52 protein-coding genes and 1 tRNA gene (2 of these 53 running past the window's edge) are annotated in these 56,043 nt (G+C 64.8%); 24 read left to right on the forward strand and 29 right to left on the reverse strand.

The features are described 5' to 3' along the window. From rnc to EJV47_RS08560, 3 genes are all read right to left on the reverse strand, one after another. A protein-coding gene (gene rnc, locus EJV47_RS08550; protein ID WP_126692740.1) for a ribonuclease III crosses the window boundary here: on the reverse strand, positions 1–258 show its beginning. Its footprint begins 489 nt before the window's first position; only the first 258 of its 747 coding nucleotides appear in the window; its start codon is at positions 256–258; its stop codon lies off the left edge, out of view. A gap of 165 nt (positions 259–423) precedes the next feature. Beyond that, on the reverse strand, positions 424–1,674 hold the full coding sequence (gene fabF / locus EJV47_RS08555; RefSeq protein WP_126692741.1) for a beta-ketoacyl-ACP synthase II: 1,251 nt from the start codon (positions 1,672–1,674) through the stop codon (positions 424–426). A 93-nt stretch (positions 1,675–1,767) separates the two neighbouring features. Beyond that, positions 1,768–2,004 (reverse strand): acyl carrier protein, encoded by a 237-nt coding sequence (locus tag EJV47_RS08560; RefSeq protein ID WP_059067513.1) that lies wholly within the window; start codon positions 2,002–2,004, stop codon positions 1,768–1,770. Positions 2,005–2,157: 153 nt separating this feature from the next. Here EJV47_RS08560 and EJV47_RS08565 point away from each other — a divergent pair, with 153 nt between their 5' ends. Further along, complete coding sequence (locus EJV47_RS08565; RefSeq protein WP_126692742.1) at positions 2,158–2,586, forward strand: IPExxxVDY family protein; 429 nt, start codon at positions 2,158–2,160, stop codon at positions 2,584–2,586. Between the two features lie 317 nt (positions 2,587–2,903). Then, entirely contained in the window at positions 2,904–4,343 is a 1,440-nt protein-coding gene (gene pyk / locus EJV47_RS08570; RefSeq protein ID WP_126692743.1) for a pyruvate kinase, read from the forward strand. A gap of 73 nt (positions 4,344–4,416) precedes the next feature. On the opposite strand, the gene EJV47_RS08575 is transcribed toward pyk, so the two are convergent. The 4 genes from EJV47_RS08575 to EJV47_RS08590 all read right to left on the reverse strand — a co-directional run bounded on the left by EJV47_RS08575 (position 4,417) and on the right by EJV47_RS08590 (position 7,914). Further along, positions 4,417–5,901 (reverse strand): T9SS type A sorting domain-containing protein, encoded by a 1,485-nt coding sequence (locus tag EJV47_RS08575; protein ID WP_126692744.1) that lies wholly within the window; start codon positions 5,899–5,901, stop codon positions 4,417–4,419. Between the two features lie 131 nt (positions 5,902–6,032). Beyond that, the gene (rpsT, locus tag EJV47_RS08580; RefSeq protein WP_126692745.1) at positions 6,033–6,290 is read right to left on the reverse strand and encodes a 30S ribosomal protein S20; all 258 of its coding nucleotides are present in this window, start codon (positions 6,288–6,290) and stop codon (positions 6,033–6,035) included. 135 nt (positions 6,291–6,425) lie between these two features. Then, positions 6,426–7,055: a DUF4142 domain-containing protein gene (locus EJV47_RS08585; protein ID WP_126692746.1), complete on the reverse strand. Its 630-nt coding sequence runs from the start codon at positions 7,053–7,055 to the stop codon at positions 6,426–6,428. 106 nt (positions 7,056–7,161) lie between these two features. Then, a complete protein-coding gene (locus tag EJV47_RS08590; RefSeq protein ID WP_126692747.1) occupies positions 7,162–7,914 on the reverse strand; it encodes a DUF4142 domain-containing protein in 753 nt (250 codons plus the stop codon). Positions 7,915–8,186: 272 nt separating this feature from the next. On the opposite strand from EJV47_RS08590, the gene EJV47_RS08595 reads away from it, so the two are divergent. Beyond that, entirely contained in the window at positions 8,187–9,170 is a 984-nt protein-coding gene (locus EJV47_RS08595; protein WP_126692748.1) for a YheT family hydrolase, read from the forward strand. 132 nt (positions 9,171–9,302) lie between these two features. On the opposite strand, the gene rsmG is transcribed toward EJV47_RS08595, so the two are convergent. From rsmG to EJV47_RS08610, 3 genes are all read right to left on the reverse strand, one after another. Further along, the gene (gene rsmG, locus EJV47_RS08600; RefSeq protein WP_126692749.1) at positions 9,303–9,965 is read right to left on the reverse strand and encodes a 16S rRNA (guanine(527)-N(7))-methyltransferase RsmG; all 663 of its coding nucleotides are present in this window, start codon (positions 9,963–9,965) and stop codon (positions 9,303–9,305) included. A 328-nt stretch (positions 9,966–10,293) separates the two neighbouring features. Continuing rightward, on the reverse strand, positions 10,294–10,917 hold the full coding sequence (locus EJV47_RS08605) for an RNA polymerase sigma factor (protein ID WP_126692750.1): 624 nt from the start codon (positions 10,915–10,917) through the stop codon (positions 10,294–10,296). Continuing rightward, positions 10,908–12,047: a glycosyltransferase gene (locus EJV47_RS08610; RefSeq protein WP_165903670.1), complete on the reverse strand. Its 1,140-nt coding sequence runs from the start codon at positions 12,045–12,047 to the stop codon at positions 10,908–10,910. Before EJV47_RS08610 ends, EJV47_RS08605 begins: the two co-directional genes overlap by 10 nt. A 190-nt stretch (positions 12,048–12,237) precedes the next feature. On the opposite strand from EJV47_RS08610, the gene tgt reads away from it, so the two are divergent. The 4 genes from tgt (at position 12,238) to EJV47_RS08630 (ending at position 15,908) form a co-directional block, all read left to right on the forward strand. Beyond that, complete coding sequence (gene tgt, locus EJV47_RS08615) at positions 12,238–13,368, forward strand: tRNA guanosine(34) transglycosylase Tgt (protein ID WP_126692752.1); 1,131 nt, start codon at positions 12,238–12,240, stop codon at positions 13,366–13,368. Between the two features lie 83 nt (positions 13,369–13,451). Then, a complete protein-coding gene (locus tag EJV47_RS08620) occupies positions 13,452–13,799 on the forward strand; it encodes a hypothetical protein (protein ID WP_126692753.1) in 348 nt (115 codons plus the stop codon). Beyond that, entirely contained in the window at positions 13,799–14,878 is a 1,080-nt protein-coding gene (locus tag EJV47_RS08625; protein ID WP_126692754.1) for an LptF/LptG family permease, read from the forward strand. The genes EJV47_RS08620 and EJV47_RS08625 overlap by 1 nt, the downstream gene beginning before the upstream one ends. 94 nt (positions 14,879–14,972) lie before the next feature. Further along, a complete protein-coding gene (locus tag EJV47_RS08630) occupies positions 14,973–15,908 on the forward strand; it encodes a DMT family transporter (protein ID WP_126692755.1) in 936 nt (311 codons plus the stop codon). Positions 15,909–16,152: 244 nt separating this feature from the next. On the opposite strand, the gene pulA is transcribed toward EJV47_RS08630, so the two are convergent. From pulA to ispE, 3 genes are all read right to left on the reverse strand, one after another. Beyond that, complete coding sequence (pulA, locus tag EJV47_RS08635) at positions 16,153–18,141, reverse strand: type I pullulanase (protein ID WP_126692756.1); 1,989 nt, start codon at positions 18,139–18,141, stop codon at positions 16,153–16,155. A gap of 23 nt (positions 18,142–18,164) precedes the next feature. Next, positions 18,165–18,605: a hypothetical protein gene (locus tag EJV47_RS08640; RefSeq protein ID WP_126692757.1), complete on the reverse strand. Its 441-nt coding sequence runs from the start codon at positions 18,603–18,605 to the stop codon at positions 18,165–18,167. A 62-nt stretch (positions 18,606–18,667) separates the two neighbouring features. Beyond that, on the reverse strand, positions 18,668–19,486 hold the full coding sequence (gene ispE, locus EJV47_RS08645; protein ID WP_126692758.1) for a 4-(cytidine 5'-diphospho)-2-C-methyl-D-erythritol kinase: 819 nt from the start codon (positions 19,484–19,486) through the stop codon (positions 18,668–18,670). 526 nt (positions 19,487–20,012) lie between these two features. Between ispE and EJV47_RS08650 the strand changes: the two genes are divergently transcribed. From EJV47_RS08650 to EJV47_RS08665, 4 genes are all read left to right on the forward strand, one after another. Continuing rightward, a complete protein-coding gene (locus tag EJV47_RS08650) occupies positions 20,013–20,666 on the forward strand; it encodes a sugar transferase (RefSeq protein ID WP_126692759.1) in 654 nt (217 codons plus the stop codon). A 6-nt stretch (positions 20,667–20,672) separates the two neighbouring features. Beyond that, positions 20,673–21,368, forward strand: coding sequence for an acetyltransferase (locus tag EJV47_RS08655; protein WP_126692760.1), 696 nt, complete (start codon positions 20,673–20,675; stop codon positions 21,366–21,368). Between the two features lie 13 nt (positions 21,369–21,381). Next, positions 21,382–21,927 (forward strand): hypothetical protein, encoded by a 546-nt coding sequence (locus tag EJV47_RS08660; RefSeq protein WP_126692761.1) that lies wholly within the window; start codon positions 21,382–21,384, stop codon positions 21,925–21,927. 63 nt (positions 21,928–21,990) lie between these two features. Continuing rightward, a complete protein-coding gene (locus EJV47_RS08665; RefSeq protein ID WP_126692762.1) occupies positions 21,991–23,130 on the forward strand; it encodes a DegT/DnrJ/EryC1/StrS family aminotransferase in 1,140 nt (379 codons plus the stop codon). A gap of 11 nt (positions 23,131–23,141) precedes the next feature. Here the strand turns inward: EJV47_RS08665 and EJV47_RS08670 are convergent, their stop codons facing one another. The 7 genes from EJV47_RS08670 to atpD all read right to left on the reverse strand — a co-directional run bounded on the left by EJV47_RS08670 (position 23,142) and on the right by atpD (position 30,419). Beyond that, positions 23,142–24,194 carry a Riean_0653 family protein gene (locus EJV47_RS08670; protein WP_126692763.1) on the reverse strand — a complete coding sequence of 351 codons (1,053 nt, stop codon included), beginning with the start codon at positions 24,192–24,194 and terminating at the stop codon, positions 23,142–23,144. A 487-nt stretch (positions 24,195–24,681) separates the two neighbouring features. After that, positions 24,682–25,041 (reverse strand): SdpI family protein, encoded by a 360-nt coding sequence (locus EJV47_RS08675; protein WP_126692764.1) that lies wholly within the window; start codon positions 25,039–25,041, stop codon positions 24,682–24,684. A 34-nt stretch (positions 25,042–25,075) separates the two neighbouring features. Beyond that, on the reverse strand, positions 25,076–26,203 hold the full coding sequence (locus tag EJV47_RS08680) for a trans-sulfuration enzyme family protein (protein ID WP_126692765.1): 1,128 nt from the start codon (positions 26,201–26,203) through the stop codon (positions 25,076–25,078). 149 nt (positions 26,204–26,352) lie between these two features. Then, the gene (locus tag EJV47_RS08685; protein ID WP_243651070.1) at positions 26,353–27,453 is read right to left on the reverse strand and encodes an AI-2E family transporter; all 1,101 of its coding nucleotides are present in this window, start codon (positions 27,451–27,453) and stop codon (positions 26,353–26,355) included. An 81-nt stretch (positions 27,454–27,534) separates the two neighbouring features. Beyond that, entirely contained in the window at positions 27,535–28,422 is an 888-nt protein-coding gene (locus tag EJV47_RS08690) for a tetratricopeptide repeat protein (protein ID WP_126692766.1), read from the reverse strand. A gap of 137 nt (positions 28,423–28,559) precedes the next feature. Continuing rightward, entirely contained in the window at positions 28,560–28,805 is a 246-nt protein-coding gene (gene atpC / locus EJV47_RS08695; protein ID WP_126692767.1) for an ATP synthase F1 subunit epsilon, read from the reverse strand. A gap of 108 nt (positions 28,806–28,913) precedes the next feature. Further along, on the reverse strand, positions 28,914–30,419 hold the full coding sequence (gene atpD, locus EJV47_RS08700; protein ID WP_126692768.1) for a F0F1 ATP synthase subunit beta: 1,506 nt from the start codon (positions 30,417–30,419) through the stop codon (positions 28,914–28,916). A gap of 255 nt (positions 30,420–30,674) precedes the next feature. Here atpD and EJV47_RS08705 point away from each other — a divergent pair. From EJV47_RS08705 to pth, 4 genes are all read left to right on the forward strand, one after another. Continuing rightward, positions 30,675–30,750 (forward strand) — tRNA-Gln (locus EJV47_RS08705). Between the two features lie 189 nt (positions 30,751–30,939). Next, positions 30,940–31,869, forward strand: a complete 930-nt coding sequence (locus EJV47_RS08710; RefSeq protein WP_126692769.1) for a ribose-phosphate pyrophosphokinase — start codon at positions 30,940–30,942, stop codon at positions 31,867–31,869. 409 nt (positions 31,870–32,278) lie between these two features. Then, positions 32,279–32,851 (forward strand): 50S ribosomal protein L25/general stress protein Ctc, encoded by a 573-nt coding sequence (locus tag EJV47_RS08715; RefSeq protein ID WP_126692770.1) that lies wholly within the window; start codon positions 32,279–32,281, stop codon positions 32,849–32,851. Positions 32,852–33,066: 215 nt separating this feature from the next. Beyond that, on the forward strand, positions 33,067–33,633 hold the full coding sequence (gene pth, locus EJV47_RS08720; protein ID WP_126692771.1) for an aminoacyl-tRNA hydrolase: 567 nt from the start codon (positions 33,067–33,069) through the stop codon (positions 33,631–33,633). A 233-nt stretch (positions 33,634–33,866) separates the two neighbouring features. On the opposite strand, the gene metG is transcribed toward pth, so the two are convergent. Beyond that, entirely contained in the window at positions 33,867–35,912 is a 2,046-nt protein-coding gene (gene metG, locus EJV47_RS08725; RefSeq protein WP_126692772.1) for a methionine--tRNA ligase, read from the reverse strand. A gap of 213 nt (positions 35,913–36,125) precedes the next feature. On the opposite strand from metG, the gene EJV47_RS08730 reads away from it, so the two are divergent. Then, positions 36,126–36,818: a hypothetical protein gene (locus EJV47_RS08730; RefSeq protein WP_126692773.1), complete on the forward strand. Its 693-nt coding sequence runs from the start codon at positions 36,126–36,128 to the stop codon at positions 36,816–36,818. A gap of 81 nt (positions 36,819–36,899) precedes the next feature. On the opposite strand, the gene EJV47_RS08735 is transcribed toward EJV47_RS08730, so the two are convergent. From EJV47_RS08735 to msrB, 3 genes are all read right to left on the reverse strand, one after another. Then, positions 36,900–37,271 (reverse strand): hypothetical protein, encoded by a 372-nt coding sequence (locus tag EJV47_RS08735; RefSeq protein WP_126692774.1) that lies wholly within the window; start codon positions 37,269–37,271, stop codon positions 36,900–36,902. Between the two features lie 177 nt (positions 37,272–37,448). Continuing rightward, the gene (locus EJV47_RS08740) at positions 37,449–38,219 is read right to left on the reverse strand and encodes a DUF3050 domain-containing protein (protein ID WP_126692775.1); all 771 of its coding nucleotides are present in this window, start codon (positions 38,217–38,219) and stop codon (positions 37,449–37,451) included. Positions 38,220–38,587: 368 nt separating this feature from the next. Continuing rightward, positions 38,588–39,160: a peptide-methionine (R)-S-oxide reductase MsrB gene (gene msrB / locus EJV47_RS08745; protein WP_126692776.1), complete on the reverse strand. Its 573-nt coding sequence runs from the start codon at positions 39,158–39,160 to the stop codon at positions 38,588–38,590. Between the two features lie 184 nt (positions 39,161–39,344). Between msrB and typA the strand changes: the two genes are divergently transcribed. After that, positions 39,345–41,153: a translational GTPase TypA gene (typA, locus tag EJV47_RS08750; protein WP_126692777.1), complete on the forward strand. Its 1,809-nt coding sequence runs from the start codon at positions 39,345–39,347 to the stop codon at positions 41,151–41,153. 781 nt (positions 41,154–41,934) lie between these two features. After that, positions 41,935–42,258 (forward strand): T9SS type A sorting domain-containing protein, encoded by a 324-nt coding sequence (locus EJV47_RS27970; protein WP_165903671.1) that lies wholly within the window; start codon positions 41,935–41,937, stop codon positions 42,256–42,258. A 45-nt stretch (positions 42,259–42,303) separates the two neighbouring features. Here the strand turns inward: EJV47_RS27970 and EJV47_RS08760 are convergent, their stop codons facing one another. From EJV47_RS08760 to EJV47_RS08770, 3 genes are read right to left on the reverse strand one after another with little or no spacing between them, the layout of a single operon-like run. After that, positions 42,304–43,269: a hypothetical protein gene (locus EJV47_RS08760; RefSeq protein WP_126692779.1), complete on the reverse strand. Its 966-nt coding sequence runs from the start codon at positions 43,267–43,269 to the stop codon at positions 42,304–42,306. A gap of 31 nt (positions 43,270–43,300) precedes the next feature. Beyond that, positions 43,301–43,573, reverse strand: coding sequence for an acylphosphatase (locus EJV47_RS08765; protein WP_126692780.1), 273 nt, complete (start codon positions 43,571–43,573; stop codon positions 43,301–43,303). Positions 43,574–43,589: 16 nt separating this feature from the next. Beyond that, complete coding sequence (locus tag EJV47_RS08770) at positions 43,590–44,432, reverse strand: hypothetical protein (RefSeq protein ID WP_126692781.1); 843 nt, start codon at positions 44,430–44,432, stop codon at positions 43,590–43,592. 188 nt (positions 44,433–44,620) lie between these two features. On the opposite strand from EJV47_RS08770, the gene EJV47_RS08775 reads away from it, so the two are divergent. From EJV47_RS08775 to EJV47_RS08785, 3 genes are all read left to right on the forward strand, one after another. Beyond that, positions 44,621–45,280, forward strand: a complete 660-nt coding sequence (locus tag EJV47_RS08775) for a YceI family protein (protein ID WP_126692782.1) — start codon at positions 44,621–44,623, stop codon at positions 45,278–45,280. A gap of 144 nt (positions 45,281–45,424) precedes the next feature. Continuing rightward, the gene (locus EJV47_RS08780) at positions 45,425–46,363 is read left to right on the forward strand and encodes a ring-cleaving dioxygenase (RefSeq protein ID WP_126692783.1); all 939 of its coding nucleotides are present in this window, start codon (positions 45,425–45,427) and stop codon (positions 46,361–46,363) included. A 64-nt stretch (positions 46,364–46,427) separates the two neighbouring features. Continuing rightward, positions 46,428–47,072, forward strand: coding sequence for an alpha/beta hydrolase (locus tag EJV47_RS08785; RefSeq protein WP_126692784.1), 645 nt, complete (start codon positions 46,428–46,430; stop codon positions 47,070–47,072). 79 nt (positions 47,073–47,151) lie between these two features. Here the strand turns inward: EJV47_RS08785 and EJV47_RS08790 are convergent, their stop codons facing one another. Together EJV47_RS08790 and EJV47_RS08795 are read right to left on the reverse strand one after the other, a co-directional pair. Then, positions 47,152–47,955 (reverse strand): TrmH family RNA methyltransferase, encoded by an 804-nt coding sequence (locus tag EJV47_RS08790; RefSeq protein WP_126692785.1) that lies wholly within the window; start codon positions 47,953–47,955, stop codon positions 47,152–47,154. Positions 47,956–48,120: 165 nt separating this feature from the next. Further along, a complete protein-coding gene (locus EJV47_RS08795) occupies positions 48,121–48,396 on the reverse strand; it encodes a GIY-YIG nuclease family protein (RefSeq protein WP_126692786.1) in 276 nt (91 codons plus the stop codon). Positions 48,397–48,588: 192 nt separating this feature from the next. On the opposite strand from EJV47_RS08795, the gene EJV47_RS08800 reads away from it, so the two are divergent. The 3 genes from EJV47_RS08800 to EJV47_RS08810 form a co-directional block, all read left to right on the forward strand. Continuing rightward, positions 48,589–50,100 (forward strand): sensor histidine kinase, encoded by a 1,512-nt coding sequence (locus tag EJV47_RS08800; RefSeq protein ID WP_126692787.1) that lies wholly within the window; start codon positions 48,589–48,591, stop codon positions 50,098–50,100. A gap of 139 nt (positions 50,101–50,239) precedes the next feature. Next, entirely contained in the window at positions 50,240–50,656 is a 417-nt protein-coding gene (locus tag EJV47_RS08805) for a response regulator (protein WP_126692788.1), read from the forward strand. A 77-nt stretch (positions 50,657–50,733) separates the two neighbouring features. Beyond that, positions 50,734–56,043 carry the 5' portion of a hypothetical protein gene (locus tag EJV47_RS08810; protein WP_126692789.1) on the forward strand. It continues 1,131 nt past the right edge of the window, so the window shows 5,310 of its 6,441 coding nt (coding positions 1–5,310); the start codon lies at positions 50,734–50,736; its stop codon lies beyond the right edge, outside the window.

The raw sequence follows: 56,043 nt of genomic DNA on the forward strand, positions 1-56,043 counted from the left end.
GTACTTCAAGAACAGGTACTCGGCCACCACCGCGCCCAGCACGGCGTCGCCCAGGAACTCCAGTCGCTCGTTCGAGAGGTGCCGCGTCTGGCCCTGCTGCCGCACCAGCGAGGCGTGCGTAAAGGCCAGCCGGTACAGGCGCACGTTGCCGGGCGTGCGGCCCGTAATGGCGGCAATGGCCTGCCGAAACTGCCGGTCGCGCCCAATCAGGCGACGAAAGAATCCGAACACCGGCAAACGACCACTGCGGTAAGGCATAAGAGGATGATTAGGGCAAGCAAAACAGAACGTCATGCCGGGCGCAGCCGAGGCATCTCACGGGCTGATGTCTGATAGAATATTCTATCTGACGAAGCGCTAGAGATGCTTCGCGGGGCTCAGCATGACGTCCTGATGGTAGCAACGGGCCGGCGGCCCGCGTGGTTAGTCGCGCACTTTGCCGAACACCACCGAAGTGTTGTGTCCGCCGAAGCCGAAGGTGTTGCTGATGGCAATGTTCACCTCGCGCTCCTGGGCCTGGTTGAACGTGAAGTTCAGCCGCGAGTCCAGCTCCGGGTCGTCGGTGAAGTGGTTGATGGTCGGCGGCACCAGGTTGTGCTGAATGGCCAGGATGCTGGCCAGGGCCTCAATGGCACCGGCACCGCCCAGCAGGTGGCCGGTCATCGACTTGGTGGAGCTGATGTTGAGCTTGTAGGCGTCCTCGCCGAACACCTTCTGAATGGCCTTCACCTCGGCCCCGTCGCCCAGCGGGGTGCTGGTGCCGTGGGTGTTGATGTAGTCCACGTCCGAGGGCTTGATGCCCGCGTCGCGCAGCGCGTTCTGCATCACCAGCACTACGCCGTTGCCGTCGGGGTCCGGGGCGGTGATGTGGTAGGCGTCCGACGACAGACCGCCGCCGAGCAGCTCGGCGTAAATCTTGGCGCCGCGGGCCTTGGCGTGCTCGTACTCTTCCAGGATCAGCGCACCGGCGCCCTCACCCAGCACGAACCCGTCGCGCTCCTTGTCGTAGGGGCGCGAGGCCAGCTCGGGCGCATCGTTCCGCTCGCTCATGGCCTTGATGGCGTTGAAGCCGCCCACACCCGCTTCGGTAATAGCCGCCTCCGAGCCGCCCGTCACCACCACGTCGGCCATGTTCAGGCGGATGTAGTTGAAGGCGGCAATAATGGAGTCCGACGACGAAGCGCAGGCCGAGGTCGTGACGAAGTTCGGGCCGCGGAAGCCGTGCTTGATGCTGATGTTGCCCGACGAGGAGTCGGCAATCATCTTCGGAATGAAGAAGGGGTTGAAGCGCGGGGTACCGTCGCCCCGGCCGAAGGCAATGCACTCCTCCTGGAAGGTGCGCAGCCCGCCGATGCCCGAGCCCCAGATAACGCCCACGCGGTCCTTATCCACGCCCTCCGCAAGGCCGGCGTCGGCAATGGCCTGGTCGCTGGCAATGATGGCGAACTGGGTGAACAGGTCCATCTTGCGGCCTTCCTTGCGTTCGAAGTAGTCGTCGGGATTGTAGCCCTTCACTTCGCAGGCAAAGCGGGTTTTGAATTTGCTGGCGTCGAACCGCGTGATGGGGGCGGCCCCACTCACGCCGCGCGACAAACCGTCCCAATATTCGGCAACCGTCTTGCCGAGCGGGGTAATGGCTCCGAGACCAGTAACAACAACTCTCCGTAGCGCCATAAAAGAGGAGCGAAGGGGGAAAAAACGGGGAAAAGAAAACGGCCGGCACGAGCCGGCCGGCAAAGCGGTGCTGCTTTAGCTAGTAAAGGTGCCTTATTTGGCGTGCTCTTCGAGGTAAGCAATAGCCTGGCCCACGGTGCCGATGTTCTCAGCCTGGTCGTCGGGGATGCTCACGTTGAACTCCTTTTCGAACTCCATGATGAGCTCTACCGTGTCCAGCGAGTCAGCGCCGAGGTCGTTGGTGAAGCTGGCCTCCGGGGTAACTTCCGACGGCTCTACGCCCAGCTTGTCAACGATGATGCTTTTTACTTTTTCTGCGATTTCAGACATTTCCGTGGGGTTTAAAGAAAACTCGGGCACAAATAACACCATCTTCCTCAACATTATCAAACCGGGCCGTAGCAATTGCCCCCAGCTGGGCGCTGGTTTCGCCCCCGCAAGTGCGTAGTTTTACGCCCGTTGGACCTGATTCCGTGCTGCGCTATGAAAACCCTGACCCTCGACTGCGACTACGATTGTGACTTCGACCTGTTCGGCGTGGTGTCGTCGAGCCGGGACCATAAGCTGGCCTGGACGCTGAACCGGGCGCTGCGCCTGCGCCTGGTGAAGCAGCAGGACCTCATTTACGATTTGCTCACCCGCGGCCGGCTGGTTATCAGCAACTACCTGCACGCCACCGAAACGGCCACGCTGCGCCTGCTGCGCAACCGCTCGGTGGACCCTTCGGTGCTCAAAAAACCGTTTCTGGCCCCCGATATCAAGGAGTACGACTACCTGATTCAGGTGCAGAACGGCACCGGCCCGCTGGATGCCGACGAGCTACTCACCCAGCTGTCGGCCCTGCCGGAGGTGCAGTACGCCTGCCGCTTCGACCCCAATACGCTTAAGTTCAAAGAAAACTTGCTCTTTTAGGGCCGCAAACCCGCCGTGCTCCCCCACGGCGGGCCTCGCCGAAGGACCTTAGTACGCCCGAACGACGCTCCCACCGTCATTCCGAGTGCTGCCGGGGCCTCCCCTCCTGCCATTACTTCCCGGCCCCGTCCGCTACCCGCGCGGATTTTGGGGCCAGGCAAGCAGCGGCGTGCGGGAAGCCCGGCCGTGCTCCGCATGATGGCTGACCAGCGCCGTTCCAGCGTAGTAAGGTCCTTCGGCTGCGCCTCGGCTTTTGCCATAAAAAAACTCCGCAACTAATTTCGTTGCCCTGCTCCGCTGAACAACCCCATCAATACATGGAAAATCGACCCACTTTCAACAAAACCAAGATTGTCGCCACCGTCGGGCCGGCTTCCAACACCTACGACAAGCTGGGCATGCTCATCCGCGAAGGCGTGGACGTGTTTCGCCTGAATTTCTCCCACGGCTCCCACGAAGACCACCTGTCGGTGATTAACCTGGTGCGCCGCCTCAACAAGGACCTGCGCACCCACGTGGGCCTCTTGCAGGATTTGCAGGGCCCCAAAATCCGCCTCGGCGAAGTGGAGGGCGGCTCGTTTGAAATCAAAGCCGGCGAGCAGCTGCTGCTGGTGTGCGGCGAGAAGGAAGTGAGCGTGCCCGGCCGCCTGAGCACCATCTACCTGGGCCTGGCCCGCGACGTGAAGCCCGGCGACATGATTCTCATCGACGACGGCAAAATCGAGCTGCGCGTGCTCAGCACCGACCGCGAAAAGGAAGTGCAGTGCGAAGTCATCTACGGCGGGCTGGTAAAGCCGCGCAAGGGCATCAACCTCCCCGACTCGGACGTGTCGGCCCCGTCGATGACCGAAAAGGACATTGAGGACCTGAAGTTCGGCCTGGAAAACGACGTGGACTGGATTGCCCTCTCGTTTGCCCGCCGCGGCGAGGACATCCGCTTTATCAAGCAGATCATCGCCGAAAGCGGCAAGCAGGCCAAGGTGGTGGCCAAGATTGAGACGCCGGAAGGTCTCAAGAACCTCGACGAAATTATTGCCCTCACGGACGCCGTGATGGTGGCCCGCGGCGACCTGGGCGTGGAGGTGAAGATGGAAGAGGTGCCGATGGCCCAGAAGATGATCATCGAGAAGTGCAACAAGGTCGGCAAGCCGGTGATTGTGGCCACGCAGATGATGGAAAGCATGATTACGGCCCCGCGCCCGACGCGCGCTGAAACCTCGGACGTGGCCAACGCCGTGCTCGACGGCGCCGACGCGGTGATGCTGTCGGCCGAAACCGCCGTGGGCGCCTACCCCGCCGAGGTTATCCGCTCCATGGTGGGCACCATCCTGAGCGTGGAGACGCGCCGCGACTCGCTGTACTACCGCTGGTCGCCCATCACGCCGGAGTCGCCCACGTTTATGGTCGACAGCGTGCTGTCGGCGGCCTGCCACATGGCCAAGAACACGGCAGCCAAGGCCATTACCGGCATGACGCACCGCGGCTACACGGCTTTCCAGATTGCCAAGTACCGCCCCAAGGCCAGCATCTTCATCTTCACCGACAACCGCAACTTGCTCACGACGCTGAGCCTTATCTGGGGCGTGCGCGGCTTCTACTACGACCGGATGGTAAGCACCGACGGCACGGTGGCTGATATCAAGTACATTCTAACGACCACCGGCCACCTCGACAAAGGCGACATTTTCATTAACACGGCCTCCATGCCCATCGGCGAGAAGGGCAAGACCAACATGATCAAGGTGAGCGTGGCGTAATACGGCCTCGTTGCTCTGAAAGCAAAAAGCCCGCTCTGCTTCGGCAGGGCGGGCTTTTGTGTAGGAGTCGTAGTTATTCTACGTGCTGCAGGCGCAGGACCAGCGGGCGGCTGCCGGGCTGGTGCACCTGCACCACGTACAGACCCGCCGGTAGTTGCGCCAGTGGCAAGGTAGCCGTGGTCTGGCCGCGGTCTAGGGCTTGCCGGCCGACCACGCGGCCGGTCGCGTCGAGCAGGGTAAGCTGCGTGCCGGCCGGCGCAGGCACCAGCAGCCGCAACGTCGCTTCGTCGGTGGCTGGGTTGGGGAATAGCTGGAAACGGGCGGCAGCCTGGACGGCGCGGGTGGGCAGCAGCGTGCTGAAGGGCGTGCGCGTGCCGCAGGTCTGGTAAGTGCCGTTGGGCTGCACTTTGCGGAAATAAATCAGATGGAAGAAGTCAAATATATCCTCGCCTATTCCCGGTGCGTAAGCTTGCGTCTGATAGCCATAATCCACGCCTGGGGTATAGACTCTTCCCCGGCCAGCAACCATCAGGTAACGCATCTGCCGGCCTTGGGCGCAGGGCAAAGCGCTGGTCGTCAGGGGCAGCGCCACCAGGGGCTCTCCCGGAAAGCCAGCGGGCCTGGCAACCAGCGCATATTCCAACGTGAGCAGGCGTAGCTTGCTGTGCTGCTGCTGCCAGGAGCGACTTGGCTGCCATTGCCCGCCGTTCAGGGCCACGGCAATGCGCCCGACTGGGTAGTTAGAATACGCGTCGCCGGCGGGCCCGCAGCCAGGCGCCCCGCTGCGGTGCGTTACCGACTGCTGCATGTAGGTGTAAATCAGGCTGTCGGCCGTTTGCTGGCGACTGATGATGCGCCGGAGCAAATGAGTGCTGGGGCACCCAAAGGAGCTCATAAAGTTTTCGTAGTAGTAGCCAAACTCATCGCCCACCTGGAAGTCGAATACCCGGGTCGGGGCGTACATCGATTGCTCGAAAGCAACGGGGGCCTGCTCAATGCGCAGGGTCTGACTACCCGAACCGCCCTGTAGCCACTTGGGCGCCTGAATCAGGCCGTTACGGCGGCTGAGCTGCAGGCTGCGCCCGTCGCTGATGGTAAAGAGGGCCACCGAATCGGGCTGGCCGGCAATGGTTTGCACGGTTTTGCTGCTCAGCGTCACGGTGACGGCGGAACCTGCTGCGGCCGGCCACGAACTACCGGGCGGGGCGTAGGGCTTGAGCAGCAGCGCGCCGCCCGGCTGGCTTCCCTCGGCTTCAGTCACCAGCTCGTACTCGCGGCGGGTTGGGCGCACCAGCAGGCGGGCCCCGAAGAAGCTGTTGGCGGTGCGGGTGTATTGTTCGTAGGGGTGCTGGCGCAGAATACGGTTAAACGTGTACACCGAGTCGTTGGCCGGCGTGACGTAGGCCGAATCGAGCCGCAGGGTAAAGACGGTGTCGCCGACGCTGGTGCGGAAGCTGTGGATGGTGCCCGGGCGGAAAAGCGCCCAGTGCTGCGCCTGGGCAGCCGAAAAACTCATCAGGGCGCCGCCAAGGGCCAGGATACGGTACAGTTGTTTCATTGCAGTAGAACAAATAGATGCGGCTAAATATAGACGGTTTGCTGGTTCGGAGCCGTGGCGCAAAAGCACAAAAGCCCCGCGCTGGGTAGCGCGGGGCCTTGGTCAAGAACTCGACGGAAACAACCAGCTGCTTAGGCAGCCAGCGTGTTTACGTATTTGGCCAGGCTGGACTTGTTGTTGGCAGCCTTGTTCTTGTGGATGATGTTCTTTTTGGCGAGGCGGTCCAGCATCGACGATACTTTCTTCAGCAGCTCTTGAGCCTCCGAAGCGTCGGTGGTAGCGCGCAGCTTCTTAACGGCCGTGCGGGTCGATTTGTGCTGGTAACGGTTCAACACGCGCTTGGCTTCGTTCGAGCGGATGCGCTTCAGAGCCGACTTATGATTTGCCATGTGAAAAGCGGAAAAACAGAGGTTCTGTCGAGGTTCTAGTCAATTGGGTTGGCAAAGGTAGAAATCCGCGCCGACAATAGCAAACCGGCTGACGAATAATTGCCTGCTGCCCCAATGACCATTCCCCAACCAGAGCTAGTCAACCTGCTTTTCCAGGGTGTTGGCCTGCTCCAGGTGGCCGCGCAGCGTGGGCAGGGTGCGAGTGGCAAAATCCTGCACGGTGGGCGTTTCCGCCTTCTTGCTCTTGGCCTCGAACATGACGATGTCCAGCTTGTGGGCCGTTTCCATCACGTCCATGTACCGCTCGTCGAAGGCTCGGCCGGTTTTGTTTTTGAGCCGGTCAATCAGCTCCTGGTGCATGGGCATAATGGCCACGGAGGGCCGCACGTCGAGCTGGGCGGCGAGGCTGCTCAGCTCCTGCCCGGCCTGGGTGTGGTGGTCGGCCATCATCTGCCCGTACTGGCGCACGGCATCGGTGCTGGCCTGCTGGGCGGCCAGCTGGCCCAGCTGCACTTCGAGCTGGTTGCTGCTGGCGGCCGTCAGCAGAAACTCCGCGTCGGAGAACTGCTGCAGGGCCTCGGCCGTGGTGGGCGGCATGGCGGCCGGCGTACCGGGGTCGTAAGCACCAAGTACCTCCGAGCTGCCCGGCGGCCGGTTCTGCGCGGCTTCGGCGCGGGCGGCGGAGGCTTGTTCGGTTTCGGGGTTGGTGCTGGTGCAGGCCCCCAGCAGCGCGGCGGCCAGGAACAAGAGCGGGACTCGTCTCATGGTGTTGGTGGTTGTGGTAAGCGGAGTAAGTGCATACGCCGTTTCAACGGCCCTAGTTGACGAGCTTCCGCCTCATTCCAACCACCTTGCCCGCTCGTCGGAGAGCTTAGTCGACCTTTTTCTCCAGCTCGTCGGCCATCTTGCCGTGCGAGCGGAGCATGGGCAGGCTCTTGGTGGCAAAGGACTGCACGGCCGGCGTCTGCGCGCCGCGGCTCTTGACCTCGAACATGGCTACGTCCAGCTTGTGCGCGGTTTCCATGGCGTCCATGTAGGCCTCGTCGAAATCCTTGCCCGATTTGTTCATCACCTTGTCCATCATGGCCTGATGCACGGGCATCAGGGTGGTGGGCATGCTGATGCTCAAGGGCGTGGCCACGGCTTGCCAGTCCTGCGAGGCCCGCCCGTGGTGCTGCACCATCATCTGCCCGAAGCTTTTCACGTCGGCGTTGGTTGATTTCTGCGCGGCCAGCTGGCCCATCTGAATTTCCAGCATGTTGCTGCTGGCGGCCGTCAGCATAAAGGTCGGGTCGTCCATGGTGGCGAAGGTGCCCGCAAACGCGTTGATGTCGCTGGCGGCGGCCAAGCTGCTGCCGCTCATCGAGCCGCTGCCGCCCGCGCTGCCCGTATTCACGTCGGTGCCGGTGTTGGTGCCGCTGCCGACGATGCTGCCCCCGGAGCCGCCGCTGATGGTGGGGCTGCTGGCATTGGTGCCCGAGCTGGCGGCGTTGGAAGGCGAAGCATCGGTGATGGTGCTGCCCGAGGTGCTGGCACCGGTGGTGCCGGCGGGAGTGGATGAGCTGCTGCAGGCGCCCAGCAGCGCGCAGCCCGCTACGAACAGATAGAGGGAAGTAGCTTTCATGGTGTCCGGTGCGTTAGGTTGAACAACAGCTACTGAATACGACAAAACCCCGCCCTGTGTTGGATAAATACAACTCGACAGTATTATTTTAATATCATTATAATCTCCTTCCGGCTCCGGTACAAACGCAGCTAGCTGGCAACTTTGCTGCTTTGCGCGCGGTTTTACCAGCAGAGCTGGCTTAGTTGCCGGCTGGCAGATAGTATGCATGCCGAAAGAATTGCCTATCTTCCAGAAGCATTTACGCCCTTCGCCCCAGCTTACCCGCCGCCATGCCGCTCGTTGCCGACTCCCGCTACCGGCCGCCTTTTTACCTCTTCAACGGCCACCTGCAAACCATTGTGCCCAGCCTGCTGCGCGAAGTACCCGAGGTGCACTACCAGCGCCAGCGCGTGGAAACGCCCGACGGCGACTTTCTGGACCTCGACTGGGCCCGCACCGAGCACGTCACCGATACGCTGGGCATCATCTCGCACGGGCTGGAAGGCGACGCCGGCCGCCCCTACGTGCGTGGTATGGCCCGGGCCCTGAACAAGGCGGGCCTCGACGCGCTGGCCTGGAACTACCGCAGCTGCAGCGGCGAGCCGAACCGCCTGCTGCGCGCCTATCACCTCGGCGACACCGAGGACTTGCACTTCGTGGTGCAGCAGGCTCTGGCCACCGGCCGCTACCGCCGCGTGTTCCTGACGGGCTTCTCGGCCGGGGGCAACATGACGCTCAAGTACCTCGGCGAGGATGCCCAGCGCGTGCCCCGGGAAGTAGAGCGCGCCGCCGTGTTTTCGGTGCCGACGGACCTTAAGGCCGGCTCCGAGCACATTTCGCGACTGGAAAACCGCATTTACCTGAACCGCTTCCTCAAGACGCTGCGCGCCAAAATCCGCCAGAAAGCCGAAATGCTGCCCGGGCAGCTCAGCCTCGACGGGCTGGAGCAGCTCAGCGACTTTCCGCAGTTCGACAACCGCTACACGGCCCCGCTGCATGGCTTTCAGTCGGCCGACGAATACTACGAGCGCAGCTCCTCCGGCCGCTACCTCGACGGCATCCGCATCCCGACGCTGCTGGTCAACGCCCAGAACGACCCGTTTCTGCCGCCGGCCTGCTTTCCGCGGGCCGCGGCCGAGCGCAGCCCCTACGTGTTCCTGGAAACGCCGGAGGAAGGCGGCCACGTGGGCTTCGCCGAGGGTCTGCCCTCCGATGGGCAATACTACTCGGAGCGGCGGGCGGTGGAGTTCCTGACGGCCCCGGTGCCGGCCTGACACCGGACAGGGAACTAATGCCGTCATCCTGAGCAAAGCGAAGGACCTTATCACGTTTGGATACTATCTAACGTAGCAAGGTCCTTCGCTTTGCTCAGGATGACATGTTTTTTGACCGTTGATAAGAGTTTGTTACACGTTATTACTGCGCTTGCCGCGGGCCAGGGCTTTGTTGGCCGGCACGAAGACCACCTTTTTCGTCTCGAAGAATTCCTCGCTGAAAAAGTCGCTGAGGTTCGTCACTTCGGCTATCAGGCCCGATTCCTCAATTTCCTCGGTCAGGTCGCCGCCTTTGAGGTAGTACAGGCCATGGGTTGCGCTGGCGGCGGCGGCGGTGTTGGTGTAGCGCTGGGCAATCCAGGGGTGGAAGTTGGCGAGGCGCGTCACCGCCCGGCTTACCACGAAGTCGAACTTGGAGCGCACCTGCTCGGCCCGGATTTGCTCGGCCGTCACGTTGTGCAGCTTCAGGGCGTGGGCCATGTCCTGTACGGCTTTAATCTTCTTGCCAATGCTGTCGATGAGGTGGAACTGCACTTCCGGGAACAGGATGGCCAGCGGCAGGCCGGGCAAGCCGCCGCCGGTACCCACGTCGAGCACCGAAGAGCCGGCCGGGAACTGCACCACTTTGGCAATGCCGGCTGAGTGCAGGAAGTGGCGCTCGGCCAGGTTGTCGACGTCGGTGCGGGCAATGAGGTTGACGCGCTCGTTCCAGCCGCGGAATTCGTGGTCGAGCTGCTGAAACTGCTCGCGCTGGCGCGGCGTGAGGTCGGGGAAGTAGCGGAAGAGGATTTCCATCGTGCGGGCAAAGATAGACCGGGGATAGGAACGGATGGCGCAACGGATGAAACGGTAGCACCGGAAAACGATGACACCGGCAGTCATTGCGAGGCGTAGCCGCGGCAACCGTTCCGCTAGTAGTAGAAACGCTACAGCTGGCAGACACCGAAGCATGCACCCGCAGTTGCTGGTGGTACCGTTTTCAGTTGGTGCTTCTTGTACCGTTGTGCCGCGAGGGGAAAGATTGCCGCGGCTACGCCTCGCAATGACAGCGGGGTGAACCGCCGCTTACAAACGACGACGCCCCGCCGGGGTCGGCGGGGCGTCGTGCGGGAAGTGCATCTGGCTAGATGATTTCCTTCTTGTTCTTTACCATGTCGTAGAGCAGCTCGCGGGCGCGGTGCAGTTGGGCCTTCACGGTGCCGAGCGGGGCTTTCAGCTCCTGGGCAATTTCCTCGTAGCTCAGCTCATCGAAGTAGCGCAGGGTCACGAGGCGCTGGTATTTATCAGGCAGCCGGGATACCACGTGCTGCATGATTTCGATTTTCTGGTTTTTGATGGCCGACTCCGCCGGGTTCAGGTTGTTGTCGCGGAAATCAATGGTGATTTCGTCGCCGTTGTCAATCTTGATGGCCGAGTCGATGGACATCGTCTTGATTTTATTCTTGCGAATAAAGTCAATGCAGTTGTTGGTGGCGATGCGGAACAGCCAGGTACTAAAGGCGTACTCGGGGTTGAACTTGTGCAGGTTGCGGAAGGCCTTGGCGAAAGCCTCGATGGTGAGGTCTTCGGCGTCATCGGGGTTGCGCACCATCTTCAACACCACGTGGTACACGGGTTTCTTGTAGATCTGCATCAGCTCGGCGTAGGCCTTCTCGTCGCCGTTTTCGACGGCGGCGCGAATGAGCTTGAAGTCGTGCTTGGCCTTGGCCGAGAACTGCTTCTGGAGGTCCTGATTATTTACTTCCATCGGGAGGGGTTGCGGTAGAGCACTAACGAGGCTGTCAGGAGAGAGTAGGCAAAAAAATACCCCGCGTCCAGCACCGGAATCAGCCACCAGGGCTGCCGGTCGTGGAGGCGGCGGCTGGCCTGCGCGTACGTAGCAACAACGGCGGAGGTTCGGACGCCCCACAGTGCTGCCAGCGTTACCCACTCAGGGTCAGGCAAAATCAATGCCGCCAGAGTTCCAAGATAAAACAAGCCGTTAGCTAAGATAAAGGTTCCAATCCGAACCCGGTCGGAAAATCGGTAGCGCGGGCCGGCCGACAGGTGCCGGCGCTTCTGCCGCCACCACTGGCGCCAGGTATCGGGGGCGAAGCTGACCGTCTGGGCCGCGGCCGCGGTAACGACGCTGGCCCGGCGGCCCAGTTGCACCGCGTCCTGCACCAGCAGGTCGTCGTCGCCGCTCATCCGGCGGATGTGGGAGGCGAAGCCCTTGGTGGCCATAAACGTGGCCTTGGTGTAGGCCAGGTTGCGGCCCACGCCCATGTAGGGCTGCCCGCGCTCGGCGAAGCTGAGGTACTGCAGGCCGGTGAGCAGGGTCTCGAAGCGGATGAGCTTGTTCAGGAAGCCCTCGGCCTCGGCGTAAGGGCTGTAGCCGAGCACCAGATCAGCCCCGTTGTCGAAGCCGCGGGCCATGTGGCGCAGCCACTGGTTGCCGCGGGGCTGGCAATCGGCATCGGTGAAGAGCAGGTAGGGGTACTTGGCGACTTTGATGCCAAGCGTGAGGGCGTACTTTTTGGGCGCAATGCCCTCGGGCGTGCTGCCGACGGTGACCAAGCGCACGTTGGGATAGTACTGCGTCAGCTGCTGGGTATAGAGGCCGGTGTCGTCGTCCGAGCGGTCGTCGATGAGCACGACTTCAAACTGGGCATAATCCTGCTGCAGCAGCTCGGGCATGAGGTAGCGCAGCTGCTCCAGGGCGTTGCGGGCCGCCACAATGATGGACACCGGGTGGGCCTGCTCGTGCGCGGGGGCCGGCTCGGCGGCCTCGGGTACGCGGCGCAGGGCGAAGGGCCAGAAGTAGTACGCGGCGTAGCCCAGCTGCACCAGCACGCAGAGCACGAGCAGCCAGGAAACGGGCGAGAGGTGAAAGGGCAAGACGGGAGTAGCTGATTTAAGGCCGCAAAGGTAGACCACAGATGGTAACGGATGTCTAAACGGATAGAACAGATCCAAGGCCTGATTAGCCCGTCTGGTGTGCCGGCGGAGGTTGCTGCCGTTCCATCCGTTTAAGCATTCGTTGCCATCTGTGGTCTACCTTTGTGGATTATTCGGCTCCCGCTTACGCATGAAATTCGACCTCCTCGCCCACGACCCGCAGAGCAAAGCCCGCGCGGGCGTGCTGACCACCGCCCACGGCACGATTGAGACGCCCATTTTTATGCCCGTGGGTACGGCGGGCTCGGTGAAGGCCGTGCACCAGCGCGAGGTGAAGGACGACGTGCAGGCCCAGATTATTCTCGGCAACACTTACCACCTGTACCTGCGCCCCGGCCTCGACACGCTGCGCAAGGCCGGCGGCCTGCACAAGTTCAACGGCTGGGACCGGCCCATTCTCACCGACTCGGGCGGCTACCAGGTGTACTCCTTATCGAACACGCGCAAGATCAAGGAGGAGGGCGTCAAGTTCCGCTCCCACATCGACGGCTCGCAGCATTTGTTTACCCCGGAGGGCGTGATGGACATTCAGCGCGTCATCGGGGCCGACATCATTATGGCCTTCGACGAGTGCACGCCCTGGCCCTGCGAGTACGAGTACGCCCGCAAGTCCTTGGACATGACGCACCGCTGGCTCAAGCGCTGCATTCAGCGCATCGACGAGACGGAGCCGCTCTACGGCTACGAGCAGCAGCTGTTTCCCATCGTGCAGGGCTCGACCTTTAAAGACCTGCGGGTGAAGTCGGCGGAGTTCATCGCCGAGCAGGGCCGGGCGGGCAACGCCATCGGGGGCTTAAGCGTGGGTGAGCCGGCTGAGCTGATGTACGAAATGACGGAAATCTGCTGCGACATCCTGCCGGCCGATAAGCCGCGCTACCTGATGGGCGTGGGCACGCCGGCCAACATCCTGGAAAACATTGCGCTGGGCGTGGACATGTTCGACTGCGTGCTGCCCACCCGCAACGCCCGCAACGGGATGCTGTTCACCACCCAGGGCATCATCAACATCAAGAACAAGAAGTGGGAGCAGGACTTTTCGCCCATTGACGAAGAACTCGGCGGCTACGTCAGCACGTTCTACTCCAAGTCCTACCTGCGTCACCTGTTCCACGCCGGGGAGTACCTGGCGGGCATGGCGGCCTCGGTGCACAACCTCACCTTCTACCTCTGGCTGGTGCGCAACGCCCGGGAACAGATTCTGGCCGGCACCTTCCGGGAGTGGAAGGAGCGCATGGTGAAGCAGCTGATGGTAAGATTATGAGTTGTCGGTTGTCAGTTTTGAGTTGCCCGTACGTTCTGGCACCTTGACTAACAACTAGCAACTGTCAACTGACAACTAATCTGATGGCGCTTCCCAAGAAACAAGGACTCCGTAAGCTGCAAGTCGGCACGACGGGCTACTACTGGAAGCTTCGCAACGAGCGAAACGGCGAAATGACCATCACCATCGGCGAAGTAGCCAATCCTAACTGCCGCCTGACGGTGCACACGAACTGGTATGACCCCTGGCTGATGCTTGGTGACCGGACCGGGCAGCGGTGGACCACCGGTATCATCACGCCGGCGCTGGTCAGGCAAGCCATTAATTATGCACTGTCCCAGCAGTGGGGCGAAGAAGGTAATCGGAACTGGGTGCTGAATTATCAGAATGAAACGTTCAGCATCCGGCCTCCTTTCACGAATAGCATCTGATGCTCCGCTTACTCGATAAATACGTCCTTGGCAAGCTGCTCACTACCTTCTTTTTCACGGTGGTGGTGCTGGTCATGGTTATCTGCGTGATTGACTTCACGGAGAAAAACGACGACTTCATCAAGCACGACCTCGGGGCCTGGCAGATTATCACGGAGTATTACCTGAACCTGTTTCCGTACTACGCCAACCTGCTCAGCCCCATCACCGTGTTCATTGCCACGGTGCTGGTGACGGCCCGGCTGGCGGCCCGCACCGAAATTGTGGCTATTCTGGCCAGCGGGGTGAGCTTCCGGCGCTTTCTGCTGCCTTACGCCATGGGCGGGGCCGTTATCGGGCTGGCTATTTTCGGACTCATTGGCTGGGTCATTCCGCTGGCCAACAAGCCGCGGGTGGCCTTCGAGCGGAAGTACGTGAAAAACCCCTACCGCTTTCAGGGGCGCAACGTGCACATCAAAATCGGGCCCAAGGACTACGCCTACCTGGAAAGCTACGACAACTCGGCCAACGTGGGCTACCGCTTCGCCATCGAAACCATCGAGGGCACTTTGCTGAAGCGGCGCCTCTCGGCCGAGGCCATCACCTGGGATACCACCAAGAAAGCCTGGCACCTGACGCCGCAGACGGTGCGCACCATCCGCAACGGCAAGGAGACGCTGAAAATCTACCCCGCGCGCGACACCACGCTGAACCTCTACCCCAAGGACTTTGCCAGCACCTTCAAGCTGCAGGAAACGCTGACCACGCCCGAGCTGAACGCCTTCATCCAGGAGAAAATCAACCGCGGCGCCGACGACACGGAAATCTACCTGGTGGAGAAGTACGAGCGGCAGGCTTACCCCTTCGCCATCATCATCCTCACCGTCATCGGGGTGATTATGAGCGCGCGGAAGTCGCGCAACGGCGTGGGCGGGCAGATTGCGCTGGGCTTCGTGCTGGCCTTCATCTACATCGGCTTCGTCATCCTGAGCCGTAACTTGGCCCTGGTCGGCGGCATTCCGCCCGCCCTGTCGGCCTGGGTGCCCAACATCGTCTTCAGCACCATCGGCCTGGTGCTGTACCGGTTTATTCCAAGATAGGGTCTTGGGGTCTTGGGAGCTTAGGGTCTTGGTTGTTCAAGCCAGCCTCCGTAAACCAAGCCCCCAAGACCCTAAGCTCCCAAGACCCTAATCCATGCTCAAAGACTACCTCCGCCTCCACTTCATCGTGTTTTTGTGGGGCTTCACGGCCATTCTGGGCAAGCTGATTGCCTTGCCGGCGGTGGAGCTGGTGTTTTACCGCACGCTCATTGCGGCAGTGGGGCTGGTGGGGCTACTGGTGCTGCGGGGGCTGCCCTGGCGTATTCCCACGGGGCAGGCACTGCGGCTGCTGGGCGTGGGGGCGGTGGTGGCCGCGCACTGGATTACCTTCTTTCTGGCCGCCCGGCTGTCGTCGGTGAGCGTGTGCCTGGCGGGCATGGCCACGCTGGCCCTGTGGACCTCCATTCTGGAGCCGCTGCTGCTGCGCAAGAAGTTTCAGCCCTACGAAATCCTGCTCGGGCTGCTGGCTATGGTGGGTCTGTACTTGGTGTCGCAGGCCGAATTTGACCAGTTGCTGGGCCTGGGCGTGGCTATTCTGTCGGCGGGGCTGAGCGCCCTGTTCAGCGTGTTCAACGCCCGGCTCATCAAAGACCACCCGCCACTGCGCCTGACGCTCTACGAAATGCTGGGCGCCTGCCTGAGCATCATGGTATTCCTGATTGGGCGCCCCGCCTTCGGCGGACCGCTGCCCCAGCTGGCCCCCTCGCCCGCCGACTGGCTGTGGCTGCTGCTGCTGGCCGGGGTGTGCACGGTGTACGCCTTCTCGGCCTCGGTGGAGCTGATGAAGCGCCTCTCGGCCTTCGCCGTGAACCTGACGGTGAACCTGGAGCCGATCTACGGCATCGTGCTGGCCGTCGTCATGTACTGGCTGCGGGTGCCGGGCTTCGGGCAGGAGCGGCTATCGTTTGGCTTCTACGCGGGCACCTGCCTCATCCTGCTCAGTGTGCTCGTGCACCCGCTGCTGAACCAGTGGCAGCTGCGCCGCCGCCGGCCCACGGCGGATGAAGCGGTGCAGTTGGTGGAGCGGTAAAGGGCCTCACCCCCCGGCCCCCTCTCCCGTGGAGAGGGGGAGCCAAACGTCAGCAACGACAGCGGGAGCTATGAGCATCAGGCTCATGGCTCCCGCTTTTTCATTACTACTTGAGTTTTTGTAAAGCCAAAATCGTCCGCGCGGGGTGGCTGAGCCCGCGCGAGGCCACCCCGCTTCGCCAGCTGAGGTTGCTGACGGCAGGCTCCCCCTCTCCACGGGAGAGGGGGCCGGGGGGTGAGGCCTCCTACTGCACCAAGATCAGCGCCGTGCTGGCGGGTAGCGTCAGCGGCTCCTGCTGCTGCTGGAGCTGGCCCAGGCCCTGCTCGTTCACATCGAGGCCGCGCAGGACGACGGTGTAGCGGCCGGCGGGTACGGGCACCTGGACGGGCTGGCGGTTGCCGTTGAACACCACCACAATGTTGCGCCATTTATCCCCGCCGGCGTGGTCGCGCAGGCGGTAGGCAATGGTGCCGGCGGGTGCCCCGGGCAGAAACTCCAGGTGGCGGGCAATCAGCTCCTGAGTGGGCAGGCGGAAGGCCGGATGGGCCCGGCGCAGCGCCACCAGGCCGCGGTAGAAGCTGAATACCGGGGCGTAGCGGGCCTTGCGCGCCCAGTCGATCTGGTTGACGGAGTCGGGCAGGTTGTAGGAGTTGTGGGAGCCGCCCTTGGTGCGCAGGAATTCGTCGCCGACGGGCAGGAAGGGCACGCCCTGGGAGGTGAAGACGATGGCGTTGCTGAGCGCGTCCATCCGGATCAGCTCGTCCTCGGCGGCGCCGGGGTTGGCGGCGCGTAGCTTGTCCCAGAGCACCATATCGTCGTGACAGGCCACGTAGTTGATGGCCTGGCCGGGCGCGGCGGCCCAGGGCGCTTTGCTGTAGTTCACCTTGCCGTAGTCGAGCTGGGGGTGACGGGTGGCGCCCACGATGCCAAACTTCACGCTTTCCTCCAGCCCCGGCCGGCCGCTGGCAAAGCCCGGCTCGGTCTGGCGGGCGAAGTGCCCTTTCACCCCGTCGCGCAGCTCGTCGCCGAACGCGGCTACGCCGGGTACCTGGGCCACGTTGGCCTTCACGGCGCGCTGGGCTTCGGGCAGGGGGCTGGCCCCGGCCGTCCACCCCTCGCCGTACACGAAGATGCTCGGGTCCTGGGCACTGAGCGCGGCCCGCACCTGCCGCATGGTTTCCAGGTCCAGAATACCCATGAGGTCGAAGCGGAAGCCGTCGACGTGGTACTCGCGGGCCCAGTACGCCACCGATTCCACGATGAGCTTGCGCACCATCGGCCGCTCGGAGGCCACTTCGTTGCCGCAGGCGGCGGCGTCCGACAGGCGGCCGTCGGCGGTGTGGCGGTAGTAGTAGCCGGGCACCAGCTGCTCGAAGCTGGAGCGGCGGGCGTCGGCGGTGTGGTTGTACACCACGTCGAGCACCACGCGCAGCTGCTGCCGGTGCAGGGCCTGCACCAGCTGCTTTAGCTCCGTAATGCGGGCGGCCGGGGCGGCGGCATCGGTGGCGTAGCTGCCCTCGGGCACGGAGTAGTGCAGCGGGTCGTAGCCCCAGTTGTAGCGCGGGCCGGGCAGGCTCTCGTCGATGGAGGCGAAGTCGTTGGTGGGCAGCAGGTGCACGTGGGTCAGGCCCAGCTCCCGCAGGTGGTCGAGGCCGGTTTTGACGCCCTGCGGGCCGCGGGTGCCGGTTTCGGTGAAGCCCAGGAACTTGCCCTTGCGGCGGATGCCGGACGTCGGGCTCATCGACAGGTCGCGCACGTGCACCTCGCCGATAACCACGTCGGTGGGCTGTTTCAAGGCGGGGCGCTGGTCGGTGGCCCAGCCAGCCGGGCTGGTCGTGGCCGGGTCGAGCAGGGCGCCGCGCTGCCCGTTCAGGCCCACGGCGCGGGCGTAGGGGTCGGCCACCTCGGCCCGCGCCTGCCCGCCGATGGTGGCCTGCACGGTGTAGAAGCCGGCGCTGCCGACCGGCAGCGCGTAGGTCCAGGTGCCGCCCTCGGCCCGTTGCATGGCGTGGGTGGCGCGGGGCAGGCCGCCGGTGCCCTGGTCGTAGAGGCGCAGGGTCAGCGCCTCGGCCGTGGGCGCCCACACGCGCAGCGTCGGCCGGCCCTGCGGGTAGCTCAGGCCCAGGTCGGGGCCGGCGTAGGTGGGGTAGCGGGCATAGTCGGCCTCCGACTGGGCCAGGGCGGCCGGGGCGGCGGTGAGCAGCAGCGCGAAGGGAAGCAGGTGGCGAAGCATAAGTGGGAAATCAGACCGCAAAGCTACGCTGACAGCGCCACGCCGGGCCAGCCGCACCGGCCGGGCCGCGCCCATTCCCGCAGACGATGATGCGGCATCACCAGCGCATCGGCCCAGGATACGAGCCGGTACTTGGGGTGAAAATCCGGGCCCAGGTCGGTGAGCGGCTCCCCGCTTACGGGGCTGGATTCCCACTGAAAACCAGCGTTGGCATCCTGGCTACGGTCCACATCGAGCCAGCAGAAAACCTGCCCCAGCGCGGCGTACTGTTCGTTGAAGCGCCTCGCGGCCAGCAGGGCCCGCCAATACAGCGGGTGCTGCCAGTGCCGCATGGCCGCATCGTCTTCCGCCAGCCTCAGCCAGTAGTATTCAGCATAGGCGGCCCGCCAGTGCTCCAGGTTCAGCAACTGGCCGAAGCGCTGGTGCACCGGGTGCGTCGGCGGCAACGCCTGATCCGACTGCATATCCCAGAGACAGGTCGGACTATCGGGCAGCCACCTGAGGCTGTACAAACCGCTCGTGCTGCTCACAGCTGCCCATCCCACACCAGGTACTCCGCGGGCAGCGGCAGCGCGGGCGGCAGCTCCCGGCCCGGCCACAGCCCGAACACCGCCGAGCCCGAGCCCGACAGGCTGGCGTAGGCCGCGCCCGCGTCGTAGAGCTGCTGCTTGAGCTGCCCCAGCAGCGGGTATTTCGGCGCCAGCGCCGCCTCGAAGTCGTTGACGACCGTTTCGCGCCAAGTTTCCACCGGGCCGGCCAGGGCCGCGCTTAGCGCGTGGGCGGGCGTTTTGGGCGTGACGCCGGCGTAGGCTTCGGCGGTGCTGATGTGCAGGTTGGGGTAAATGACCTTGCAGGCCGCGCCGCGCAGCTGCGGCAGGGGCAGCGGCGCCAGCTCGTCGCCGCGGCCCAGAGCCAGGGCGGGCTGGTTGCGGATAAAAAAGGCGCAGTCGGAGCCGAGGCGGCGGGCGTAGGCTTCCAGTTGCTCGTCGGTCAGGCTCAATTCCAGCACCGTATTGAGGGCGCGCAGGCAGAAGGCGGCATCGGCCGAGCCCCCGCCCAGGCCCGCCCCGATGGGCACCACCTTGTGCAGGTGAATCTGCACGGGCGGCACCGCGGGGAAATCGGCCCGCAGCAGCTCGTAGGCGCGGCGGCAGAGGTTGGTCGTGGGGTCGCCGGGGATGGGGCGGCCGGTGAGCGTGAGACTGGTTTCGGCGGCAGGCAGCACTTCCAGCGCGTCGCACCAGGGCAGGGGCAGCATCACCGTTTCGAGGGTGTGGAAGCCGTCGGGGCGGCGGGCGGTGATGTGCAGGCCCAGGTTGAGCTTGGCGTTGGGGAAGACGAGCATGGGGCAAAGAACGGCAGCGCGGCTCCGAGGCGCAACCGCGCCGCGCACAAGGGCGACTTCGCGGTGCCGGACCGCGCGCTTGCGGCTTCCGGCCGCAACCTTCCGCTCCAGAACCGCAAGCTCGCGGCTCTTAACCGCGAGCTTGCGGTTCTGGAGCCAAAACCTCCCGACTGGTAACCGCAAACTTCCGCTCTGAAACCGCAAGCTCGCGGTCCGGAACCGCAACCTCGCGACTCTTAACCGCGACGTCGCGGCTGCTGGCCGCGGCTGCGCGGTTCGCCGCCGCAACCTCCCGGCTACTTACCGCGCCTGCCCGGTTCGGCGCCGGTCGGCAGTAGCATAAGCTTTAGCTTGTGCTGGCGCGGCACGCGCCACGGCGGAACCGGGCCGTTGGACCAGCCCGTAGAAGTCCGGTACCGCCCTGCGGCCGCCCGGCCGCAGCACAAGCTAAAGCTTATGCCACTTTCGGCGGGCCGCCGGCCAACGTCCGGGCTGCCTAACTTGCAGCGGCCCCGCTTCCACCCTTATGCCCTCCCCTCTTCCCCCACCCGCCGCCGACTGGTACCGCCGCTGGGGCAAGCGTGCCCTGGATGTGCTGCTGGCCTTTCCGCTGCTCGTGCTGGCGCTGCCGGTGCTGGCCGCGGCGGCGCTGCTGCTCTGGCTACAGCCGGGGCAGCGGGGCGTGCTGTTCCGGCAGCCGCGGCCCGGGCGGCACGGGCGCATTTTTACCCTGTACAAGCTCCAAACCATGACCCAGGCCCGCGACGCCGCGGGCCGGCTGCTGCCCGATGCCCAGCGCCTCACTCGCCTGGGCCGCTGGCTGCGCGCCACCTCCGTCGACGAGCTGCCTCAGCTCTGGAACGTGCTGCGCGGCGACATCAGCCTCGTCGGACCCCGGCCGCTGCTGGTGGAGTACCTGCCGCTGTACTCGCCTGCCCAGGCCCGGCGCCACGAGGTGCGGCCCGGTGTTACGGGCTGGGCGCAGGTAAACGGGCGCAACGCCATCAGCTGGGAGCAGAAGTTTCTCTACGACGTCTGGTACGTCGACCACGCGTCGTTTGCGCTTGATTTGCGTATTCTGGTGCTGACGGCCGGCCGGGTGCTGCGCGCCCACGGCGTGACGGCCCCCGGCCAGGCCACCACCGAAGCCTTCCGGGGCTCGGCTCCATCCCCCGAGTAACGCTGCATGACCCAACTGTTCTTTCCCGAGTACGAAACGCCCAACACCACCGAGCTGCGCCCCCTGGTCATCGTGGGGGCCGGCGGCCTGGGCCGCGAGGTGCTGATGCTGGTGCGCCAGATCAACGACGCTGCGCCGCGCTGGCAGGTGCTCGGCTTCTACGACGACCAGCGCCCGGCCCACGACCAGGTGCACGACCTGCCCTGGCTCGGCCCCGTGGAGGCGCTCAACCAGCGGGCCGAGCCGGTATTCGTCGCCGTGGCCATCGGCAGCGGGCGGCAGCGCGCGGCGGTGGTGGCCCGCCTCACCGCCGCGCAGCTGCAGTTTGCCACCCTGGTGCACCCCTCCGTAGTCCTGCAGCCCTACCAGCGCGTGACGCTGGGCGCGGGCTGCATCATCAGCCAGGCCTGCATCCTCACCTGCGACATTCGCCTGGGCCGGCACGTGCTGCTGAACCTGGGCTGCACCATCGGCCACGACGCCGTGCTGGCTGATTTCTGCTCCCTGATGCCCCATGCCAACGTCGGCGGCGAGGCCCACCTGGAGGAAGCCGTGTACCTGGGCACCAACGCCACCGTTATCAACCGGGTGCGGGTGGGGGCGGGCACCATCGTCGGGGCCGGGGCCGTGGCCGTGCGCGCATTGCCCGCCGCCTGCACCGCCGTGGGCGTGCCCGCCCGCATCATCAAGCAGCACGCCTAACCCCGTTTCGCCTATGCTTCTCGACTTGCTGGCCGATACCCGACCGATTACCAAAGCGGTGCTGCTGACCGCCGGCGGGCTGCTGCTCTACAGCCTGCTGTGCCGCTGGTGGAACATCTACTTCTTCTGGGAAAGCCGCGCCGTGGGCTGGACGCTGCTGCAGCTGGGGGCCATCCTCTACGTGCTCAACAGCATCGACGCCCGCAGCGCCCGGCGCAAAAACGGCCTGCCGGAGAAAATCATCGTCGGCGTACTCTGCTTTGGCCTGCTGCTACGCCTCCTCGTCTGGACGCTCTTTGCCCAGAGCGACGCGTACGCCGCCGCCCGGCGGGCCCTGCTGACTTCCCCGACGCTGCACCAGCAAATCGGCCCCGTGCGGGACGTCTCCATCCGCCCGCTGGGCCACGTCAACCGCCACGAGTCGGACCGCGGCACGCAGGGCGACGCCCAGCTGCACGTCACGGCCAAGGGCCAGCGCGGCTACCAGGATTTGCGCGTGGCGCTGCACAAGGACGTCACCGATTCCACCTGGGTGCTGCGCAGCGTCAGCGTCCACTAACTTCACGCCCACGGTTGCCCGCCGGCTTTGCCCCGCCGGCCCGCCTCACCGGATTTTTGCCCCATGCGCAGCGACGAACACGACCGGCTCTACCTTTCGCCGCCCCACCTGGGCCGCCACGAGCTGAACTACCTGCACAAGGCCATCGAAGACAACTGGGTGGCACCGGTGGGCCCCAACCTCGACGGCTTCGAGCAGGACCTGGCCCAGTACACCGGCCGCGGCCACTGCGTGGCCCTTTCGTCGGGCACGGCGGCCATTCACCTGGGGCTGCTGCTGCTCGGCGTCGGCCCCGGCGACGAGGTCATTGTGCCCTCGTTCACCTTCGTGGCCACCGCCAACCCCGTGCGCTACTTGGGCGCCGAGCCGGTGTTCGTCGACTCCGAGGCCGATACCTGGAACCTCTGCCCCGAGCGCCTGCGCGAAGCCCTGACGGAGCGGCAGCGGCTGGGCAAGTCGGTGAAGGCCCTTATCGTGGTGCACCTTTACGGCATGCCCGCCCGCCTGGCCGAAGTGCTGGCCATTGCCGCCGAGTTTGGCGTGCCGGTGCTCGAAGACGCGGCCGAGGCGCTGGGCTCCCGCTACCGGCAGCAGCCGCTGGGCTCGTTCGGGGCGCTGAGCGTGCTGTCGTTCAACGGCAACAAGATTATTACCACCAGCGGCGGCGGCGCCCTGCTCACCGACGAAGCCGCCTGGGCCGCGCGCACCCGCTTCCTCGCCACCCAGGCCCGCGACGCGGCCCCGCACTACCAGCACTCCGAGCAGGGCTACAACTACCGCCTGAGCAACCTGCTGGCCGGCATCGGGCGCGGGCAGATGGAGCTGATTGAGGACCGCGTGAAGCGCCGCCGCGAAATCTACGCGCTGTACCAGGAGCTGCTCCGGCCGCTCGAAGCCCTGCACGTGGGTCCTGCCGAAGCCGACGACGTACGCGCCAACCGCTGGCTGACCACCATCCTGCTCCGGCCCGAGCACACCAGCCGCACGCCCGAGGACCTACGCCAGCACCTGGAGCGACGCAACATCGAAGCCCGGCCGCTGTGGAAACCCCTGCACCTGCAGCCGCTCTTCGCCGCCGCGCCGGCGTACGGCGGCCAGGTCTGCGCCGACTTATTCAGCCGCGGCCTGTGCCTGCCCTCCGGCTCGGCCATGACCGACGCCGACGTGCGCCGCGTGGTGCAGGCGCTACGGGAAACGCTGTAAGCCTACTGCTGCTAGCGCCCCTGCCGGCAGTGGGCACAATAATACCGAACGTCGAAACGGCCTTCGCGGAGGGGCAGGTGCCGGCGAGTATTCGCGTCGTACAGGAAACCGTCAAAGGTGCCCGCTACTACCCGGGCTACCGTATCGAAGCGCGTAATGGTAACGGTGGTACGCCGGAGCGCAGTGGTAGCGTAGCCCGTGTGCAGTGTGTTCTGCGGCGCACCGGCCGGGGCGGGCTGCTGCTCGCTTATGCGTAGGTACGGGCCTTCACCGGTATGCGGGCTGGTAGTATCGGGACCGAGGACGTACACGCCCGGCCCGTGCAGCCCGGGCAAGTGCAGGTAGAGGTTGCTCAGCTTCCCGCCGACGCGCATAAAGGCCGATACGTGCAGCACCCAGTGGCGGCGCGGTGAGGTCCCCTGTTCAAGCGCGGCCTCCGTCCGGTGCTGCTGGCACCGCCCCGCCTTGAAAGTTGGCAGGAAGTCGCACCACACGTTTCCGTCGAAGCGGCAGCCCGCGGTATTGGCCCCGCGCCGGGTGATGGGTGGCAGCGTCAGGTGCACCTCCCCGCGCTGCAGCAGGCTATCGAAGCGGGCCCACTCCGCTCGGCAACGCTGCTCGGCGGCTTTCAACGCGTCCAGTTGCCGCTGTTCATCCTCGTCGAAGCTAAATTCTTTGGCCGGCTTCTGCACCGGCATCCACTGCGAGTAGCCCGGTGGCGGGGCAGCGCCCGGCTGCAGCGCCGCAAAGCCCGGCGAGGCAGGCTCAATGGGGGTTACCCAGCGGAACAGCGGGGTCAGCGGCGTGAGCTGCACGTAGCGCCACTGATGGGTATTTTCGGTAAGCGTCAGCCAGTCCCGGCGCTGCGACACAAGCAGCTCCCGGTCGCGGCGAAAAAATACGTAGTCCGTCTGCCAGGTTTCGCGGCTGGTGTTGGTACCCAGAAAGAACTGGCCCGCGTGGTTCAGAAACACCCAACCCGGCACTCCGAGTAAGCCCAGCAGCATAATCAGCATGCTCAGCCCCGTGAGCAGCAACAGCCCAATCCATAGCAGTTTCGGCAAGGCCCGGGGCAACCCGAAACGCGCCGCCGCGGGCCACACCAGCAGCCAGATGCCGCTGTGCAAGGCGCTCAGCACACCCTGATTGGCATATTCTAACCGCGGAACAACTACCGGGAGCAAACTTCCAACCACGCACAGCACCCAAAGCCACGCCAGCAGCGGCCGCACACGGATAATACCAGGCATCAACTGTGAAAACGATTAGTAAGCTGAACATCACCCGACTCCGGCAAGAAATTTACCTGCCGGTTTCGCGCTTATTCGCAGCCCGATTAGCAGCAACTTAGCCCAAAAGCTGGGGCAGGAAGTTCATAAAGTTCAACTACCAGTCTAAAATGCCCGCTTACCAGTACAAAAACCGCGCGCGGGGGTACAAAAGCCAAGACCTCCCTATAGCTCAACAGAGTAGTAACCCCGTTTAGCAGACGAAAAATGCGCGTTCAGTTTTCGTAAGCTGGTTTACGACCGGCCGTGGTATGTGGTGAAATCAGCCGCGCAGCTGGCCCTGCTCGTCGAAATGGTGCTGCAGGTGGCGCTCCGTGCGCACCGCCCCGAACAGCAGCCCGGCTACCAGTACCACCGCCAGTATTAGCAGCGCCCCGGGCAGGCCGAGCAGCAGCGCCGCCGCAGTGGCCACTACCGGCAGCGTCCAACTCAGGCGCCAGAAGTAGCGGGCAAAGTAGCTGTTGGCCGCCTGCCAGGTGGCGGCATTGCGCATGGAGCGGGCCGTGCGGTAGCCGTACAGCCAGTTGATCTGCTGCGGCGGCCGGTAGCGCGTCAGGCCGGCAACGAGCAGCATCAGGCCGCAGATGGCAGCCAGCACGAGGAGGTCGATGGGGTTAGTCATAAGAATCGGATGAATAGTGTATTCAAAGTAACGATTATACGTCCAACGCCTGTTGCAGGTCGGCCAGCAGCTCCTCGGCCGGCTCGATGCCCACCGACAGCCGCACCAAGCCCGTCGTGATGCCCAGGGCCTGCTGCTGCTCGGCCGTCAGGGCCCGGTGCGAGGTGCCCAGCGGATACGACAACGACGAATCGACCCCGGCCAGAGAGGGCGCGAAAGGGAAGCGGCGGCTGCGGCGCATAAAGCGGCTGACTACCTCCTTGTCGTCGGCGAGCTTGAAGGAGAGCATGCCGCCACACAGGCCCCCGCCCTGCTCCAGGGCCAGCGCGTGCTGCTCGTGGGTGGGCAGGCCGGGGTAGTATACCTCCCGGACGGCGGGGTGGCCCAGCAGCAGCCGGGCCACGGCCAGGGCGTTGTGGCTGTGCTCCCGCATGCGCAGGCGCAGGGTTTTCAGCCCGCGCACGGCCAGCCAGCTTTCCATGGGGCTCAGCGTGAGGCCGTAGAATACGCCGATCTGCTTGAGCCGGGCGGCCACCTCCGCGTCGGCGGCCACGGTTACGCCGGCCGTCACGTCGGAGTGCCCGCTCACGTACTTGGTCACGCTGTGCAGGCTGATATCGGCGCCCAGCAGCAAGGGCTTGGTCAGCACCGGCGAGGCGAAGGTGTTGTCGACCACCAGCTTCAGCCCGAGGGCGTGGCAGTGGGCGGCCAGGCGGCGCAAATCGGCCACGCGCAGCAGCGGGTTGCTGATGGTTTCGGCCAGCAGCAGGCGGGTGGTGGGCTGCACGTACTGCTCCAAGGCGTACAGCTGCTCGAAGGGCACGTAGGTAGTGGTGATGCCCAGGCGGCTCAACTCGGCATTGAGCAGCGCCGCCGAGCCGCCGTAGATGTCGGCCGCGCACAGCACATGGTCGCCGGCCTGGCAGTAGGCCAGCACCGCCGCGAAGATGGCCGCCATGCCCGAAGACGTAGCCACGGCCCCCGCCCCGCCTTCCAGCTGGTTGACGGCCTCGGCCAGCTCGTCGGAGTTGGGGTTGCCGTTGCGCGAGTACAGGTAGCGGCTCGTGGTATCGGCGAAGTACTCATCCAGCTCGTCCAGGTCCTGAAACTTGAAGACCGAGCTCTGGTAGATGGGCGTGATTTTCGGATTGATGGTGGTCATGGACTGCGGGTGGGTAGGCGGCACGGGCAACGAAACAACGGCCGGGCTGCCCCGACCGCGCTGCAAGCTACGCCCGCCGCGGCTTTCGCGCCATTGGCTCCCGGCTTTCGGGAGTGGCAGCAAGCCGCGGCCCAGCGGCAGCTACTTCGCTATACCGCGCCGCCGCCGGGCTTGCCTTCGGCTTCGCGGGCCGCGGCGGCCACCCGGGCGGCCCGGTTTTCGCGCCGGAACACCTCCATCAGCACCAGGAAGTACGATACCAGCAGCGGCCCCACCACCAGCCCGATAATGCCGAAGATTTCCAGGCCCAGCACCAGCCCAATGAGCGTGACGAGCGGGTGAATGTCGCCCATGCGCTTGGCCAGGAAGATGCGCAGCACGTTGTCGATGTTGATGATGACGATGAGCCCCGCCGCCAGGATGCCGATGGCCGCGGCCTTTTCGCCGTGGGCAAACTGGTACAGCGCCGCGGGGCCCCACACCAGTGGCGTGCCCAGCATGGGAATAAAGGCCATAAATACGGCCACCACGCCCCAGAACAGCGGATCGGGCACGCCGCCAATCCACAGCGTGAGGCCCGTGAGCGTGCCCTGCACCAGGGCCACCAGCGCCTGGCCCAGCACGTTGGCCTGTACGGTGTTCTTGAGCGACTCGCCCAGCTCGTCCATCGTTTCGGCGCGGAAGGGCAGGTAGCGCCGCAGCCCGATGAGGAAGTATGTTTCCTGCATAAACAGGTAGTACAGCGTGAACAGCATCAGGCCCACCACCAGCACCACGTTCAGGGCGCTGCTGGCCAGCGTGGTCAGCCAGCGGCTCACCTGCCCGGCGCTCTGCTGCAGCAGCTCGCGCGCGTTCTGCTGCTCGGTTAGCTTGACGCCGGTGGCCTGCTCCACCCGGTGCAGCACGTCCAGCACCTGGTCGGGGTTCTGCACGAACACGATGAGCCGGTTGATGAGCATGGAGCTCAGGGCGTAGAAGGGAATCACCAGCACCACCACCGTCAGCACCAGGATGCCGATGGTGACCAGCTGCCGATTCCAGCGCCGCCGGTGCACCAGCGCCACCCACAGCGGCCGAAATACCACGAACAGGATGCCCGCCGCCAGAAAAGCCGTCAGGTACTGAGCCAGCCCGAACAGCATCAGCCCCGCCAGCCCCAGGATGGAGGCAATCAGCAGCACGTGCCGCTGCCGGGGCGTGTAGATGTTCTCGATGGCGCTGAAGATGTCGGGGGCCGGGGGGCGCGGCATAGGAAGGCGGGTTAAAACCTGCCGCAACCTACGGACAACGGCGTCGTTTCGCTTCAATCCGCCCGCCAAAAAGCCGCCCTGCTACTTCAGCTTGCGCACCCGCGGGGCCAGGGCGGCCACGGCTTCCTGGGAGCCGGGCAGTTGCCGGAGCTGGGCCAGGTACTGCTCGGCCTCGGCTTTGCGCTTGAGGTCCACGGCCATCTGCGTGAGGTTGGCCACCGTGTAAAAGTCCTGGGGCTGTAGCTTGTCGGCCTGCTGCATGTAGTCGTAGGCCTTGGGCAGCTCCCCCTTGCTGCGGTGGTACAGGCCCAGGTTGAAGGGCCCCAGGGAGCTTTGCGGGTAGTGCCGGGCAATCAGCGCGGCCAGCTGTCCGCCCGCTTCCACCGCGGCCGGCCCCTCCTGCTGCCAGTAGTGGTTGGCGTACTGCTCCAGGGCCTGGGGCAGAAACTGCGCCTCCGGTTCGGGCAGCGGCTGCCCGCCGCTCCAGTACCAGGGGCGGCCCTGGGCGTGCCCGGCCAGGGCCTCGGTCAGAGCTTTTATTTCCTCGGCGGGCTGCCCGGTTTCCTCGTAGGTTTTGGCCAGCCCGAACCACATGTCCAGCCGATCGGGCGCCACCGCCAGGCCCTGCCGCAGCACGGCGCAGGCCCGGTCGGCCAGATCGGGACGGTAGCCCGAGCCGAGGGTGCCCGCCACCTTGCCCTTCTTATCCTTGAGCACCAGGGCGCCGGCCTGCCCGCTGCCCGAACGCAGCTCGATAACTTCGGCCTGCTTGAGCAGGTAGTTGAAGCGGGTAATGTAGCCCTCGGGGTCCTGGGGCCGGGCCTGTTGCCAGCGCCGCAGCACCTGCCAGGTAGCGGCCGAGTCGCCCCGCTGGTATGCGGCCCGAAACTCGGCCCCGAAGTCCTGGGCCGTGGCCGGCGTGGCGCCCAGCAGCCCGATAATCATCCACAGCGGATACTGTTTGCGCATTGTTGGTTAGCTCTTAGCGTGAAACTCTTTCAAGGTAAGGGTTGCAGTGGCCCCGCCAAGCAGTTCACTCGTGCGGGCACAAAAAAGCCCCGCGGCCGTTTCCGGTCCGCGGGGCTTCCCCGTGGGTTCGTTGCCGCCTAAGCCAGTACCGACTCGGCCAGCAGCGTTACGTTGTTGCGCAGCACTTCCACCACGCCGCCGCTCACCTGGAACGACTCGCGGCCCGTGGCGCTGGTCACGCGCACCTCGCCGGCTTGCAGGGCGGCAATCATCGGCGCGTGGTTGTTGAGCACTTCAAACTGGCCGGCAGCGCCCGGAAATACGGCCGAGGAAACTTCCCCCTCGAACACCTTCCGGTCCGGCGTGATGATTTCTAAACGCATGGCTTTCTAATGTGAGAAATGTGGAGAATGTGCTTAATGTGCTGATGTGAGGGTGTTGCCGAGGCATTTTTCACATTTCCCACATCAGCACATTCTTCACATTAGAAATTAGCGGGCCTCGGCCAGCAGACGCTCACCCTTGGCTACGGCATCCTCGATGGTGCCCACCAGGTTGAAGGCGGCCTCGGGCAGGTGGTCGTACTGCCCGTCGATGATGGCGTTGAAGCCTTTGATGGTGTCCTTGATGTCTACCAGCACGCCTTTCAGGCCGGTAAACTGCTCGGCCACGTGGAAGGGCTGCGACAGGAAGCGCTGCACGCGACGGGCGCGCGACACGACCAGCTTGTCTTCCTCCGAGAGTTCGTCCATCCCAAGGATGGCGATGATGTCCTGCAGTTCCTTGTAGCGCTGCAGAATCTCCTTCACGCGCTGGGCCGTGTTGTAGTGCTCGTCGCCGATGATGCTGGCGTCGAGGATACGCGAGGTCGAGTCGAGCGGGTCAACGGCCGGGTAGATACCCAGCTCGGCGATTTTACGCGACAGTACCGTGGTGGCGTCCAAGTGGGCGAAGGTCGTAGCCGGGGCCGGGTCAGTCAAGTCGTCAGCCGGTACATATACTGCCTGCACCGAGGTGATGGAGCCGCGCTTGGTGGAGGTGATGCGCTCCTGCATGGCACCCATTTCGGTAGCCAGCGTGGGCTGGTAACCTACGGCCGAGGGCATACGGCCCAGCAGAGCCGATACTTCCGAACCAGCCTGGGTAAAGCGGAAGATGTTGTCGACGAAGAACAGGATGTCGCGGCCGGCGCCGGTGCCGTCGCCGTCGCGGAAGTTCTCGGCCACCGTCAGACCCGACAGGGCCACGCGGGCGCGGGCTCCGGGGGGCTCGTTCATCTGGCCGAACACGAAGGTGGCCTTCGAGTTGGTCATGCCCTGCACGTCCACCGCGTCGAGGTTCCACTCGCCTTTCTCCATGCCGTGCATGAACTCCTCGCCGTACTGTACGATGCCGGCTTCGATCATTTCGCGCAGCAGGTCATTGCCTTCGCGGGTACGCTCGCCCACACCGGCAAATACCGACAGACCCGAGTAGGCCTTGGCGATGTTGTTGATCAGCTCCTGAATCAGTACGGTCTTGCCTACGCCGGCACCCCCGAACAGACCGATCTTACCGCCCTTGGCGTAGGGTTCGATCAGGTCGATAACCTTGATACCGGTGTACAGTACCTCGGTGCTGGTGCTCAGGTCCTCGAAGCGCGGGGCCGAGCGGTGAATCGGCAGCGAGGTGTTGGTGGCGGGCTGGGGCAGGCCGTCGATGGCCTCGCCTACCACGTTGAACAGGCGGCCGAGCACGGCGTCGCCGGTCGGCATCTGGATCGGGGAGCCCAGGTCGCGCACTTCGGCGCCGCGGGTCAGACCGTCCGTCGAGTCCATGGCAATGGTGCGGACGCGGTCTTCGCCCAGGTGTTGCTGGCACTCCAGGATAACGCGCGTGCCGTTGTCCTTGATGACTTCGAGGGCGTCGAGAATGTTGGGAAGCTTGGTGCCTTCACCCGCGAAGCTCACGTCCACGACGGGGCCGATAACCTGGGTGATTTTGCCGGTATTCGCCATTGCAGTTCTTTATATGGGAGAATGAGAGCAGTTTCAGGCCGCAAAAGTACGGACCAATCGGCGCCCGAACAAACCAGCCCGGCAGCGAAAAAGCGCAGAAAGTTTTCTCGCTGAAAATCACCGGAAAAAGGGCCGTTTGGAGCGTTCTGAGGGGGTTTTGCGGAAATTTTTTTTCGCCGGAAATTTGGAGGCAGCAAAAACCTACCTACATTTGCAAACCCAAACGGCACAACCACTGGTTACCGCAAGGGAAATTGTCCGATGGTGTAACTGGCAACACGCTTGATTTTGATTCAAGAAAGTCCAGGTTCGAGCCCTGGTCGGACAACCAGAAAGGCGCCGGCCCCCTCTTCGGAGTGGGGTCGGCGCCTTTCGGTTTTTCTGGTTTCCGCCGGTCGGGCCACGCACTAGCGCTGGTCCGGGGCCCCAGCGGCCTGCGGACCAAGCTTCTAGCGCGCGTATTCCCCGACCTGCGGATGCCGGCTGCTTGTTTCGCTCACCAGTTCCTTTTTTTCTCTCAATGTCCTCGCAGGTCAAAATCTTCTCCGGTACCACGTCGCGCGCCGTGGCCGAAAAAATTGCCGCCGCCTACGGTCAGCCCCTCGGCGACCTTACCATCCAACGCTTCGCCGACTCCGAAATCGGCCCGAGCTTCAACGAAAGCGTGCGCGGCTGCGAAGTATTCCTTATCCAGAGCACCTTCCCGCCCTCCGACAACCTGATGGAGCTGATGCTGATGGTGGACGCGGCCAAGCGCGCCTCGGCCTACAAAGTCAACATCGTGATGCCCTACATGGGCTACACCCGCCAGGACCGCAAGGACAAGCCCCGCGTGAGCATCGGCGCCAAAGTGGTGGCCGAGTTCATCCAGAGCGTGGGCACCTCCCGCCTGATGACCTGCGACCTGCACGCCGGCCAGATTCAGGGCTTCTTCGACATTCCGGTGGACCACCTCGACGGCTCCACCATCACGGCTCCTTATATAAAGTCGCTGAACCTGGATAACCTCATCTTCGCCTCGCCCGACGTGGGCGGCGTGGTGCGCACCCGGGCGTTTGCCAAGAAGTTCGGCGCCGAAATCGTGGTCTGCGACAAGATGCGTCTGCGGGCCAACGAAATTGCCTCCATGCAGGTCATCGGCGACGTGACGGGCATGAACGTGGTGCTCGTCGATGACATCGTGGACACGGCCGGCACTATCTGCAAGGCCGCCGAGCTGCTGATGGAGCGCGGCGCGGCCTCGGTGCGGGCCGTCATTACCCACCCGGTGCTTAGCGGCCCGGCCCACGAGCGGATCCGCAACTCGGCCCTGGTAGAGCTGATTACCACCGACACCATTCCGCTGCGCGAGGAAAACGAGAAGATTCGCGTCATTTCGGTGGCCGACCTCTTCGCCCGCGCCATCCGCAACGTGGTGTCGCACGAGTCCATCAGCTCGCTGTTTGAATAGAGTCGGTTCCCGCTAAATCATCTGTCATCCTTCATCTGGCGTCCGCGCAGCGAAGAGCCTTCCTCGGGCCTAGAACAACCGAAAAACGCAGCCACTAATGCCCTTGACATTGGTGGCTGCGCTGTTTTGTGTCCACTAATAAAGCGTTTGCACTTCGTCGGCAGCGGCGGTGCTAAGCCTGAGGAAGGTCCTTGGCTTCGCCTTCCTTCGGTTCGCTGCGCGGACGCCAGATGAAGGATGACGTGCTTTATTGCCTCTCCCCCATTCACTTCCACACATATAGTACGCGGCCGCTTTTCAATCCCAACTTCTCCGCGTACCTTTGCGGCCCCTTCGGCCTCAACAGCCGGGTGGAATCATTTCATTTCAAGGCCTTTAACAGAGGCCACACTTTTTCAAACACCAGTTTATGAAAAGCCTGGAGATTGTAGGGTTTAAAAGAGCGAATCTCGGCAAGAAGGAAGCCAAGCGCCTGCGCCTGGAGTCGTACGTACCGTGCGTGATGTACGGTGGCGACGAGCAAGTTCACTTCTACGTGCCCGCCATCCTGTTCCGCGAACTGCTGTACACCCCCGAGGTGCACATCGTGGACCTGAACATTGAAGGCGACACCTACCGCGCCATCGTGCAGGACTCGCAGTTCCACCCCGTGAACGAGATGCTGCTGCACGTGGACTTCCTGCAGCTGCAGGAAGGCAAAGAAGTGCGCATGGACGTGCCGATCAAGTACGTGGGCACCTCGCCCGGCGTACAACAAGGCGGTAAGCTGGTATCGAAGCTGCGCAAGCTGAAAGTGAAAGCCCTGCCCGAAAACCTGCCCGACTACGTGGAGGTGAACATTTCGGACCTGGGCCTGGGCAAGTCGATCAAGGTAAGCAAGGTGGAAACCACCGACTACCAGATCCTGACCAACCCGCTGGCTCCCATTGCCACCGTGGCCATCCCGCGTGGTCTGCGCGGCCAGCTGCAAGCCGAGAAATAATCACGGATTCTTGCGGATTTTTCGGATTACACGGATTTCGTGGACGATTCGAGAAGGCTCCGCCTCCGCTGATAAGAAAGGCCGCCCTGAACCAGGGCGGCCTTTTTCGTACTCAATTGAATAGTTTTGCTTCGCGGCTGGGTTCGGAATTGTGGCGTTGGTGAATCGTGCACAAAATCCGTGTAATCCGAAAAATCCGCACGAATCCGTGATTTATGAAGTTTCTGATTCTCTGCCTGGGCAACATCGGGCCGGAATACGCTGATACGCGGCACAACGTGGGCTTCATGGTAGGCGACTACCTGGCCCGCAAGTTTGAGGCCCAGCCCTGGGCGCTGGGCCGGCACGCCTTCACCACCGAAATCAAGCACAAGGGCAAAACCTTCGTGCTGGTGAAGCCCACCACCTACATGAACCTGAGCGGCAAGGCCGCCGCGCACTGGCTCAGTACGCTGAAGCTGGAAAAGGAGCAGATGCTGGTGGTAACCGACGATTTGGCCCTGCCCTTCGGCAAATTGCGAATGAAAGGCAAAGGCTCGGCCGGCGGGCAAAACGGCCTGAAGCACATCCAGGAAACCCTGGGCAGCGACGAGTACGCCCGCCTGCGCTTTGGTATTGACTCCAGCTTCTCGAAGGGCCGGCAGGTAGACTACGTGCTCAGCCCTTTCTCGGAGGACGAGAAAATTGATTTGCCGCTGCGGCTGGAAAAGGCCGCCGACGCGGTGCTGGCGTTTGGCACGCTGGGCATCGAGCGGGCCATGAACGTGGTGAATGTGAAATAAAGCCGGCTCGGACAGCTGTCATTGCGAGGACGAAGGACGAAGCAATCTTTCCCCTCGCGGCAGAAACGCCCCAATTGGCACCAACCGAAAACGGCACCGCCCGAAACTGCAGAGTTTCGGGCGGTGCCGTTTTCAGTTGGCGCTTTCTGGTCAGCAGGCACTGAGTCGTTTGTGCTGCTAGGGGAAGGATTGCTTCGCTCTGCTCGCAATGACTGCTAACCGCATCGCCGCTTTTACGCCACGAACGAGCCGGGGCGCACGGGCTGGCCGGGCTGCATCAGGCTGAGCTTGCCGTCGGCGTTTTCGGCCAGCAGCAGCATGCCCTGGCTTTCGATGCCCTTGATTTCGCGCGGGGCGAGGTTCAGCAGCACCAGGGCCTGCTGGCCCACGAGCTGCTCGGGCGTGAAGTGCTCGGCAATGCCCGACACGATGGTGCGCTTATCCAGGCCGGTGTCGACGGTGAGCTTGAGCAGCTTCTTGGTCTTGGCCACTTTCTCCACGGTGAGGATGGTGCCGATGCGCAGGTCCATGCGGCCGAAGTCCTCGAATGATACGTTTTCCTTGGCCGGCAGCACGGGCGCGTTGGCCAGCTGGTTGGCCAGCTTGGTGTCGAGCAGCTTCTGCACCTGGGCTTCCACCGTCTTGTCCTCGATTTTGTCGAAGAGCAGGAAAGCTTCGCCCAGCTGCTGACCAGCGGGCAGCGCATCGGCGCGGCCAGCGTCGGCCCAATTGCCTTTTTCGACGTTGAGCATCCGGCCCAGGTTAGTCGAGGCCACAGGCAGGAAGGGCTCCATCAGCGTGACCAGCGCGGCGGCCAGTTGCAGGGCCACGTGCAGCACGGTACCGGTACGGGCTTCGTCGGTTTTGATGAGCTTCCAGGGCTCGGTATCGGCCAGGTACTTGTTGCCCAGGCGCGTGAGGTTCATCAGCTCGTTGAGCGCGTCGCGGAAGCGGTAGTTTTCAATCAGCTCCCCGATGCGCGCCGGGAATTCGGCCAGTTGGGCGTACACTTCCTGCTCCTGCGCGGTCAGCTCACCGGCGGCGGGCACTTTGCCGCCGAAGAACTTATGCGTCAGTACCACGGCGCGGTTGACGAAGTTGCCGAGGTTGGCAACCAGCTCGTTGTTGTTGCGGGCCTGGAAGTCCTTCCAGGTGAAGTCGTTGTCCTTGGTTTCGGGGGCGTTGGCGCAGAGCACGTAGCGCAGCACGTCGGCCTTGCCGGGGAAGTCCTGCAGGTACTCGTGCAGCCACACGGCCCAGTTGCGCGAGGTGCTGATTTTGTCGCCTTCCAGGTTCAGAAACTCGTTGGCGGGCACGTTGTCGGGCAGGATAAAGTCGCCGTGGGCCTTGAGCATCGCCGGGAAGATGATGCAGTGGAACACGATGTTGTCCTTACCGATGAAGTGCAGCAGCTTGGTGCCCGGGTCCTGCCAGTACTTCTGCCACTCGCCCTCGGGCAGCAGGTCCTTGGTGGCCGAGATGTAGCCGATGGGCGCGTCGAACCACACGTAGAGCACCTTGCCGTCGGCGCCTTCCACGGGCACGGGCACGCCCCAGTCCAGGTCGCGCGTTACGGCCCGGGGGTGGAGGCCCTGGTCGATCCACGACTTGCACTGCCCGTACACGTTGGTTTTCCAGTCCTGCTTGTGGCCTTCCACAATCCACTCGCGCAGCCAGGGCTCGTACTGGTCGAGCGGGAGGTACCAGTGCTTGGTTTCGCGCAGCACGGGCTGGTTGCCAGAGAGCATGGAACGCGGGTTGATGAGCTCCGTCGGGCTCAGCGAGGAGCCGCACCGCTCGCACTGGTCGCCGTAGGCATTTTCATTGGCGCAGGTGGGGCAGGTGCCCACGATGTAGCGGTCGGCCAGGAATTGCTCGGCCTGCTCGTCGTAATACTGCTGCGACACCTGCTCGGTGAACTGCCCGGCGTCGTACATCTTGCGGAAGAAGTCGGAGGCCGTCTGGCGGTGCGTCTCGTTGGAGGTGCGCGAGTAGATGTCGAACGACACGCCAAATTCCTTGAATGAGTCGCGGATGATGGCGTGGTACTTATCGACCACCTGCTGCGGGGTCACGCCCTCCTTCTGGGCGCGGATGGTGATGGGCACGCCGTGCTCGTCGGAGCCGCAGATAAACTTCACGTCGCGGCCCTGGGCGCGCTGGTAGCGCACGTAGATATCGGCGGGCAGGTACACGCCGGCCAGGTGGCCGATGTGCACCGGGCCGTTGGCGTAGGGCAGCGCCGCCGTCACGGTATAGCGTTGGGGAGTGGTTTGCATCAGGTAGGGAAAACAGCCGAAGCCGGCCCGGGGTTGGCTCGGCCGGACAAATTCAAATTTGGAAGCGCAAAGAAACGACGATTGGGCTACAGTTGCGGCCTTCGGCTGACGGTGGCAGCAGGCGTGAGTCCAAAAAACTTAACATAACCTTTCCATAACAATTACCTTGTTTTGCGCGTCCAATACAGGATTGACGCCTAACCCCGACGCCCCATGGCCGCTACTACCGCACCCGAAACCCAGGCTGCTCCCCAACCGGAGGAGCTGGCTGGCAAGAAAAAAGACAAGAAAGCTTTGAGCAAGGAGGAGCGCAAAGCCCTGAAAGCCGAGGAAAAAGCCCAGGAGAAGGCGGCCAAGGCCGAGCGCAAAGCCGCCAAAACCCAAGACAAAGCCCCGAGCCTGGCCGCCCACACCAGCATCGATTTGCCCGCCGAAGCTCCGGAGCCCTCGAAAAAAGAGCTGAAAAAGCAGGCCAAAGCCGCGGCCAAGCAGGCGCAGAAAGACCTCGACAAGCGCGTCAAGGAGCTGGCCAAGCAGATTCGCAAGGAAACCAAGGCCAAAATCAAGGCCCTGGTGGCGGAGGCTACCCAGCGGCTGGAGCAGGAAACGCGGCAGCTGTTTGCCGACGCCCTGAGCGCCGTGGCCCCCGGCGGCCCCGAAAGCCCGGCCGTAGAAGCTGCCCCGGCCGCCGCTCCGGCCCGCAAATCGACGCCGGCCCGCCGGCCTGCGCCGCGCAAAACGGCGGCTTCGGCCCCGGCGCCGGTAGCCAAACCGGCCGCCGCACCGGCCCGCGCCAACCGTTCCCGCACCTCCGCCGCCGGCCGCCCCAGCCCGGCCCGCCAGTCTGCCGCCCCGGGCAACAACGGCACGAACAACGAGGCTGCCGCGGCCGTTACCGACCTGTAGGCCCGTTCTCCCCAAACAAGCACCGGCCCGGCCTGCACTGCGCAGGCCGGGCCGGTGCTTGTTTGGGGCAGGCTCGAAAGCTTAAGGCCGCGGGGTGGGCAGCGGAGGCCGGAGCGTGTCGGTGGTGGTGATGTTGGAATTGCCCTGGATGCGGCGCATGCGCGTTTCCTGGGGCGTGTTGTTCGGGTCGTTGGTGTTGACGGACTCGATGCGCTGACGGCCGCCGCTGGCCGCGGCCTGTTCGCGCACCTGCGGAACACGGCCGGGCGTAGCATCCGGCGCCGCCCCACCGGCCCCGATGCCGCGGTTATAAGCAGCCTGCCGGTCGGCGTCGGTGCGGATTTCGGTGGGGGCGCGGTCGACTTCGGCGGCGGTATCGGAGGCGGTGCAGGCCGGCAGGCTCAGGGCCAGCAGCACAGCGGCCGGAAGCAGGATGGGGCGGAATAGGCTCATGGAGGAAGGGGCGGCAACTGAAGGTGCCCTCCCCTGCTGAACGTAAGCCGCGGGCGGAGGTTCTTCTCAATTAGGGTAGGAGGGTGTGAGGGCATGGGTTTAGGAGTTGTCGTTCTGGCTCTGCCGCTTCCTATGATGCCACTGACTCCTACCCTCACTCCCGCTTACCCTGCTGCCCTACCCAAGCGCCTCGCGGATGCCGTCCCACAGCGCCACGCGGGCCTGCATGCCGCGGGCGGCCACGTCGGCGGCCTCCTGCCACTTCTGCTCATCGTCGCCGCACAGCTCACGCACCATTTGCTGGGCCAGCGGCGCGTGGGCTTCCTCGTCCAGCTCGATGTGGCGGTTGAGGTAGTAGGTAAAGGTGTCGAGCTGGCCGGGAAAGCGGCGGCTCAAATCGGCGACGAGGTGGCGAAACATATCGGGAATCACGTCTTCGCGGCCGAAGGTAAAGGCGGCAGCCACGGCGTGCGCCTGTCCGGAATTGATTACCTCGAACGTCTGACGCACGAAGGTGCGGACGCTGGCCGGAGCGTCGGCGGCTTCCAGGGCGTTGTCAAGGTCCCGGCCTTGGGCCAGCGCATCGAGCAGGCGCTGCACGGGCTGGGTGTCGGCGCCGCACTCCTGCATGGCGCGCAGGTACAGCTCGAAGTGGCTGGTGGCGCGGCCTTCGGGGTCGACGTCGGTTTCCTCTTCCAGCACGATTTCGTTGATGAGGCGGCGGGTGCTGGCAGTGCCTTTGGGCACCCAGGGCAAGGTTACGCAGGTCAGCTCGCGCTGCAGGGCTTTGAGCAGGGACATGAAATCCCACACGGCGAAGACGTGGTGCTGCATGAACACGCGCAGATCATCGAGCGCGTGCAAGGATTGGTACACCGAATGGTCGACGAGCTGCTGGCGGGCCGGGGCCAGGGCTTGTTGCAGGGTGGTAATGCGGTCTTGGGACATTGGAAAATGCGGCAACTTGATTCATCGGCGGCGCGCCGACACGGCAAAGGTCGGGCGGCCGGGCCGCAATTACGTAATCCGCCGGGCCGGCGGATTGTCGAACCGGACTCAAGCGACGGTTCGCCCCGCTGTCATTGTGAGCGAAGCCGCGGCACCCGTAGGAAGGCGTAGCCAATCCTTCCTCTCGCGGCACGACGGCACGAGAAGCACTAACTGAAAAACTGGCAGAAGCCAAACCAGCCGCGCCCGAAACCAGAGACTTTGGCTTCGGGCGCGGCTGGTTTGGCTTCTGCCAGTTGGGCCGTTTGTGCTGCCAGAGGAAGGCTTGCTTCGTCCTTCATCCTCGCAATGACGGCCACCCGAACCGCCTACTTCGTCGGCTCGAACACCAGGGCGTTGCCGTCCATGCAGTAGCGCAGGCCGGTGGGCTTGGGGCCGTCGTTGAACACGTGGCCGAGGTGGCCGCCGCACTTGGCGCAGAGGATTTCGTCGCGGCTCATGCCCAGCGAGTTGTCACCCGTGACTTTCACGCTTTCGTTGGTAGCCGGCGCCCAGAAGCTCGGCCAGCCCGTGCCCGACTCGAATTTCTCCGAGCTGTAGAAGAGCAGGTTGTGGTCGGCGGCGCAGTAATAGCTGCCCTTGGCGTGGTTGTCGTGGTACTTGCCGGTGAAGGGCCGCTCGGTGCCCTGCTGGCGCAGGATGTAGTACTGATCGGGCGTGAGCTGGGCTTTCCACTGCGCATCGGTTTTGCGCACCGGAAACTCGTTGGGCTTGCCCGTTACGGGCTGGGCCTTGGGGTAATCTTTGGTGGCCGCCGTCTGGCCGGTGACTTTGGCGTTGGGCGGGTTGGGGCCGGTGGGCTCGGTCTGCTTGGCGTTCTGCGAGCAGGCGGGCAAGGTGGTCAGGCACAGCAGGCTAAGCAGCAGGGTGACGGGTTTCATGACAGCAGTTTCGGGGGACTAAAGGCCGGGGCAAAAGCCAGTGATACAAGCAGAACGCAGGGCCTTTTTGATTTGTTCGGCTTACCTACGAGGCTAAGCACCAGTATGGTTTGCCCCGAAACATTAAGGGTAACAAGCATTTGCGCGAAACATTCCGTACCTTTGCGCCCGCAAAACCGCTCTCATGCAGAACATTCGCAACATCGCCATTATCGCACACGTTGACCACGGCAAAACGACGCTCGTGGACAAGATCATCCACGCTTCGAAGCTGTTCGGGGAACACCAGCAGTTCGACGACCTGATCCTGGACAACAACGACCTGGAGCGGGAACGTGGCATTACCATCGTCTCCAAGAACGTATCGGTACGCTACAAAGACGTAAAAATCAACATCATCGACACCCCTGGTCACGCCGACTTCGGCGGCGAGGTGGAGCGCGTACTGAAGATGGCCGACGGCGTGCTGCTGCTCGTCGACGCCTTCGAAGGCGCCATGCCCCAGACCCGCTTCGTGCTGTCGAAAGCCATCGACCTGGGCCTGAAGCCCATCGTGGTGGTGAACAAAGTCGACAAGGAAAACTGCCGCCCCGAAGAGGTGCACGAGCAGGTGTTCGACCTGATGTTCAACCTCGGCGCTACCGAAGACCAGCTGGACTTCGTGACGCTGTACGGCTCCTCGAAGCAGGGCTGGATGAGCACCGACTGGAAGCAGAAAACCGAGGACATCACCCCGCTGCTCGACGCTGTTATTGCCTCCATCCCGCCGGCCCCGTTCATCGACGGCACCCCGCAGATGCAGGTGACTTCGCTCGACTACTCGGCTTTCGTGGGCCGCATTGCCATCGGGCGCGTACACCGCGGCACCCTGAAAGAGGGCGCCAACATGAGCCTGATGAAGGCCGACGGCACCATCAAGAAGGTGAAGATTAAAGACCTGCAGGTATTCGAAGGCCTGGGCAAAGCCAAGGTTTCGGAAGTATCAGCCGGGGAAATCTGCGCCGTGACCGGTATCGAAGGCTTCGACATCGGCGACACCATTGCCGACGCCGAGAACCCCGAGGCCCTGAGCCGCATCAGCATCGACGAGCCGACGATGAACATGCTGTTCACCATCAACAACTCGCCCTTCTTCGGCAAGGAAGGCAAGTTCGTGACCTCGCGCCACCTGCGCGACCGTCTGAACAAGGAAACCGAGAAAAACCTGGCTCTGCGCGTGCAGGAAACCGACCGCGAAGACTCCTTCCTGGTGTACGGCCGCGGCATTCTGCACTTGTCGGTACTCATCGAAACGATGCGCCGCGAGGGCTACGAGCTGCAGGTAGGCCAGCCGCAAGTGCTCTACAAGGAGGACGAGAACGGCGACCGTCTGGAGCCCATTGAGCACCTGGTGGTGGACGTGCCGGAGGAAACCGCCGGTAAGGTTATCGAGCTGGTAACCATGCGCAAGGGCGAGCTGACCATCATGGAGCCCAAGGGCGACCTGCAGCACCTGGAGTTCAACATCCCGTCGCGCGGCCTGATTGGCCTGCGCAACAACGTGCTGACGGCCACCGCCGGGGAAGCCATCATGAACCACCGCTTCCAGAGCTACGAGCCGTACAAGGGCACCATTCCGGGCCGCATCAGCGGTTCGCTCATCTCGATGGAAGCCGGCGCGGCCACGGCCTACACCCTGGACAAGATGCAGGACCGCGGGGAGTTCTTCATCGACCCGGGCGAAGAAGTGTACGGCGGCCAGGTTATCGGCGAGCATACCCGCCCGAACGATTTGACCATCAACCTGCAGAAGGGCAAGAAGCTCACCAACATGCGCGCCTCGGGCTCGGATGAAAACGTGAAGATTCAGCCCAAGCGCCAGTTCTCGCTGGAAGACGCCATGGAATACATCCAGAAGGATGAATACCTGGAAGTGACGCCCAAGAGCATCCGCATGCGCAAGATTTTGCTCGACGAAAACGAGCGTCTGCGCTTCGCCAAAAAGGCCGACTAATTCTTCGTTGGTTGTTCGTTATTCGCAGGAAACGGCGCGGCTTCGGTCGCGCCGTTTTCATTTCCGGCCGGTTCTAGCATGTACGGCTGGCGGGAGCGGGTGCGTTACCATTGCTCCCAGTAGTTGCTTTTGCTGCTGAAAAACAGTGTATTTGCTTACGCGCGGCTTTTAGCCAGCGGTTGAGGGCCCGCGCGCCGTTCTATTATTCACGTTCAAGCCAGTTTGTATGCGTCGTTTCTACCCTTCTGCAAGCTTGTTGCTGCCCCTGAGCCTGCTGGCGGTTTCGGCCACCGCTCAGACCTCTACGCCGGTCCTGGCGGGCCAGACGGCCGGGCTGCAGCACGTGGTTCTTTCACCGGCCCTGGACATCCATCGACCATCCAACTCACCAAACGCTTCTCGTGACCGAGACTCACTGGATGTGGACCAGGATGGCCGGACGGACCTGGTATTTGAGGCTTGGTACTCACAAGGACCGCGGTATGCCACTGTCTATACCAGTGTTTATCTAAGCCACATGGACGTAGAAATAATTAGTGTCGGCTATCCATTCGCTTTCGAAGCAGGTCAGCCACTGGTAGAGGCTACTCCTCAGCCTGGATCTGGGGTAGATAGATTGTGGAGTAATCGGAGCCGGTCTGGCAGCATCTTAACTGCATATACGGGAGGATTCGGGCCTCATGCTACTCCTTTTGCCACCTCCTCCCCCCCAAACACGAAATATCTTGCCCTACGCGTGCGGGCGGGCAATGCGTGGCGCTACGGCTGGGTGCGCATCACGATGCTTGACCTGTATTCAACTCATTTTCAGGTAGAAGCCTACGCCCTACAGGCTGTACCCTTGGCCACCCTGCCGGCCCAGCAGGCGGCGGCCTGGCAGGTATACCCGGTGCCGGCCGGCGAGCAGCTCACCATCCAGCCCCCCGCGGGCGGCGCGGCCCGCGCCACCCTGCTCGACAACCTGGGTCGGGCGGTAGCGGCGCCCGTGGAACTGGCCGGTGGCCGGCCCGCCCAGCTGCTGCTGAGCGGCCTGCCCGCGGGCCTCTACCTGCTGCGCGTCGAGACGCCGCAGGGTAGCTTCACCCGCCGCGTGCAGAAGCAGTAAGTGAACTGGCAGGCGTCGGGCGCGAATAAAGCAACACGGCTGCTGTTACTGACCGAAGCCCGTCACGCCTAGCTGGCGGCGCAGGGTGCTGTCGGCGGGCTGGTGGCGTTGCCAGTAGTCGGAGCGCAGGGTGTGGGTGCGCACGGCGCGGGTGGTCAGCACTTCTTTGCTGCCGAGGGTCTGGCCGCCGAGCTGCATTCGGCCGTCGTAGCTGTCTTCCCAGCCGGCAATGAGGTAGGGAAACGCGGCCTCGAACACGATGCGGAGCGTGCGGCCTCCGTCGGCGTAGCGCACAGTGTAGGCCCGCAGTGCGCCGCCGGGCTGGCTGGGCTGAAAGTCCTGGCCGGAATAAGCCGCTAGGGTAGCCGTGGCGGCTTCGGGGCGCAGCGGGCGGTGGCGCAGACGGCTGGCCACCGTGCCCGGAATCAGCCGGATTTCGCCCTGGGGCAATTGGTCGGGGCCCAGGCGCAGGCGCGGCCACAGCTCGTCTTCCAGCCAGGCGGCGGGCAGCTTCGCGTCCTGGTCGGCTTCCGGCTGAAAGTAGGAGCGCGTTTCGAGCTGGTAGCCCGCGCCGCGGCGGTTGAGCTGGGTGAAGGTCTGCCCGCACCATTCCTGCACGGTCGTCACCACCTTGAGCGTGCCCGGCCCGGCCACCGGCGTAAAGACCGAGGTATTGAGCGAGTAGTCGTAGATGCCGGTGGCAAAGCGGCGCAGCTGGTTCATTTTCAGCACCGACACGGGCTTTTCGCGGGTCGGGCCGCCCTCGTACTTCACCTGCTGCCGGGGCAGAAAGTCTTCCGTCACGAACACCAGCACCGCCTCTCCTGGGTGCAGGGCATCGTAGCGGCTCTGGCTGAGGCGGTAGCGGCTCAGCTCGGCCTGTCCGGCGTACCAGTAGCGTTGAAACTCGGGCGAGGGCGCAGCCGCAGCGGGAGCCTCGGCCGGCTGCGTGGGTGCGGTGCAGGCCAGCAGCAACAGGGAAAACACGGCGGCAGGAGCGCGCAGCAGCATAGCAAAGCGGGCAAATAGCAGAGCGACCTGGTTAGCGGCGGATTTCGAAGCCCGCGAAGCCCTGCACCGGGCCGGCCGCGGCCTCTACCCTATCCACCCGGGCCTGGGGCGGGCCGTGCTGGCACCAGCTTTCCAGCGCCGCCAGGGCCTCCGCCGTGCCCTCGGCCTCGATGGTGACGGTGTCGTCCGGGTTGTTCTGGGCGTAGCCGTGCAGGCCCAGGCGCCGGGCCTCCTGTTGGGTGGATTGGCGGAAAAACACGCCCTGCACGCGGCCGTGGATGCGAAAAGTGCGGTGCTCGATCATAAGGGGCGAAAGTACGTCAGGGCCGGGGCAGCAGCTCCCAGCGGCCGTTGGTTTCGGTCCAGTACGTAAGGCTGAGCAGCGGGGTGCGGGGCGGATAGCTGCCTTCCACGGTCAGACGCCGGGCGCTGCGCCGGTCCAGGTCGTACTGGTCGATGATGAGCTGGCGGCCGGGCGCCAGCGGCCAGGCATTGTTGCGGCCGTCGGTGGCGGCGGGGCGGTGCACGCGGGCCAGCACGCGCCGGTTGGGGGAGGTGGTGTAGGCCACGTTGTCGGCCCAGGGGTACCAGAGTACCGGGCGCAGCGCGGGCAGGGCCACGGCTTCGCTGCGGCCCGCCGCCCAGTCGACCAGCCAGCCGGTGGTATCGGTTTCGGGCAAGAAGGAGGCCGCGCCCTCGCCCAGGGGGCGCAGCTGGGGCCGCAGGTGGTAGGGCAGGTTGGTGATGGAGCCCACCCGCAGAAACTCGGGGCTGCCGGCGGCCAGGCGCAGCACGTAGGCCGTACGCTCCCGGCCGCAGCGCACCTTTAGCAGCCAGCGCGTATCGGGGCCGGCCAGGCGCCAGGCATTTAGCACTTCGGGGCGAGTGGCTTCGCCGGCCGGACCGCACTCGGCGGGCGGCGTGAGCACCTGCCCGCGGTAGCGCAATTCGGCGCCCAGCGTGTCGCGGCCGAGGGTGAGCACCCACAGCAAGTGGCTGCGCTTGATGCGGTAGCGCACTGCCACGGGCCGCGTCGGGTGGGCCCGGCGCAGCACCTGCACCGTGCCGCAGGCGCCCAGCACTTCGATGGTGACCAGACCCAGCAGCAGCAGACGCCGCCCTCGTCCGCCGCGCAATAGCCGGAAGCACAGAATGGATAACATGGCCGCCAACTTAGCATTCCGCCGCGGTTTGCGCCCGAGTTCGTCTTATTTGACTACTGCTAAGAACAATTTTCACTCTTCTTGAACTATGTATGTACATTAAATGTATGTACATCAAATACCAAAAAGACGCTTACCTTTGCGTCGGACTCCAAACCAAACGCGGCTTACCCGGCCGCCCCAAAATCATGAAAAAGCTCCTGTTTCCCCTGCTGCTGGCCGCCACTGTCCTGTCGGTTCCCGCCACGGCCGCCCCGGCTGCCGATGCCCTGGCCAAGCGCACCGCGGCGAAGGGCGCCGTGGAAACCTACAAAGTGCAGCCCCAGCTGAGCACCCTGGGCTGGGTGGGCAAGAAAGTCGGCGGGCAGCACAATGGCAGCATCGCGCTGCAAAGCGGCTCGGTGCTGGTGCGCGGCAACCAGATCAGCGGCGGCACCTTCGTGGTGGACATGACCTCCATCAAGAACGAGGACCTCAAGGATGCCGACTACAACGCCAAGCTCCTGGGCCACATGAAAACCGACGACTTCTTCGGCGTCGACAAGTACCCGACGGCTACCTTCGTCATTACCAGCATCAAGCCGCTGAAGGACGCCCAGGGCAACAACGCCCAGATTGCGGGCAACCTGACCATCAAGGGCAAAACCAGCCCCATCAGCTTCCCGGCCAAGGTGGGCGTGAAAAACGGCGTGGCCTCGGCCTCGGGCGTGGCCACGGTAGACCGCACCAAGTACGACGTGAAGTACGGCTCGACCCTGTTTGGCGCCGCCGCCGACAAGGCCATCGACGACACGTTTACGCTCAGCTTCAACGTCATTGCCAAAGCCAGCGGCGTGGCCACCCGCTAAGCAGCTAGTAGGTGGGGCAGGTTTAGTCCCGTCGCCCGGCAGCTCCACTTACTCCCCCGGACCACCACAATACGCGCACCAAGAGCTGCCTACGTCGATTCACGGTGCGCCTCACTCCTCCCCCATCCTCTTATTCCAACGACCATGAACGACCGTATCCTGGGCCTGCACCACATAACGGCCATTGCCGGCAATGCCCAACGCAACTTCGACTTCTACACCAAAGTGCTGGGCTTGCGCCTGGTGAAGAAGACCGTCAACTTCGACGACCCGGGCACCTACCACTTCTATTTTGGTGATGAAACCGGCTCGGCCGGCACCATTCTCACCTTCTTTCCCTGGGAAGGCATGCAACCCGGCCGCCGCGGCACCGGGCAGGCCACCGAAATCGGCTACTCCGTGCCCGCGGGCAGCCTGGACTTCTGGCTGCAGCGCCTGCAACAGCACGGGGTGACCTACAACAAGCCCAGCGAGAAATTCGGCGAGCAGTACCTTACCCTGCTCGACCCCGACGGGCTGAAGCTGGAGCTGACCGTGGCCGCTGCGCCCGATGCGCGCACGCCCTGGACCACCGCCGAAGTGGGCGCCGACGTAGCTACCCGCGGCTTCCACCACGTCACGCTCACCCTGGCCGACATCAAGGGCACGGCCGACGTGCTGACCGACATTTTTGGCTACAAGCTCGTCGATCAGCACGTGAACCGCTACCGCTTCGCCACCGACGCGGTGCCCACGGCCAACTTCATCGACCTGGTGGAGGCGCCCGGCGAGGCGCGCGGGCTGGTGGCGGCCGGCTCGGTGCACCACGTGGCCTTCCGCGTGCCCGACGACGCGGCGCACCTGCACTTCCGGCAGAAAATTGCCGCCAAGGGCTTCAACGTGACCCCGCAAATCGACCGGGACTATTTCCACGCCATTTACTTCCGCGAGCCGGGCGGGGTGCTGTTCGAAGTAGCCACCGACAACCCGGGCTTCACGGTGGATGAGCCGCTGGCCGAGCTGGGCACCGGCCTGAAGCTGCCCAAGCAGCACGAGCGGCTGCGCAGCCAGCTGGAAAACCACCTGCCCCCGATTACGCTTTAATCCTCCGCGGGGCGCGGCACCTGCTGCCGCGCCCCGCTTAACGGCTCATTTCGCCCGCTTTACTATGGACTACCAAGCCCTGCACTACATCTACCGCGCGGCCGCCGAGGCGCCCACCGGCCGCACCCTGCTGCTGCTGCACGGCACCGGCGGCGACGAGCGGGACCTGCTGCCGCTGGCCCAGCACTTCGGGCCGGGCCTGAACGTGCTCAGCCTGCGCGGCAACGTGCTGGAAGGCGGCATGCCCCGTTTTTTCCGCCGCCTGGGCATGGGCGTCTTCGACGAGGACGACGTGCGCTTCCGCACCCACGAGCTGGCCGCCTTTCTGCGGCAAATCAGCCAGGAAAAGGGCTTTGACTTAAATCAGGTGGTGGCCGCGGGCTACTCCAACGGGGCTAACATTGCCGGCGGCCTGCTGCTGCTCTACCCCGAGCTGCTGGCCGGCGCCGTGCTCTGGCGCCCCATGCAGCCCCTCACCCGCGAGGTGCCCAGCGTGACGACTTCGCGCCCGGCCCCCGTTTTCTTCAACCCCGGCCAGCACGACCCCACCGTGAACCCGGCCGCCACCGACCGGTACGAGGCCCTGCTGAGCGGCGCCGGCTTTGCGCTGACGCGCCTGGACGCCCCCGCCGGCCACAACCTCACCCCCGCCGACGTGGCCGCCGCCGCGGCTTGGTACCGGCAGCACTTTGGGGCGGCGGGCCAGTAGCCCGGTTCGCCACCGCTTAAGAAAACGGCCGGCAGCTTCGCAAGGGAAGCTGCCGGCCGTTTTTCGTTTGCCGCGGCGGCTAGGCCCCGCGCTGGCGCACGGCTTCGAAGGTCAGCACGGCGGTGGCGGTGCTCACGTTCAGCGAGTCGATGGTGCCGCGCATGGGGATGATGATGGTTTCGTCGCAGGCCTGCATCAGCTCCGGGGTGAGCCCGTCGGCTTCGGTGCCCATGACCAGGGCGGTGGGGCCGCGGAAGTCGTAGTCGGTATAGGGCCGGGCCCGGGGAGTGAGGGCGGCGGCGTAGGTGCGGATGCCGTGCTGGCGGCACCAGCTGAGCAATTCCTCGCGGGAAGTGGCCAGCACCGGTACGGTGAACACGCAGCCGATGCTGGAGCGGATGGCGTTGGGGTTGTAGATATCGGTGCGCGGGTCGCAAACGATGACGGCGTCGGCCTGGGCCGCGTCGGCGGTGCGGAGCACGGCGCCCAGGTTGCCGGGCTTCTCCACGGCTTCCAGCACCAGCAGCAGCGGATTGGCGGGCAGCTGCAGATCCTGCAGGCGGCGCTGCGGGGGGCGGGCCAGGGCCAGCACGCCGTCGGAGCCTTCGCGGTAGGCCACCTTCTCGAACACCGGCCGCGACACGTCGAACCACTCCGTGTCGGCCGCCAGGGCGCGGCGCAGCTCCGCAGGGCCGTCGGCGGGTAGCAGCTCCTGGCACACGTACACGGCCGGCACCGCAATGCCGGCGGCGCGGGCCACCGTCAGCTCGCGCAGGCCCTCGATGATGGTCAGGCCCTGCTGGCGGCGCTCGGAGGATTTCTGCTGCAGGCGCAGCAAAGCTTTGATGCGCGGGTTCTGGGGGCTGCTGATAGGGTCGGGCATGGCGAGGGCAAAGATAGGGGATGCCGGTAGGAGGGTATGGGGGCAAGAGTGTAGGAAGAGCGGGAAGGCAGACCGTCATGTCGAGCATGTCGCGCATCAAGCGAGGATCGAGACATCTCGCGTGCTGACACTTGGATAGTAACTTACCCGGTCCAGGTTTGCGGGTCAATCGTTTTCCAGCCGAGATTTAGCGTACTGATCAGCCACTCCTTTTTTCGCCCGGCTCCAGTTCTTGAGCTGCTTTTCACGAGCAATGGCCTGCACCGCGTCGGGGCTGATTTCAAAGTACACCAGCAGGTTGCACTGGTAGCGGCCGGTGAACTTACCCGCGTCGCCCAGGCCAAGGCTATGCTCACATAGGCGTCGTTCCAGGTTGTTTGTTACGCCGACATACAGCACCGTGCGGGCAGGATTGCTTAGGATGTACACGAAATAGCTCATGTGGGTAAGTTACTATCCGGCGTCAGCACGCGAGATGTCTCGACAAGCTCGACATGACGGTCTGCCTTCCCGCCTTCCTAAACTCCTACCCTCCTGCCCGCACCCCCTCCTGCCCTACCCTAACCCCTGCGCCCCTTCCGCACGTATCTTGCCGCGCCGCCGGCACCGGGCCGGAGGGGTAGTCTCGCCGCAATGGCCCTTCAAACCAAGACCAAACTGTACATCGGCTTTGCCGTGGCCGCCAGCGTGCTGCTGCTCACGGCGGTGGCCTCGTTTGTGAGTATCCGCCAGCTGGGGCAGCGCACGGCCGAGGTGGAGCACAGCTACCAGGTGGTGCAGCAGCTCAAGAACCTGGAGCTGCGCCTTAAAGACGCCCGCTCCGGGGTGCGCGGCTACCTGCTCACGCTGGACTCGGCCTACCTGGTGCGCTACGGCGAGACGCTGGGCCACGTAAAGGGCCGCTACGACGAGGTGCAGCAGCTGGTGCAGGACAACCCCAACCAGCTCATGCGCCTGGACACGCTGGAAACCATTCTGCAAGCCGAGCTGCGCCTGTTTAACGACCTCACGCGCCCCGGCGTGGCCGGTACGCAGTCGGCCGTGCAAACCACCCTCGACACCGACCGGCAGACCATGAAGGCCATCGAGGAGCTGCTGGGGCGCATGCGCGGGGCCGAGCTGAACCTGCTGGCCCGGCGCAGCGACGAGCAGAGCACCTACGAAAGCCTCACGCCGGCCGTCATCCTGCTCTCGTCGGCGGTGGCCATCGTGGTTACGCTGTGGCTGTTCTGGCGCGTGGGGCTGGAAATCGGGGCCAACGAGGAGCTGCGCGGCGAGCTGGCCGCCGCCAATGCCAGCATGGCCCGGCGCATCAGCATCATCGAGCACCTGGCCGAGCAGGTGGTGCAGGGCGACTACAAGGTGAAAATCCGCGACAAGGAAAGCGACTCGCTGGGCAACCTGGCTACCTCCCTCAACCGCATGACGCAGACCCTGGACGACACTTTCGGCGCCCTGGAAAAGCGCAACCGCGAACTGGACCAGTTTGCCTACGTGGCCTCGCACGATTTGAAAGCGCCGCTGCGCGGGGTCAGCACCGTGGTGAAGTGGATTGAGGACGAGCAGGGCCACGAACTCTCGCCCAAAATGCAGGAGTACTTCGGCATGATGAAGGGCCGCCTGACCCGCCTCGAAGACCTCATCAACGGCCTGCTGGCCTACGCCCGCGTGGGCCGCACCCAGCAGAAGCTGGAGGAAGTAAACGTGGAGCGCCTGGTGCACGACGTGGCCGACCTGGTGGTGCCGCCTACCTTCGAGCTGCGCTTGCCCGACACGCTGCCCACGCTCGTCACCGACCGGCTGAGCCTGCAGCAGGTGTTTACCAACTTGCTGAGCAACGCCGTGAAGTACCACCACACGGGGCTGGGCGTCATTACGGTGAGCTGCCGGGAATTGAAAAAGGAGTACGAGTTTCGGGTGCAGGACGACGGGCCGGGCATTGCGCCGGAGTACCACGAGAAAATCTTTTTGATGTTTCAGACCCTGCGCGACCGGCACACGGCCGAAAGCACCGGCATCGGGCTCAGCATCGTGAAGAAAATTATCGACGAGCAGCGCGGCAGCATCCACGTGGAATCGGCCGTGGGGCAGGGCGCCACGTTCGTCTTCACCTGGCCCAAAGGCGGTGAGACGGGGAAAGAGTGAAATGGTGAGTTTGATGGTCGGGAGGCCAAGGCGGCGCCTTTCGCGCAAGCGGACCGACACGCACCATTTCACCACCTCACTTTTTCACTACTTCACCATCTCACCGCTTACCTTTGTACGAAGCTAAATTTCCTGATACATGCGTTCGGTTTTACTGGTAGAAGACGACTTTTTCGACACGATGGTGGTGCAGAAGTCGTTCGAGAAATTCAACGTGCCGCACAAGCTTTACACGGCTTTCAACGGCCTGGAGGCGCTGGACATGCTGCGCGGGCTGAACGGGGTGGAGCCCATTCGCCCCCTGCCCGAGGTGATTCTGCTGGATTTGAACATGCCCAAGATGAACGGCTTCGAGTTCCTCACGGAGCTGCGGGCCCAGGCCGATCTGCGCCACCTGCCCGTGTTCATCACCACTACCTCGGAAATGGACATCGACCGGCTGCAGGCCGAAAACCTCGACGTGCAGGGCTACATCGTGAAGCCCGTGGACTTCGAAAACACCCGCGACATGGCCGACAGCCTGAGCTTGCTCGAAGCCCTGCTCAAGCCAGTCTAGCCCGCCGCCGCCCGCGCCCGCACAAGATTCCGACAGCCCGCACGTTTGGGCTGTCGGTTTTTTTTGCAGGTTGAGGTATGGAATCCTTCCTATTACTCGTGTTGGGTGTGACCATTATCCTGCTGCTGAGCCGGCTGCAGCAGCGCCTCCGCCACACCGAAGAAGACTTATCCGCCCGCCAGGCCGACCACCAACGTTACCAGCAGCTGCTGACCCAGCTGGAGCGGGAGCAAACGCAGCTGCTGCGCGAGCATGGCCTGTTGCAGCAGCAAGTGGTCCACCTGCAGCACGAACTGCTGCAATTGCGCCGGACGCCCCCGGCCTTCGCCCCGCCGCCCCCCTCTCCTGCCCCACCCACCGCGGCTCCCGAAACCCTGGCCGCTCCGCCGGAACCGGCCGCGGAAGCGGTGCCAGCCGAAGCACCGGCAGTAGCCAGCGTCCCGGCCCCGGAACCCGCCCCGGCGGAAACTCCCGAACCAGCACCGGCGCCCGAGCCCGTGGCCGCATCCGTCCCGGCGGCCGATATCGAAGCCGAGCGGCCAGCAGTACCGGGCATTGAACCCGAACCAACGCCGGAGCCACTGCAGCCGCCGGCAACCCCTGAACCCGCCACGGCAGCCGAACTCGTTGCAGAGCCCGAGCCAGTCCCCGAACCTGTAGCGGCCAACGAAGCAACCGTAACGCCCCAGTCAGCCGCGGAGCCGGAGCCCGAACCAACGCCCGCAGCCGAGCCCAAACCGGCCCAGCCGCTGACCGAGGCCCCCACGCCGCCGGCGCAGCCCGAAGCCGAGCCCGAGCCGCTGCCGGCCGCGGCTCCTGTGCCCGCCGAAGCAGCTCCGGAGGCGGCGCCCGAACTGGAGCCGGTGCCCGAACCGGCGGCAGAACCCGAACCAGTTTCTGAACCAGCTGCGGCGCCTGAACCAACGGCAGAACCGGAGCCAACGCCCGAACCGGCGGCGGAGCCGGTTCCGCCGCAAGCCGAGCCGGAGCCTACCCCGGCGCCCGTGCCGCCGCGGACCACGCCCCCGACGCCACCCCGCTCGCCGCTGCCTCCGCGGCCGGTGGCGCCGCGCCCGCAGACGCGCCGGCCCCAGCCGGTGCCGGTGGAGCGCACGGGGCCGAGCTGGTGGGAACGGGTATCGGCCGTGGTGCTGGAAAACTGGACCGGTATCCTCGGCGCGGTTATTCTGGTGACGGGCGTGGGCTTCCTGGGCATCTACGCCGCCCTTCGCATTGCCCCGATTTACCGCTTTCTGCTCATCAACGGCTTTGCCCTGAGTTTGCTCGGCGCCGAGTTTTACCTGCGCCGCAAGTCCTTCGGGGCCCAGCTGGCGGTGTGGCTGCAGAGCAGCGCGGCGGCCATCTTCCTGTTTACCTGCGTGGGCGCGGTCAGCATCCCCGGCCTGCGCTGGGCCGCTCCCCCGTTTGATTACCTGCTGCTGTTTGTGGGCGCGGCCGTGAACCTGTGGCTGGCCTGGCGCAGCAGTCAGGAAGCCGTGGCCACCCTGCATGGGCTGCTAAGCCTGGTGGCCCTGGCCGTGCTGCCGCCCACCCTGCTCACGCTGGCCGCGGCAGCGGCGGTTACGGCTTTTGCCATCGGCATTACCTACCGGCAGCGCTGGCGCTTTCAGCTGCTGCTGAGCATTCTGAGCTTTTTTGCCTTTCACGTGTACTGGCACAGCCAGCTGGTGCAGCCCGTGGCGAACGGGCTCCGGCTGGGCGCCATGGCGCTGGTGGTGCTGGTGGGCCTGGCCGCGGCCGTGGTGCAATACCGCAAGGTGTACGCCACCGGCCGGTTCGAGGCGCTGCTGTTTGCGGCCCACTTGCTGAACTGGTCCTGCCTGGGCATCAATCTGTACCTGCACAGCACCGGCTCGGTGTGGAAAACCATTCCGTTGGGCCTGGGCGCCGTCATTACCTTCCTGGTGGCCCGGCACGCCCGGCGGCTGGGCATTCAGTGGCTGTTTCAGACCGACACCGTTATTTCCCTGATTCTGGCCCTGGCGGCGGCATTTTCGCTGCAAGGCTGGCACGCCAGCATCAGCTTCATTTTGGTGCTGATGCTGCTCGAAACCCTGCTGGTGGCCTACATCATGGCCCGCGAGGGGGAAACCCTGGTATTTGAGGTGGCGGCCGTGGGGGCCATGCTGGCCGGCAGTGCCCTGCTGCTGCTCAACCTGGTGCAGCTGCCCCGCTACGCTCCGGTGGCCCTGTACCGCAACGCGGCCCTGCTGGGCCTGGCGGCGGGGGCCGGGGCGGTGTATTTCCACCTGGCCCGCCTGCTGCCTATGCTCAGCCCCGAGGCCGTCGGCAGCCTCCGGCAACAACTTTACCGCGGCTTCGGCGGGCTGGTGGGCGGCCTGTACGCCGGCCTGGTGGCCCTGCTGCTGCGGGCGCTGTTTGGACCACCGCAGCCGCCGGTGCTGGGCCTGATGCTGGCCGCCGTGGGCGCCGCCGCCGCCGTGTTGGCCCTGGCCCGCTGGCTGCGCGGCGGCGCGGCCTGGTTTTATCAATTACACCTGCTGGTGGCCCAGCTGCTGCTGACGGTGGCCGTGCTGGGCCTGCACGAGCTGGGCCTGAGCTGGCCGGCCGTGCTGCTGGTGCTCTACCTCGAAACCCTGGCCGCCGCCCTGCTGCTGGGCCGCTTCCGCGAGCTGGCCGTGCAGCGCATCGTCGGGGCCGCCGCCTTGCTGACGGGCGCGCTGCTGCTGGCCAGCTGCGTGCTGTTCTTCCCCAATTTCACGCCCGCCGAGCTGTACCGCCGCGCCCTGTGGCTGCTGCTGGCCGCGGCCGGCGCGGCCGTGTTCGGCCGCCTCACCGACGCGGACCGCGCGCCCGCCCCGGCTTTTGGGTCTTTGCCGCTGCTGCTCTGGTCCGGCAGCGGGGCTTTGCTGGGGCTGTTCTACGCGGGCCTGGCTTTGCTGCTGTTGCAGGGCCTGTTCGGGCTGGCCGGCACCTCCACGGCGGGCCTGCTGGGCGGGGCAGCCGCGGCGGCGGGCGTGGCCTTCGCATTGGCCCGCGGGCAGCGCGGCGGCACCACCTGGCTGCGGCAGCTGCACCTGCTGGCCGGGCAGCTGCTGCTAGCGGTGGGCATCCTGGGCCTGCACGAAGTCGGGCTGGGCTGGCCGGCGGTGCTGCTGGTGCTCTACGCCGAAACGCTGGTGCTGGCCCTGCTGCTGGGCCGGGCCAACGAGCCGGCCGTGCAACGCATTCTTACTGTGGCCGCCTTGTTCATCGGCGGGCTGCAGTTGCTCATCTGCGCGCTGTTCTACCCCGCCTTTACTCCCCCCGCCGAGCTGTACCGCCGGGCGCTGTGGCTGCTGCTGGCCGTGGTGGCCGGCGCCGCCTTCAGCCGCCTTACCGACGCCCAGCGCCCCACCGCGCCGAAGTTTGGCCGCCTCGCAGCCGGGCTCTGGCTGCCGGGCGGGGCGCTGCTGGGCGCGCAGTACGCAGGCTTGGCGCTGGTGCTGCTGCAAGGCTTTTTCGGCCCGGCTGCCACCTCGGCTACCAGCCTGATTGCTGGTGCTCTGGTAGCCGCGGGCGTAGCCTTGGGGCTGGGCTGGTGGCAGCGCGGCGGCACCGAATGGCTGCGGCAGCTGCACCTACTGGCCGTCCAACTGGTGCTTATGGTGGCCGTGCTGGGTCTACATGAGCTGGGCCTGAGCTGGCCGGCGGTATTGTTGGTGCTCTACCTCGAAACCCTGGCCGCCGCCCTGCTGCTGGGCCGCTTCCACGAATCTTTCGCGCAGCGCGTCCTCACCGTAGCGGCGCTGCTTACGGGCGGCTTGCTGCTGAGTAGCTGCCTCCTCCACTTGCCCACTATTGGTGCCGGCAGCCTGTACCGCCGGGCCCTGTGGCTGCTGCTGGCCGTGGTGGCCGGCGCTGCCTTCAGCCGCCTTACCGATGCCCAGCGTGCTACCAAGCCGACGTTTGGCCGCCCACCCGCCCCGTTCTGGCTGACTGGTGGTGCCTTGCTGGGCGCGCAGTACGCGGGCCTGGCGCTAGTGCTGCTGCAGGGCTTCTTCGGTTCGGCCCCGACTTCGGCGGCTGGCCTGCTGGCCGGCTCGGCCGCCGCTGCGGGCGTGGCCTTCGGGTTGAGCCAGTGGCAACGTGGTGGCACCCAATGGCTGCGGCAGCTACACTTGCTGGCCGGGCAGCTGCTGCTGACCGTGGGCATCCTGGGCCTGCACGAAGTCGGACTGAGCTGGCCGGCCGTGCTGCTGGTGCTCTACGCCGAAACGCTGGCCCTGGCTCTGCTACTAGGCCGGGCCGAGGAAACGCTCGTGCAGCGCATCCTCACCGTGGCCGCCTTGTTCACTGGCGGACTGTTGCTACTCAGCTGCCTTCTCTACCTGCCCTCTCTCGGCGCCTCCGGCCTGTACCGCCGGGCGCTGTGGCTGCTGCTGGCCGTGGTGACCGGCGCCGCCTTCAGCCGCTTTACCGATACCAACCGCCCTACCGAGCAGCGGTTCGGGCAGCTGCCCGCCCCGTTCTGGCTGACGGGCGGCGCGCTGGTGGGGGCGCAGTACGCCGGGCTGGCCCTGGTGCTGCTGCAGGGCTTCTTCGGTCCGGCCGCTACTTCAGCGGTGGGATTGTTGGCCGGCGCCGTGGCCGCCGCGGCGGTAGCGTTCGGGCTGGGCTGGTGGCAGCGCGGCGGCACCGAGTGGCTGCGGCAGCTGCACCTGCTGGCTGGCCAGCTGCTGCTGATGGTGGCGGCCCTGGGCCTGCACGAACTGGGCCTGAGCTGGTCGGCTACGGCCCTGGCCCTTTACCTCGAAACCCTGCTGATGACGCTGCTGCTGGCCCGCCGCCGCGAGTGGCCCCTGTACCGCGTGCTGCTCGTCACCACGCTGCTGCTGGGCCCGGTGCTGGCCGCCGCGGCCCTGGGCGCCGATACCCGGGTGGCCTTCGGCAATACCCCGCGCGCTGCGCTGCTGCTGGTAGCCACCCTGGCTACGGCGGCGGCCCAGGCCCTGCTGGTGCGCCTGCAGGCCCCCGCCATCGATGTGCTGCCGCTGGGTCCCGGCCCGGCGGCCTACCGCCTGCGCCTGTTCGGCTTCGGGGCCGGGCTGTTTCCGCTGGTGGCCGCGCTGCTGGTGTGCCCGCACCTGTGGGCGCCGGGCGCCGCCGTGGCCCTGCTGGGCGGCTTGCTGCTGCTGCGCCGCCGGGTGGCGGTGCCGGGGCTGTGGCCGGGCGTACTGCTGAGTGCGGTGGGCTTCGTGGCGCTGCAGTGGCTGCGCGTCGGGCTGCACTCGCCCTGGACTACGGGCCGCACCCTGCTCTACCTGCTGCCCACAGCCCTGTTGCCCCTCGCCGGGGTGCTGACCTCGTGGTGGGCGGCGCGGGAACGGCACGTGCGCTGGCCCTGGCTGTACCTGCTGGGCCTG

Origin of the sequence: Hymenobacter gummosus (assembly GCF_003970915.1) — a bacterium.
Classification (GTDB): Bacteria; Bacteroidota; Bacteroidia; order Cytophagales; family Hymenobacteraceae; genus Solirubrum; species Solirubrum gummosum.

Bases quoted from the DNA above. Each gene is read 5' to 3' on its own strand.
- EJV47_RS08620 (WP_126692753.1), top strand. From the start codon at position 13,452: ATGGCGCTTCCCAAGAAACAAGGACTCCGTAAGCTGCAAGTCGGCACG.
- EJV47_RS08595 (WP_126692748.1), top strand. From the start codon at position 8,187: ATGCCGCTCGTTGCCGACTCCCGCTACCGGCCGCCTTTTTACCTCTTC.
- EJV47_RS08765 (WP_126692780.1), bottom strand. From the start codon at position 43,573: ATGATCGAGCACCGCACTTTTCGCATCCACGGCCGCGTGCAGGGCGTG.
- pulA (WP_126692756.1), bottom strand. From the start codon at position 18,141: ATGCTTCGCCACCTGCTTCCCTTCGCGCTGCTGCTCACCGCCGCCCCG.
- rsmG (WP_126692749.1), bottom strand. From the start codon at position 9,965: ATGGAAATCCTCTTCCGCTACTTCCCCGACCTCACGCCGCGCCAGCGC.
- EJV47_RS08690 (WP_126692766.1), bottom strand. From the start codon at position 28,422: ATGCGCAAACAGTATCCGCTGTGGATGATTATCGGGCTGCTGGGCGCC.
- EJV47_RS08625 (WP_126692754.1), top strand. From the start codon at position 13,799: ATGCTCCGCTTACTCGATAAATACGTCCTTGGCAAGCTGCTCACTACC.
- EJV47_RS08775 (WP_126692782.1), top strand. From the start codon at position 44,621: ATGAAAAAGCTCCTGTTTCCCCTGCTGCTGGCCGCCACTGTCCTGTCG.
- EJV47_RS08760 (WP_126692779.1), bottom strand. From the start codon at position 43,269: ATGCTGCTGCGCGCTCCTGCCGCCGTGTTTTCCCTGTTGCTGCTGGCC.
- EJV47_RS08660 (WP_126692761.1), top strand. From the start codon at position 21,382: ATGCTTCTCGACTTGCTGGCCGATACCCGACCGATTACCAAAGCGGTG.
- EJV47_RS08780 (WP_126692783.1), top strand. From the start codon at position 45,425: ATGAACGACCGTATCCTGGGCCTGCACCACATAACGGCCATTGCCGGC.
- rpsT (WP_126692745.1), bottom strand. From the start codon at position 6,290: ATGGCAAATCATAAGTCGGCTCTGAAGCGCATCCGCTCGAACGAAGCC.
- EJV47_RS08805 (WP_126692788.1), top strand. From the start codon at position 50,240: ATGCGTTCGGTTTTACTGGTAGAAGACGACTTTTTCGACACGATGGTG.
- atpC (WP_126692767.1), bottom strand. From the start codon at position 28,805: ATGCGTTTAGAAATCATCACGCCGGACCGGAAGGTGTTCGAGGGGGAA.
- EJV47_RS08675 (WP_126692764.1), bottom strand. From the start codon at position 25,041: ATGACTAACCCCATCGACCTCCTCGTGCTGGCTGCCATCTGCGGCCTG.
- metG (WP_126692772.1), bottom strand. From the start codon at position 35,912: ATGCAAACCACTCCCCAACGCTATACCGTGACGGCGGCGCTGCCCTAC.
- fabF (WP_126692741.1), bottom strand. From the start codon at position 1,674: ATGGCGCTACGGAGAGTTGTTGTTACTGGTCTCGGAGCCATTACCCCG.
- EJV47_RS08800 (WP_126692787.1), top strand. From the start codon at position 48,589: ATGGCCCTTCAAACCAAGACCAAACTGTACATCGGCTTTGCCGTGGCC.
- EJV47_RS08650 (WP_126692759.1), top strand. From the start codon at position 20,013: ATGCCCTCCCCTCTTCCCCCACCCGCCGCCGACTGGTACCGCCGCTGG.
- EJV47_RS08565 (WP_126692742.1), top strand. From the start codon at position 2,158: ATGAAAACCCTGACCCTCGACTGCGACTACGATTGTGACTTCGACCTG.
- EJV47_RS08630 (WP_126692755.1), top strand. From the start codon at position 14,973: ATGCTCAAAGACTACCTCCGCCTCCACTTCATCGTGTTTTTGTGGGGC.
- EJV47_RS08715 (WP_126692770.1), top strand. From the start codon at position 32,279: ATGAAAAGCCTGGAGATTGTAGGGTTTAAAAGAGCGAATCTCGGCAAG.
- pth (WP_126692771.1), top strand. From the start codon at position 33,067: ATGAAGTTTCTGATTCTCTGCCTGGGCAACATCGGGCCGGAATACGCT.
- EJV47_RS08740 (WP_126692775.1), bottom strand. From the start codon at position 38,219: ATGTCCCAAGACCGCATTACCACCCTGCAACAAGCCCTGGCCCCGGCC.
- EJV47_RS08665 (WP_126692762.1), top strand. From the start codon at position 21,991: ATGCGCAGCGACGAACACGACCGGCTCTACCTTTCGCCGCCCCACCTG.
- EJV47_RS08710 (WP_126692769.1), top strand. From the start codon at position 30,940: ATGTCCTCGCAGGTCAAAATCTTCTCCGGTACCACGTCGCGCGCCGTG.
- EJV47_RS08585 (WP_126692746.1), bottom strand. From the start codon at position 7,055: ATGAGACGAGTCCCGCTCTTGTTCCTGGCCGCCGCGCTGCTGGGGGCC.
- EJV47_RS08605 (WP_126692750.1), bottom strand. From the start codon at position 10,917: ATGGAAGTAAATAATCAGGACCTCCAGAAGCAGTTCTCGGCCAAGGCC.
- EJV47_RS08785 (WP_126692784.1), top strand. From the start codon at position 46,428: ATGGACTACCAAGCCCTGCACTACATCTACCGCGCGGCCGCCGAGGCG.
- atpD (WP_126692768.1), bottom strand. From the start codon at position 30,419: ATGGCGAATACCGGCAAAATCACCCAGGTTATCGGCCCCGTCGTGGAC.
- EJV47_RS08575 (WP_126692744.1), bottom strand. From the start codon at position 5,901: ATGAAACAACTGTACCGTATCCTGGCCCTTGGCGGCGCCCTGATGAGT.
- EJV47_RS08795 (WP_126692786.1), bottom strand. From the start codon at position 48,396: ATGAGCTATTTCGTGTACATCCTAAGCAATCCTGCCCGCACGGTGCTG.
- EJV47_RS27970 (WP_165903671.1), top strand. From the start codon at position 41,935: ATGCTTGACCTGTATTCAACTCATTTTCAGGTAGAAGCCTACGCCCTA.
- pyk (WP_126692743.1), top strand. From the start codon at position 2,904: ATGGAAAATCGACCCACTTTCAACAAAACCAAGATTGTCGCCACCGTC.
- EJV47_RS08560 (WP_059067513.1), bottom strand. From the start codon at position 2,004: ATGTCTGAAATCGCAGAAAAAGTAAAAAGCATCATCGTTGACAAGCTG.
- EJV47_RS08590 (WP_126692747.1), bottom strand. From the start codon at position 7,914: ATGAAAGCTACTTCCCTCTATCTGTTCGTAGCGGGCTGCGCGCTGCTG.
- msrB (WP_126692776.1), bottom strand. From the start codon at position 39,160: ATGAAACCCGTCACCCTGCTGCTTAGCCTGCTGTGCCTGACCACCTTG.
- EJV47_RS08730 (WP_126692773.1), top strand. From the start codon at position 36,126: ATGGCCGCTACTACCGCACCCGAAACCCAGGCTGCTCCCCAACCGGAG.
- EJV47_RS08685 (WP_243651070.1), bottom strand. From the start codon at position 27,453: ATGCCGCGCCCCCCGGCCCCCGACATCTTCAGCGCCATCGAGAACATC.
- tgt (WP_126692752.1), top strand. From the start codon at position 12,238: ATGAAATTCGACCTCCTCGCCCACGACCCGCAGAGCAAAGCCCGCGCG.
- EJV47_RS08655 (WP_126692760.1), top strand. From the start codon at position 20,673: ATGACCCAACTGTTCTTTCCCGAGTACGAAACGCCCAACACCACCGAG.
- EJV47_RS08640 (WP_126692757.1), bottom strand. From the start codon at position 18,605: ATGCAGTCGGATCAGGCGTTGCCGCCGACGCACCCGGTGCACCAGCGC.
- EJV47_RS08735 (WP_126692774.1), bottom strand. From the start codon at position 37,271: ATGAGCCTATTCCGCCCCATCCTGCTTCCGGCCGCTGTGCTGCTGGCC.
- EJV47_RS08790 (WP_126692785.1), bottom strand. From the start codon at position 47,955: ATGCCCGACCCTATCAGCAGCCCCCAGAACCCGCGCATCAAAGCTTTG.
- EJV47_RS08680 (WP_126692765.1), bottom strand. From the start codon at position 26,203: ATGACCACCATCAATCCGAAAATCACGCCCATCTACCAGAGCTCGGTC.
- ispE (WP_126692758.1), bottom strand. From the start codon at position 19,486: ATGCTCGTCTTCCCCAACGCCAAGCTCAACCTGGGCCTGCACATCACC.
- typA (WP_126692777.1), top strand. From the start codon at position 39,345: ATGCAGAACATTCGCAACATCGCCATTATCGCACACGTTGACCACGGC.
- EJV47_RS08770 (WP_126692781.1), bottom strand. From the start codon at position 44,432: ATGTTATCCATTCTGTGCTTCCGGCTATTGCGCGGCGGACGAGGGCGG.